The organism is Inquilinus ginsengisoli (genome assembly GCF_050434925.1).
GTDB classification, from domain to species: domain Bacteria; phylum Pseudomonadota; class Alphaproteobacteria; order DSM-16000; family Inquilinaceae; genus Inquilinus; species Inquilinus ginsengisoli_B.
This window is the reverse complement of the sequence record NZ_JBNDJK010000001.1, coordinates 332,321-387,733: the sequence shown is the minus strand read 5'-3', so window position 1 is coordinate 387,733 and position 55,413 is coordinate 332,321. Positions and strand designations below refer to the sequence as shown.

At 71.1% G+C, this 55,413-nt stretch carries 53 protein-coding genes and 2 riboswitches (2 of these 55 only partly in view); of the genes, 30 read left to right on the top strand and 23 right to left on the bottom strand.

What is annotated here, in order from left to right; genetic code table 11:
- The 3 genes in view from lysA to QFZ27_RS01900 are tightly spaced (at most 32 nt apart) and all read left to right on the top strand, a layout consistent with a single transcriptional unit that may run on beyond the window.
- A protein-coding gene (gene lysA, locus QFZ27_RS01910) for a diaminopimelate decarboxylase (protein WP_429224391.1) crosses the window boundary here: on the top strand, window positions 1-235 show its 3' portion. It extends 1,028 nt beyond the left edge of the window; 235 of the gene's 1,263 nt are visible here — the last part of the coding sequence; the start codon falls outside the window, past its left edge; its stop codon occupies window positions 233-235.
- Between the two features lie 19 nt (window positions 236-254).
- A complete protein-coding gene (locus QFZ27_RS01905) occupies window positions 255-2,747 on the top strand; it encodes a TIGR02302 family protein (protein WP_429224390.1) in 2,493 nt (830 codons plus the stop codon).
- A 32-nt stretch (window positions 2,748-2,779) separates the two neighbouring features.
- Window positions 2,780-3,748: a threonine ammonia-lyase gene (locus QFZ27_RS01900; protein ID WP_429224389.1), complete on the top strand. Its 969-nt coding sequence runs from the start codon at window positions 2,780-2,782 to the stop codon at window positions 3,746-3,748.
- A 291-nt stretch (window positions 3,749-4,039) separates the two neighbouring features.
- Here the strand turns inward: QFZ27_RS01900 and QFZ27_RS01895 are convergent, their stop codons facing one another.
- Window positions 4,040-4,756: a zinc-ribbon domain-containing protein gene (locus QFZ27_RS01895; RefSeq protein WP_429224388.1), complete on the bottom strand. Its 717-nt coding sequence runs from the start codon at window positions 4,754-4,756 to the stop codon at window positions 4,040-4,042.
- A 194-nt stretch (window positions 4,757-4,950) separates the two neighbouring features.
- Here QFZ27_RS01895 and QFZ27_RS01890 point away from each other — a divergent pair, with 194 nt between their 5' ends.
- The 6 genes from QFZ27_RS01890 to QFZ27_RS01865 all read left to right on the top strand — a co-directional run bounded on the left by QFZ27_RS01890 (window position 4,951) and on the right by QFZ27_RS01865 (window position 11,201).
- On the top strand, window positions 4,951-5,574 hold the full coding sequence (locus QFZ27_RS01890; RefSeq protein ID WP_429224387.1) for a YdcF family protein: 624 nt from the start codon (window positions 4,951-4,953) through the stop codon (window positions 5,572-5,574).
- Between the two features lie 6 nt (window positions 5,575-5,580).
- On the top strand, window positions 5,581-6,336 hold the full coding sequence (locus QFZ27_RS01885; RefSeq protein ID WP_429224386.1) for a lysophospholipid acyltransferase family protein: 756 nt from the start codon (window positions 5,581-5,583) through the stop codon (window positions 6,334-6,336).
- Between the two features lie 7 nt (window positions 6,337-6,343).
- On the top strand, window positions 6,344-7,873 hold the full coding sequence (locus QFZ27_RS01880) for a hypothetical protein (RefSeq protein WP_429224385.1): 1,530 nt from the start codon (window positions 6,344-6,346) through the stop codon (window positions 7,871-7,873).
- A 63-nt stretch (window positions 7,874-7,936) separates the two neighbouring features.
- Window positions 7,937-8,359: a DoxX family protein gene (locus tag QFZ27_RS01875; protein WP_429224384.1), complete on the top strand. Its 423-nt coding sequence runs from the start codon at window positions 7,937-7,939 to the stop codon at window positions 8,357-8,359.
- Window positions 8,360-8,465: 106 nt separating this feature from the next.
- Window positions 8,466-8,846, top strand: a complete 381-nt coding sequence (locus tag QFZ27_RS01870; protein ID WP_429224383.1) for a serine hydrolase — start codon at window positions 8,466-8,468, stop codon at window positions 8,844-8,846.
- A gap of 90 nt (window positions 8,847-8,936) precedes the next feature.
- Window positions 8,937-11,201 carry an adenosylcobalamin-dependent ribonucleoside-diphosphate reductase gene (locus QFZ27_RS01865; RefSeq protein ID WP_429224382.1) on the top strand — a complete coding sequence of 755 codons (2,265 nt, stop codon included), beginning with the start codon at window positions 8,937-8,939 and terminating at the stop codon, window positions 11,199-11,201.
- Here the strand turns inward: QFZ27_RS01865 and QFZ27_RS01860 are convergent.
- The gene (locus QFZ27_RS01860) at window positions 11,198-11,782 is read right to left on the bottom strand and encodes a gamma-glutamylcyclotransferase (RefSeq protein WP_429224381.1); all 585 of its coding nucleotides are present in this window, start codon (window positions 11,780-11,782) and stop codon (window positions 11,198-11,200) included. The genes QFZ27_RS01865 and QFZ27_RS01860 overlap by 4 nt on opposite strands.
- A gap of 125 nt (window positions 11,783-11,907) precedes the next feature.
- Here QFZ27_RS01860 and QFZ27_RS01855 point away from each other — a divergent pair, with 125 nt between their 5' ends.
- Window positions 11,908-12,927 (top strand): DUF2125 domain-containing protein, encoded by a 1,020-nt coding sequence (locus QFZ27_RS01855; RefSeq protein WP_429224380.1) that lies wholly within the window; start codon window positions 11,908-11,910, stop codon window positions 12,925-12,927.
- 45 nt (window positions 12,928-12,972) lie between these two features.
- Here QFZ27_RS01855 and QFZ27_RS01850 read toward each other — a convergent pair whose 3' ends face one another.
- From QFZ27_RS01850 to QFZ27_RS01835, 4 genes are all read right to left on the bottom strand, one after another.
- Window positions 12,973-13,923, bottom strand: a complete 951-nt coding sequence (locus QFZ27_RS01850) for a prephenate/arogenate dehydrogenase family protein (protein WP_429224379.1) — start codon at window positions 13,921-13,923, stop codon at window positions 12,973-12,975.
- Window positions 13,920-15,023 carry a histidinol-phosphate transaminase gene (hisC, locus tag QFZ27_RS01845; RefSeq protein ID WP_429224378.1) on the bottom strand — a complete coding sequence of 368 codons (1,104 nt, stop codon included), beginning with the start codon at window positions 15,021-15,023 and terminating at the stop codon, window positions 13,920-13,922. The genes QFZ27_RS01850 and hisC overlap by 4 nt, the downstream gene beginning before the upstream one ends.
- Before the next feature lie 3 nt (window positions 15,024-15,026).
- Window positions 15,027-15,890, bottom strand: coding sequence for a chorismate mutase (locus QFZ27_RS01840; protein WP_429224377.1), 864 nt, complete (start codon window positions 15,888-15,890; stop codon window positions 15,027-15,029).
- A 168-nt stretch (window positions 15,891-16,058) separates the two neighbouring features.
- Window positions 16,059-16,820 carry a class I SAM-dependent methyltransferase gene (locus QFZ27_RS01835; protein ID WP_429224376.1) on the bottom strand — a complete coding sequence of 254 codons (762 nt, stop codon included), beginning with the start codon at window positions 16,818-16,820 and terminating at the stop codon, window positions 16,059-16,061.
- Between the two features lie 106 nt (window positions 16,821-16,926).
- Between QFZ27_RS01835 and QFZ27_RS01830 the strand changes: the two genes are divergently transcribed.
- Entirely contained in the window at window positions 16,927-18,819 is a 1,893-nt protein-coding gene (locus tag QFZ27_RS01830; protein WP_429224375.1) for a DNA/RNA non-specific endonuclease, read from the top strand.
- Between the two features lie 318 nt (window positions 18,820-19,137).
- A complete protein-coding gene (gene gloB, locus QFZ27_RS01825) occupies window positions 19,138-19,908 on the top strand; it encodes a hydroxyacylglutathione hydrolase (protein WP_429224374.1) in 771 nt (256 codons plus the stop codon).
- A 21-nt stretch (window positions 19,909-19,929) separates the two neighbouring features.
- Here the strand turns inward: gloB and QFZ27_RS01820 are convergent, their stop codons facing one another.
- On the bottom strand, window positions 19,930-21,660 hold the full coding sequence (locus QFZ27_RS01820; RefSeq protein ID WP_429224373.1) for a Na/Pi cotransporter family protein: 1,731 nt from the start codon (window positions 21,658-21,660) through the stop codon (window positions 19,930-19,932).
- 28 nt (window positions 21,661-21,688) lie between these two features.
- Entirely contained in the window at window positions 21,689-22,792 is a 1,104-nt protein-coding gene (gene pstS, locus QFZ27_RS01815) for a phosphate ABC transporter substrate-binding protein PstS (RefSeq protein WP_429224372.1), read from the bottom strand.
- A 222-nt stretch (window positions 22,793-23,014) separates the two neighbouring features.
- Between pstS and QFZ27_RS01810 the strand changes: the two genes are divergently transcribed.
- The 3 genes from QFZ27_RS01810 (at window position 23,015) to QFZ27_RS01800 (ending at window position 25,253) form a co-directional block, all read left to right on the top strand.
- Window positions 23,015-23,617 (top strand): glutathione S-transferase, encoded by a 603-nt coding sequence (locus QFZ27_RS01810; RefSeq protein WP_429224371.1) that lies wholly within the window; start codon window positions 23,015-23,017, stop codon window positions 23,615-23,617.
- A complete protein-coding gene (locus QFZ27_RS01805) occupies window positions 23,614-24,051 on the top strand; it encodes a cupin domain-containing protein (RefSeq protein WP_429224370.1) in 438 nt (145 codons plus the stop codon). The genes QFZ27_RS01810 and QFZ27_RS01805 overlap by 4 nt, the downstream gene beginning before the upstream one ends.
- A 296-nt stretch (window positions 24,052-24,347) precedes the next feature.
- Window positions 24,348-25,253, top strand: coding sequence for a DMT family transporter (locus tag QFZ27_RS01800; RefSeq protein WP_429224369.1), 906 nt, complete (start codon window positions 24,348-24,350; stop codon window positions 25,251-25,253).
- On the opposite strand, the gene yddG is transcribed toward QFZ27_RS01800, so the two are convergent.
- Together yddG and QFZ27_RS01790 are read right to left on the bottom strand one after the other, a co-directional pair.
- Complete coding sequence (gene yddG / locus QFZ27_RS01795; protein WP_429224368.1) at window positions 25,250-26,143, bottom strand: aromatic amino acid exporter YddG; 894 nt, start codon at window positions 26,141-26,143, stop codon at window positions 25,250-25,252. The two genes, QFZ27_RS01800 and yddG, sit on opposite strands and share 4 nt — an antisense overlap.
- Window positions 26,144-26,262: 119 nt before the next feature.
- Window positions 26,263-27,324, bottom strand: a complete 1,062-nt coding sequence (locus QFZ27_RS01790) for an ElyC/SanA/YdcF family protein (protein WP_429224367.1) — start codon at window positions 27,322-27,324, stop codon at window positions 26,263-26,265.
- A 54-nt stretch (window positions 27,325-27,378) separates the two neighbouring features.
- Here QFZ27_RS01790 and QFZ27_RS01785 point away from each other — a divergent pair, with 54 nt between their 5' ends.
- A complete protein-coding gene (locus QFZ27_RS01785) occupies window positions 27,379-27,966 on the top strand; it encodes a GNAT family N-acetyltransferase (RefSeq protein WP_429224366.1) in 588 nt (195 codons plus the stop codon).
- Window positions 27,967-27,978: 12 nt separating this feature from the next.
- Here the strand turns inward: QFZ27_RS01785 and QFZ27_RS01780 are convergent, their stop codons facing one another.
- The 6 genes from QFZ27_RS01780 to ftsY all read right to left on the bottom strand — a co-directional run bounded on the left by QFZ27_RS01780 (window position 27,979) and on the right by ftsY (window position 36,054).
- Window positions 27,979-28,689: a DUF3142 domain-containing protein gene (locus tag QFZ27_RS01780; RefSeq protein WP_429232407.1), complete on the bottom strand. Its 711-nt coding sequence runs from the start codon at window positions 28,687-28,689 to the stop codon at window positions 27,979-27,981.
- A 2-nt stretch (window positions 28,690-28,691) separates the two neighbouring features.
- Window positions 28,692-30,923 (bottom strand): PA5441 family protein, encoded by a 2,232-nt coding sequence (locus QFZ27_RS01775; RefSeq protein WP_429224365.1) that lies wholly within the window; start codon window positions 30,921-30,923, stop codon window positions 28,692-28,694.
- A gap of 128 nt (window positions 30,924-31,051) precedes the next feature.
- Window positions 31,052-31,783, bottom strand: coding sequence for an SDR family oxidoreductase (locus QFZ27_RS01770; RefSeq protein WP_429224364.1), 732 nt, complete (start codon window positions 31,781-31,783; stop codon window positions 31,052-31,054).
- Window positions 31,780-33,594, bottom strand: a complete 1,815-nt coding sequence (locus QFZ27_RS01765) for an NUDIX domain-containing protein (RefSeq protein ID WP_429224363.1) — start codon at window positions 33,592-33,594, stop codon at window positions 31,780-31,782. The genes QFZ27_RS01770 and QFZ27_RS01765 overlap by 4 nt, the downstream gene beginning before the upstream one ends.
- Window positions 33,595-33,628: 34 nt before the next feature.
- Window positions 33,629-35,098 carry an AMP nucleosidase gene (locus QFZ27_RS01760; protein ID WP_429224362.1) on the bottom strand — a complete coding sequence of 490 codons (1,470 nt, stop codon included), beginning with the start codon at window positions 35,096-35,098 and terminating at the stop codon, window positions 33,629-33,631.
- On the bottom strand, window positions 35,095-36,054 hold the full coding sequence (gene ftsY / locus QFZ27_RS01755; protein WP_429224361.1) for a signal recognition particle-docking protein FtsY: 960 nt from the start codon (window positions 36,052-36,054) through the stop codon (window positions 35,095-35,097). The genes QFZ27_RS01760 and ftsY overlap by 4 nt, the downstream gene beginning before the upstream one ends.
- Before the next feature lie 107 nt (window positions 36,055-36,161).
- A riboswitch (TPP riboswitch) is annotated at window positions 36,162-36,260 on the top strand.
- Between ftsY and thiO the strand changes: the two genes are divergently transcribed.
- The 5 genes from thiO (at window position 36,251) to QFZ27_RS01730 (ending at window position 40,282) form a co-directional block, all read left to right on the top strand.
- Window positions 36,251-37,453, top strand: coding sequence for a glycine oxidase ThiO (gene thiO, locus QFZ27_RS01750; protein WP_429224360.1), 1,203 nt, complete (start codon window positions 36,251-36,253; stop codon window positions 37,451-37,453). Its footprint overlaps the riboswitch before it by 10 nt.
- 20 nt (window positions 37,454-37,473) lie before the next feature.
- A complete protein-coding gene (gene thiS, locus QFZ27_RS01745; protein WP_429224359.1) occupies window positions 37,474-37,665 on the top strand; it encodes a sulfur carrier protein ThiS in 192 nt (63 codons plus the stop codon).
- 12 nt (window positions 37,666-37,677) lie between these two features.
- On the top strand, window positions 37,678-38,448 hold the full coding sequence (gene thiG / locus QFZ27_RS01740) for a thiazole synthase (protein WP_429224358.1): 771 nt from the start codon (window positions 37,678-37,680) through the stop codon (window positions 38,446-38,448).
- 7 nt (window positions 38,449-38,455) lie between these two features.
- Window positions 38,456-39,082, top strand: coding sequence for a thiamine phosphate synthase (locus tag QFZ27_RS01735; RefSeq protein WP_429224357.1), 627 nt, complete (start codon window positions 38,456-38,458; stop codon window positions 39,080-39,082).
- A gap of 63 nt (window positions 39,083-39,145) precedes the next feature.
- On the top strand, window positions 39,146-40,282 hold the full coding sequence (locus QFZ27_RS01730) for a hypothetical protein (RefSeq protein ID WP_429224356.1): 1,137 nt from the start codon (window positions 39,146-39,148) through the stop codon (window positions 40,280-40,282).
- Window positions 40,283-40,286: 4 nt separating this feature from the next.
- Here the strand turns inward: QFZ27_RS01730 and dapF are convergent, their stop codons facing one another.
- A complete protein-coding gene (gene dapF, locus QFZ27_RS01725) occupies window positions 40,287-41,126 on the bottom strand; it encodes a diaminopimelate epimerase (RefSeq protein ID WP_429224355.1) in 840 nt (279 codons plus the stop codon).
- Window positions 41,127-41,222: 96 nt separating this feature from the next.
- Window positions 41,223-41,419: riboswitch (cobalamin riboswitch) on the top strand.
- Window positions 41,420-41,519: 100 nt separating this feature from the next.
- Between dapF and QFZ27_RS01720 the strand changes: the two genes are divergently transcribed.
- The 6 genes from QFZ27_RS01720 (at window position 41,520) to rplS (ending at window position 46,050) form a co-directional block, all read left to right on the top strand.
- Window positions 41,520-42,101, top strand: a complete 582-nt coding sequence (locus QFZ27_RS01720) for a GNAT family N-acetyltransferase (protein WP_429224354.1) — start codon at window positions 41,520-41,522, stop codon at window positions 42,099-42,101.
- Window positions 42,102-42,271: 170 nt separating this feature from the next.
- Window positions 42,272-43,669: a signal recognition particle protein gene (ffh, locus tag QFZ27_RS01715; RefSeq protein WP_429224353.1), complete on the top strand. Its 1,398-nt coding sequence runs from the start codon at window positions 42,272-42,274 to the stop codon at window positions 43,667-43,669.
- A gap of 66 nt (window positions 43,670-43,735) precedes the next feature.
- Complete coding sequence (gene rpsP, locus QFZ27_RS01710) at window positions 43,736-44,104, top strand: 30S ribosomal protein S16 (protein WP_380305600.1); 369 nt, start codon at window positions 43,736-43,738, stop codon at window positions 44,102-44,104.
- 170 nt (window positions 44,105-44,274) lie between these two features.
- Window positions 44,275-44,835 (top strand): ribosome maturation factor RimM, encoded by a 561-nt coding sequence (gene rimM, locus QFZ27_RS01705; protein WP_429224352.1) that lies wholly within the window; start codon window positions 44,275-44,277, stop codon window positions 44,833-44,835.
- Complete coding sequence (trmD, locus tag QFZ27_RS01700; RefSeq protein ID WP_429224351.1) at window positions 44,810-45,649, top strand: tRNA (guanosine(37)-N1)-methyltransferase TrmD; 840 nt, start codon at window positions 44,810-44,812, stop codon at window positions 45,647-45,649. The genes rimM and trmD overlap by 26 nt, the downstream gene beginning before the upstream one ends.
- Entirely contained in the window at window positions 45,646-46,050 is a 405-nt protein-coding gene (gene rplS, locus QFZ27_RS01695) for a 50S ribosomal protein L19 (RefSeq protein WP_429224350.1), read from the top strand. The genes trmD and rplS overlap by 4 nt, the downstream gene beginning before the upstream one ends.
- Window positions 46,051-46,119: 69 nt before the next feature.
- Here the strand turns inward: rplS and QFZ27_RS01690 are convergent, their stop codons facing one another.
- On the bottom strand, window positions 46,120-47,172 hold the full coding sequence (locus QFZ27_RS01690; protein WP_429224349.1) for a serine hydrolase domain-containing protein: 1,053 nt from the start codon (window positions 47,170-47,172) through the stop codon (window positions 46,120-46,122).
- Between the two features lie 113 nt (window positions 47,173-47,285).
- On the opposite strand from QFZ27_RS01690, the gene QFZ27_RS01685 reads away from it, so the two are divergent.
- Window positions 47,286-47,765 carry a DUF3280 domain-containing protein gene (locus QFZ27_RS01685; RefSeq protein WP_429224348.1) on the top strand — a complete coding sequence of 160 codons (480 nt, stop codon included), beginning with the start codon at window positions 47,286-47,288 and terminating at the stop codon, window positions 47,763-47,765.
- Between the two features lie 59 nt (window positions 47,766-47,824).
- Here the strand turns inward: QFZ27_RS01685 and QFZ27_RS01680 are convergent, their stop codons facing one another.
- The 4 genes from QFZ27_RS01680 to QFZ27_RS01665 all read right to left on the bottom strand — a co-directional run bounded on the left by QFZ27_RS01680 (window position 47,825) and on the right by QFZ27_RS01665 (window position 52,398).
- Window positions 47,825-48,937 carry a branched-chain amino acid ABC transporter substrate-binding protein gene (locus tag QFZ27_RS01680; RefSeq protein WP_429224347.1) on the bottom strand — a complete coding sequence of 371 codons (1,113 nt, stop codon included), beginning with the start codon at window positions 48,935-48,937 and terminating at the stop codon, window positions 47,825-47,827.
- A 196-nt stretch (window positions 48,938-49,133) separates the two neighbouring features.
- Window positions 49,134-50,156, bottom strand: coding sequence for an SIS domain-containing protein (locus QFZ27_RS01675; protein ID WP_429224346.1), 1,023 nt, complete (start codon window positions 50,154-50,156; stop codon window positions 49,134-49,136).
- Entirely contained in the window at window positions 50,137-51,243 is a 1,107-nt protein-coding gene (nagA, locus tag QFZ27_RS01670; protein WP_429224345.1) for an N-acetylglucosamine-6-phosphate deacetylase, read from the bottom strand. Before nagA ends, QFZ27_RS01675 begins: the two co-directional genes overlap by 20 nt.
- A gap of 261 nt (window positions 51,244-51,504) precedes the next feature.
- Window positions 51,505-52,398, bottom strand: a complete 894-nt coding sequence (locus tag QFZ27_RS01665) for a glucosamine kinase nucleotide-binding domain-containing protein (RefSeq protein ID WP_429224344.1) — start codon at window positions 52,396-52,398, stop codon at window positions 51,505-51,507.
- A 173-nt stretch (window positions 52,399-52,571) separates the two neighbouring features.
- On the opposite strand from QFZ27_RS01665, the gene QFZ27_RS01660 reads away from it, so the two are divergent.
- Both QFZ27_RS01660 and QFZ27_RS01655 read left to right on the top strand, forming a co-directional pair.
- Complete coding sequence (locus QFZ27_RS01660) at window positions 52,572-53,426, top strand: MurR/RpiR family transcriptional regulator (protein ID WP_429224343.1); 855 nt, start codon at window positions 52,572-52,574, stop codon at window positions 53,424-53,426.
- Between the two features lie 205 nt (window positions 53,427-53,631).
- The gene (locus tag QFZ27_RS01655) at window positions 53,632-54,774 is read left to right on the top strand and encodes an acyltransferase family protein (RefSeq protein WP_429224342.1); all 1,143 of its coding nucleotides are present in this window, start codon (window positions 53,632-53,634) and stop codon (window positions 54,772-54,774) included.
- Here the strand turns inward: QFZ27_RS01655 and QFZ27_RS01650 are convergent.
- Window positions 54,771-55,413: the 3' portion of a class I SAM-dependent methyltransferase gene (locus QFZ27_RS01650; protein WP_429224341.1), read on the bottom strand. The gene runs 80 nt beyond the window's last position; 643 of the gene's 723 nt are visible here — the last part of the coding sequence; its start codon lies beyond the right edge, outside the window; it ends in the stop codon at window positions 54,771-54,773. The genes QFZ27_RS01655 and QFZ27_RS01650 overlap by 4 nt on opposite strands.

Sequence of the window (55,413 nt, the reverse complement as noted above, 5' to 3'; positions counted from 1 at the left end):
CTGCGAGAGCAGCGACACCTTCGCCAAGGCGCGGTCCCTGCCGCCCCTGGCCGCGGGCGACCTCGTCGCCTTCACCGGCGCCGGGGCCTATGGCGCGGTGATGGCGTCGACCTACAACACCCGGCCGCTGGTGCCGGAGGCGCTGGTCGACAAAGATCGGTTTGCACTCGTCAGAAAACGGCCCACATTTGAAGAGATGGTCGCCGGGGAGAGCCTGCCGCCCTGGCTTGACTGACGAAGGCGTAGGAGGAGAGGTGGCCCGCAGCCCGACCGAGGCCCCCAGGTCGATGGAGCCGGCCGAGCCGCGCGTCAAGATCGCGCTGGCGTGGCTGGCTGCGGCCTGGGAGGCGGCATGGCGCGCCGCCTGGCCCGTGGCCACCGTGCTCGGCGCCTTCCTCGTCCTCGCCGGCTTCGACCTGCTGCCTGACCTGCCGGGCTGGCTGCACGCCCTGATCCTGGTCGCCTTCGCCGCGGCGCTGGTCGTCGCCAGCCGGCCGCTGTGGCGGCTGCGCCTGCCCGACGGGCTGGCGGCGCGCCGCCGGCTGGAGCGCGACAGCGGCATCGAGCACCGGCCGCTGACCGCCCTGCACGACACCCAAGCCACCGGCACCTCCGACCCGCTCAGCCGCGTGCTGTGGCAGTGCCACCTGGCCCAGCGCGCCGCCCAGCTGCGCCTGCTCAAGCCCCGCTTGCCGCGGCCGCGCAACGCCGAGGCCGACCGCTTCGCCCTGCGCGGCCTGGTGGTGATCGGGCTGATCCTGGCCGTGGTCGCCGCCGGCGACGACTGGCGCGGGCGGCTCGGCCGGGCGTTCTCGCCCGGTCTGTTCGGCGCCACCGCCGCCACGGCGCCGCGGCTCGACCTGTTCGTCACCCCGCCCTCCTACACCGGCCGGCCGCCGATCTACCTCACCGCCGGGCAGGTGGCCGTGCCCGGGGCGGGCCAGCTGGCGCCGGGGCCGATCGAGATCCCGGTCGGCAGCGCCCTGGTCGGCCGGGTCGCCGGCGGCGACGAGGCCCCGACCCTCAGCCTTGCCGGCAGCGACACCGCCTTCACCCCGATCGAGGGCGGCAATTACGAGCTGCAAGCCAAGGTCACCGGCGGCGACCGGCTGTCGGTCAGCCAGGACGGCACGGTGCTGGGCGACTGGCCGGTGAAGGTGGTGCCCGATGCGCCGCCGACCGTCGCCTTCACCGACAAGCCGAAGCCGACCGAGCGCCAGGCGCTGCGGCTCGACGCCACCGCCGGCGACGATTACGGCATCGCCACCCTGACCGCGACCGTCACTCTGGCCCCGGGCGCGCCTGCCGTGCTGGACCAGACGCCGATGACCATTCCGCTCTCGGTGCCGGGCCGCTGGCCGCGCGAGGTCAAGACCACCTCCTACCAGGACCTGACGCCGCATGCCTGGGCCGGGCAGGCGGCCGACATCGTGCTGACCGCCACCGACGCGGCGGGTCAGAGCACCAAGACGGCGCCGGAGCGGGTGACGCTGCCGGAGCGCGAGTTCCACCACCCCGTCGCTCGCGCCATCATCGAGCAGCGCCGGATCCTGACCCTGCAGCCGGACCAGTCGGAGAGCGTGGCCGAGACGCTGGACATGCTGTCGCAGCGGCCGGACCGCTATTATGACGACCGGGTGGTGTTCCTGGCGCTGCGCACCGCCGCCCGGCGGCTGTTCTTCGCCGAGGACCCGAAGCCGCATGTCGCGCCGCTGCGCGACCTCTTGTGGGACACCGCGCTCCGGATCGAGGACGGCGACATGTCGCTGGCCGAGCGGTCGCTGCGCGAGGCGCAGCAGCGCCTGGCCGATGCGCTGGAGCGCAACGCCAGCGACGAGGAGATCAAGCAGCTCACCGACGAGCTGCGGCGGGCGATGGACCGCTACCTGCAGGCGATGGCCGAGCAGATGCGGGACAAGATGCAGCGCGGCGAGCTCAAGGAGATGCCGCTGCCGCCGGACGCCCAGATCATGGACCGGAAGCAGTTCCAGGACATGATCGACCGGATGCAGCAGCTGTCCGAATCCGGCGCCAAGGACCAGGCGCGGGAGCTGCTGTCCCAGATGCAGAACATGATGGAAAACCTGCAGATGGGGCAGATGAGCCAGCAGCAGGCCGAGGCGCAGCAGCGCGCCATGAACCTGCTGAAGGACCTGCAGAAGCTGACCAATGCGCAGCGCCAGCTGCTCGACCAGACCTTCCGTCAGCAGCAGGCCCAGGAGGGCGGCGAGGAGGGCGACCCGTCGCAGCCGCAGCAAGGCACGCCGGAGCAGAACGCCCAGACCCAGGAAGCGCTGCGCCGGGCGCTGGGCGAGCTGATGCGCGAGCTCGGCGACATGAGCGGCGACATCCCGATGCCGCTCGGCCGGGCCGAGCGGGCGATGAAGCAGGCGGGCGAGGCCCTGGCCCAGGGCGACCCCGGCGGCGCCGTGCCGTCGCAGACCGAGGCGCTGGACCAGCTGCAGCAGGGGCTGCAAGGCATGGCGCAGCAGATGATGGAGGCCATGGGCGCCCAGCCGGGCATGGTCGGCCGGGCTCAGAACGGGCAGATGTTCGAGAACCAGGATCCGCTGGGCCGGCCGATGACCAACAGCGGCGGCACCACCGACGGCGATGTCGGCCTGCCGACCAAGTTCGACACCGAGCGCGCCCGCGCCATTCTCGACGAGTTGCGGCAGCGGCTGAACGACCGCTCGCGCCCGCCGCCGGAACGGGATTATATCGAAAGGCTGCTGCGCCAATTCTGAGCGCGGCCATTTCCGCCAGGACGAGGATTCCCGTGACGGCGATCACGCTCGAGACGATCCGCGACGCGCGCGCCCGCATCGCCCCCTATGTGCTGCGCACCCCGACCCTGCCGCGCGAGCTGTTGAGCAGCCTGCTCGGCCTGCCGGTGGTGGCGAAGCTGGAGCTGCTGCAGCATGGCGGCTCGTTCAAGGCGCGCGGCGCCTTCAACGCCATGCTCAGCCTGGGCGAGGCCGAACGCGCGGCCGGGGTGGTCGCGGTCTCCGGCGGCAACCATGCGCTCGGCGTCGCCTATGCCGCCCGCGTGTTGGGGCTGAACGCCACGCTGATCATGCCGAAGGCGGCGCCGGAGAACTACGTCTCCGGCACCCGCGCGGAAGGGGCGGAGGTGGTGCTGGTCGCCGACATCGCCGCCGCTTTCGCCGAGGCCGAGCGCCAGGCCGCCGCCGGCCGCACCCTGATCCATCCCTTCGACGACCCGCGGGTGATCTCCGGCCAGGGCACGATGGGGCTGGAGCTCCTGGAGGACGCACCCGACACCACCGACATCATCGCCTCGATCGGCGGCGGCGGCATGATCTCGGGCGTCATCACCGCGGTGAAGACGCTGCGGCCGGAGATCCGGATCTGGGGCGTCGAGACCGAGGGCGCCGACGCCATGAGCCAGGCCCTGGCCGCCGGCAAGCCGGTGCGGCTGCCGGCCATCACCTCGATCTCCACCACGCTGGGGGCGCCCTCGGTCTCCGAGCGTACGCTGACCATCGTGCGCGACGCGGTGGAGGAGGTGCTGGTGGTGCCGGACGCCGAGGCGGTGCGCGGCGTGCAGGTCCTGGCCGAGCAGGCCAAGGTGGTGACCGAGCCCGCCGCCGGCTGCACCTGGGCCGCGGCGCTGCGGCTGAAGGACCGGCTGCCGCGCGACGCGCGGGTGGCGCTGATCCTGTGCGGCGGCAACGTCTCCCTGGCCGACATCGAACGCTGGCGGGGGCGGTTCGGCGTCAACTGACCCCGGACGCTCGACGGCTGTTCAGCCATGACCTCATCGTCATGGCGAGCATCTCACGCCGCTGCGCGGCCCCGGAATGGAAAGAAAGTTTTAACTTCTTCAAGAGGAGCGTAGCGACGTGGCCATCCAGGGGGCGGTGCCGCCTGGATGGCCACGCCATTCCCTTCCTGTCATCGCCGGGCTTGACCCGGCGATCCAGCGGCCACCCGGAGCGGCATCGACATCTCTGGATGCCCGGGTCAAGCCCGGGCATGACAAGGTGGATTGTAGGAAAGAGACCGCGAACCTGGCCTACGGCGCGGCGCCGGTCTGCGTGCCGATCTCCAGCCGGGTGGCGGCGTCGGGCGCGGCCTCGACCGTCACCGCCACCTGCACCGATTCGTCCGGCGCCAGCAACTCGGTCGTCACCACCAGCGGCGTGCGTGCCACCACGGTGCGGCTGGCGTCCAGCAGGCGCACCTCGATCGGTGGCACCGGCCGGGTGATCAGCGCCCGGTTCTCGACCCGGCCGGTGACCACCACCTGCTCGACGCCGCTGCCGGCGACGCGCCGCACCTCCAGCTCCCGCAGCACCAAGCCGCGGCCGAGCGCGCCGGTCTCGACCGGCTGCGCCACCGGCACGCCGATGGTGTCGTAGAACCGGACCGCCGGCGGCCAGAAGCGGACGATCGAATCGCGCGCGAAATAGCCCACCCCGGCCAGGCCGCCGACCAGCAGCACCGTCAGGGCCAAGCCGACCGCCGGTCCGTCGCGCCGGCGCGGCGTGATCACCACCGGCAGGTTGGTGATATGTCTCCCAGCCGAAAGTGGCGGTGTTGCCTGCGTGGCCGCCGGCCCGACCAGCACCGGCTGCGGCTCGGGCGGCGGTGCCGCCGCCGGCACCGGCTCGACCGCCGATTCGCGCCACAGATGGCCGCAGCGGGCGCATTTAACGCGCCGGCCGTCCTGGCCGATCGCCGCCGGATCGACGAGGTAACGGGTCGAACAACTGGGGCAGGTGACGATCATGGCGCCTTATCGCATGCCGCCTTGCCGCTGCCTATATCATCCGGGGCGATTTTGTGAGTGGCGCGAAGGCGCTGCGGAACCAGGCCGAACGATGTCGCTCCGGGGCCGTGACGCGGCCGCATAATCTTGCCACGATCCGCCCCTTTCCTGTCCGGGCGCCGTGACCGCGGCCGCGGCGCAACAGCAGTCCGTTGATGTCGAGCACCGTCGATCCTTCCCCGAAGTCCCGGCCCTGGCGCCGCCGCCTGCGCCGGGTCCTGCTGCTGCTGATCGTGCTGGCGGTGGCCTGGGCGCTGGGGCTGGCCTGGTTCGTGGCCCAGGCCGGGCGCGGCGGCGAGGTCGACCCCGACCACACCGACGCCATCGTCGTGCTGACCGGCGGCAGCGAGCGGCTGCGCGCCGGGCTCGACCTGCTGGCCCGCGGCGTCGCCGAGCGGCTGCTGGTCAGCGGCGTGCACCGCGACGTCAGGCTGGAGGAGCTGTTCGCCCTGTCGCCGACCGATGATTCGCTGCGCTGCTGCGTCGATCTCGGCTATTCCGCCGCCGACACCATCGGCAACGCGCAGGAGGCAGCGGTCTGGATGCGGGCGCGCGGCTTCCACAGCCTGCGCCTCGTCACCTCGAACTATCACATGCCGCGCAGCATGCTGGAGTTTCGGGCCGCGATGCCGGAGATCGAGATCAAGCGCCAGCCGGTCGACCCTGGGACGGTGCATCTCGACCGCTGGTGGGCCTGGCCCGGCACGGCGCGGCTGATCGTCTCCGAATACAACAAATTCCTGGTTGCGCTGGCGCGTGTCACCCTGGACAGGATATAGGGCGTCATGACCATCCTGCGCTCGGCCCTCTTCAACCTGCTGTTCTTCGGCTGGACCACGCTGTGCTGCTTCGTGCTGCTGCCGGCGCTGTTCCTGCCGCATCGCGCGACGATGGCCTGGATCTTCGTCTGGCTGCGCGGCGTGCACTGGCTGGAGAAGATCGTTCTCGGCATCGACTACCGCGTGGTCGGGCGCGAGAACCTGCCGGACGGCGCCTGCATCGTCGCCGCCAAGCACCAGTCGGCCTGGGAGACGCTCAAGCTGCATCTGCTGCTGCCCGACCCGGCGATCGTGCTGAAATCCGAGCTGCTGAAGGTGCCGGTCTGGGGCAAGTACCTGCTGAAGACCGGCATGATCCCGGTCGATCGCGGCGCCGGCAGCAAGGCGGTCCGCGCCATGATCGAGCACGCCAAGGTCCGGGTGGCGGAAGGCCGGCCGATCGCGATCTTCCCGCAGGGCACCCGCACCGCGCCCGGCACCTGGCGGCCCTATCGCATCGGCGTCGGCGCGCTGTATGAGGGCCTGGGCGTGCCGGTGGTGCCGATGGCGCTGAACTCCGGCGTGTTCTGGGGCCGCCGCGCCTTCCGCAAGCGCCCCGGCACGATCACGGTCGAGTTCCTGACGCCGATCCCGCCCGGCCTGCCGCGCGAGGAGATGATGCGGCGGCTGGAGGACGAGCTGGAGACGGCGTCGGAGCGCCTGTCGGTCGCCGCCGGCGGCCCGCCGACGCCACGCCCGGCCCGGGCGGCGGCCCCGGTCTGACCGCAGGTTGCGCCGGCTTCGCCTGATTCGCCTCGTCGTCGCGGTTGCCGGCCTGTCGCTGCTGGCCACGGCGCTGGTGCTGCGCCTGCCCGGCGCCGCCGTGCTGACCGGCAATGCCGACGTCCTCTATCTGCCGGCCCTGTTCGACGACCTGCATCGCGGCCTCGACGTCCTCCGCGGCTGGCACCTGACGCCCGGCCCCTACGTCTTCCCGGACATGCTGGTCTATGGCCTGGCCGACCTCGCGACCGGTGATTTCCGCCAGGCCCTGCCGCTGGCCGCGGCGCTGCAGCTCGGCCTGCTGCTGCTGCTCGGCGGCGCCGTGCACCGCGCGGCCGGCGGCCGCTCCGCCGCGATGGCCGTGGCCGCCTTCGCCGTGGTGCTGGCAGGGCTCTTCGCCTTCGGCTGCGGCCTGGCCGGCGCCTATGCGCTGAACTGGCTGGTCTACCCCTTCGTCGTCACCTTCCATTTCGGCGCGATCCTGATCGCCGCCGCGGTGCTGCTGCTGGTGCTGCGCCAGATCGATAGCCCGGGCCCATGGACGCTGACCGGCCTGGCTGGGCTGATCCCGGCCGGGGTGCTGTCGGACAGCTTCGTCCTGCCCTATGCCGCCGCGCCGGCGCTGGCGCTGGCGCTGCTCTGCGCCCCGGCGCCGCGGACCCGCGGCCCGGCCCTGGCGGCCGCGGCAGTGATTGGCGCTGCGGCGCTGGTCGCGTTCCTGCTGCAGGGCTGGATCAATCCGCTGAACGGGATCTATCGCGACCAACTCGACCTCGGCATCGGCTACGGCCTGTTCCGGCTCGGCGGGGTGCTGTGGCGCGCGGATGCGGCGGAGCGGACGGTCAATCTCGGCCTGATCGCCTTCGCCCTGCTGCCGGTCCTCCGCGCGTTCATGGTGCTGCGCGGCCTGGCGGCCGGGGAGCGAGAGATCGCACCTGCCGACCGGATCGCGGTCTTTGCTGCCGCATCCTCGCTGGCCACGCTGCTTGCGGTGGTGCTGTTCGGCATCTTCCGCGACGACTCCTTCCTGCGCTACTTCCAGCCCTGGTGGCTGCTGACCGCGCTGTGGCTGTCCCATCTCGCCGCCGACCGGCTGCGGGTCCCGGCCTGGCCGGCAGGGGCGGCGCTGGCCGTGCTCCTGGCGGCGGCGGCCGCGCTCTGGGCCCGGCCGGACCAGCTGGCGGCGCGGATCGAGCCGCCGCGGACGCTGGCCTGCTTCCAGGGTCCGGCCGCCGGCCTCGCCGGCTACTGGTGGGCCAAGCCGCTGGTGCTGCATTCCGGCCGCCGGGTCCGGATCGCCCAGGTGGCGCGCAACGGCGCGCCCTATCACTGGATCGTCAACGAGACCTGGGCCGGCAGCGCCCCATCTTTCGCCTTCATCCTGATGGACGGGCTGAACGCCCGCGCCGTGCTCGCCCGCTACGGCATGCCGGACCGGGTCGAGCGCTGCGCCGGCATCCCGCTATGGCGCTACGACGACCCCGACCGGCTGCGCCGCCCCCTGGTCGCAGCGACGCCGGTGACGCTGCCGGACTAGCATCCGGTCGCCTGCGACGAAGCTCTCGGCTATCCTCGCAGTCCTTCTTGGGGGAGAAGACAGATGAATGCTGATACGACCGGGCCCGGCTGGCAGTCGATCGCCATCCTCATCGGCCGGCTGATCTTCGCCGCGGTCTTCCTGATGGCCGCGGTGTTCAAGTTCATGGATATGAATGCCACCGCCGGCTACATCGCCATGGCGGGGTTTCCGGCGCCGCTGCCGTTGGCCTGGCTGGCCGCGATCTTCGAATGCCTGCTGGTGATCTGCTTCCTCACCGGAGCGTACTTCACCGAGGCCTCGCTGCTGGCGGCCGTCTACGTCGTCTTCCTGGCCTTCGCCTTCCACGGCCCGTCGCACTGGGCCGGCAACCAAGCCGAGTTCGGCTTCTTCGTCGACCACTTCACCTTCCTGGCCGGGCTGCTCTTCGCCGCGGTGCACGGACCGGGGCGGATCCTGGCGCTGCGCCGGTCGGCGATCGGTTAAGCCGGCCAGGCGGCCATCGCCCGGCGCACGATCTTCATCAGCTCGTCGCGCCCGGCCCCGTCCAGGGCCTGCACCGACAGGCCCTGGATGATGGCGCCGTAGAACCGTGCCAGTTCGTCCGGGTCGGTGCCGGGCGACAGTTCGTCCTCCTCCAGGGCTCGGTCGAAGCGGGTGCGCAGGCGCGCCGATCCTGAAGCCGGAGACTGTGCAGGCCATGGCCAGCAGCCAGATCCCCGGGCTGGCGATGCCGACCTCGCCGGGCAGCACCACCTTCGGCTACGGCTTCGCGCTGGTGACCGATCCGGCGGCGGCCGGGGTGCCGATGACCGCGGGCACCTGGCGCTGGGGCGGTGTCTACGGCCATTCCTGGTTCGTTGATCCGGCGAGGCGGCTGGCCGTGGTCGGCCTCACCAACATCGCGCTCGAGGGCATGAAGGGCGAATTCGTCGCCGATCTGCGCGCCGCGATCTATGCCGGGCTGGAATAGCCGGGTCCTGGGGGCTGCCACGAACCCTGGTTGACCCGCCCCCGGTGCACCCCCATCCTTTGGGGTCTGCCGTTCTGCGGGAGGTCCGTCGTGGCCGAGCCGGGCGATATCGCGGCCCAGATCTGGGACATGAAGTACCGGTTGAAGCAGCCGGACGGCACGCCTGTCGACCAGTCGGTCGAGGACAGCTGGCGCCGGGTCGCGACCGCCGTGGCCGCCGCCGAATCGGACCCGCAGCTGTGGACCGAGCGCTTCCTCGGCATCCTCAGCGACCACCGCTATCTGCCGGCCGGCCGCATCCTGGCCGGCGCCGGCACCGGGCGCGAGGTCACCCTGTTCAACTGCTTCGTCATGGGCACGGTGCCGGACAGCATGTCCGGCATCTTCGCCCATCTGCGCGAGGCGGCGCTGACGCTGCAGCAGGGCGGCGGCATCGGCTACGATTTCTCCACCATCCGGCCGAAGGGCGCGCCGGTCGCCGGCGTCGGGGCCGATGCTTCCGGCCCGCTGTCCTTCATGGATGTGTGGGACGCGATGTGCCGCACCATCATGTCCGCCGGCTCCCGCCGCGGCGCGATGATGGCGACTTTGCGCTGCGACCACCCCGACGTGGTCGAGTTCATCGAGGCCAAGCGCGCCCCCGGCCGGCTGCGCATGTTCAACCTCTCGGTCCTGGTCACCGACCCGTTCATGCAGGCGGTGGCCGACGACGCGCCCTGGGACCTGGTGTTCGGCGGCCGCGTCTTCCGCACCCTGCCGGCGCGCGAGCTGTGGGACCGGATCATGCGCTCGACCTATGATTCGGCCGAGCCCGGCGTGATCTTCATCGACCGCATCAACGCCCGGAACAATCTCCAATATTGCGAGCAAATTCAAAGCACTAATCCTTGCGGAGAGCAACCGCTTCCCCCCTATGGCGCCTGCCTGCTCGGCTCGGTCAACCTGGCGAAGCTGGTGGCCGATCCGTTCACGCCCGAGGCTCGCTTCGACCGTGTGGCGCTGGCGGAGATCGTGCCGATCGCCATCCGGCTGATGGACAATGTGGTCGACGTCTCGCGCTTTCCGCTGCCGGAGCAGGCGGCCGAGGCCAAGGCCAAGCGGCGCATCGGCCTCGGCGTCACCGGCCTGGCCGACGCCTTCCTGATGCTGGGCGTGCGCTACGGCTCGCCCGAATCGGCGGCGCTGACCGAGGAGTGGCTGGAGGCGATCAAGCTGCACTCCTACCGCGCCTCGGCCGAGATCGCGGCGGAGAAGGGCGCCTTCCCGCTGTTCGACCGCGACGCGTTCCTGGCCGCGCCCGGCGTCGCCGAGCTGCCGCAGGAGATCCGCGCCCTGATCGCCCGGCATGGCATCCGCAACGCGCTGCTGACCTCGATCGCGCCGACCGGCACCATCTCGCTGTTCGCGGGCAATGTCGCCTCGGGGATCGAGCCGGTCTTCGCCTGGACTCACACCCGCAATGTGCTGCTGCCCGACGGCAGCCGCCGGGCGGAGACGGTGGAGAATTACGCCTACCGGCTGTTCCGCGAGATCCATGGCACCGACTCAGCCCTGCCGGACTATTTCGTCGACGCCCAGACGCTGCAGCCGGCCGACCATCTGGCGATCCAGGCGGCGGCGCAGAAGCACATCGACAGCTCGATCAGCAAGACCATCAACTGCCCGGAGGACCTGTCCTTCGACGCCTTCAAGGACATCTACGCCCAGGCCTATGCGCTAGGCTGCAAGGGCTGCACCACCTACCGCCCGAACCCGATCACCGGCGCGGTGCTGGAGGCGGCCAAGCCGCAGTCGGCGCCGAAACGGGCGGCCGACGCTCCCGGCCTCAGCGCGCCCACGGCGCGGCCGGAGGTGCTGCCGGGCGAGACCTACAAGCTGCGCTGGCCGGACAGCGACCACGCCATCTACGTCACCCTCAACGACGAGGTGGTCGACGGCCGACGACGGCCGTTCGAGATCTTCATCAACTCGAAGAACATGGAACACTACGCCTGGACCGTGGCGCTGACCCGGATGATCAGCGCCGTGTTCCGGCGCGGCGGCGACGTCGCCTTCGTGGTCGAGGAGCTGAAGGCCGTGTTCGATCCGCGCGGCGGGCAATGGATGGGCGGGCGCTACGTGCCGTCGCTGCTGGCCGCCATCGGCGAGACCATCGAGCGGCACATGGTGGCGACGGGCTTCCTGGCGAAGCCGGAGGGCATCGTGCCGGAGGTGGCGGTCGAGGTCACGGCCGAGCCGGCGGGCAATCCCGGTCGGCTGCCGGGCCGGTCCTGCCCGAAATGCGGCCACCCGACCCTGATCCGGCAGGAGGGTTGCGACACCTGCTTGAACTGCGGCTACTCGCGCTGCGGTTAGGTCGCCGGCTCCACCGCCTTCGCTACTCGCTCCGCCAGCGCGAACAAGGCGCCGTCGCGGATGCCCAGCTCGCGCAGATGCTCGACCGTGTTGAGCAGGTAGTCGCGGTTCGGCCCGCTGCTGCCGATGCCGGTGCGGATCATCGCCAGCGTCTCCTCCACATCCAGCGCGCCGCGATACTGGTGGTGGCGGCGGTCGGCCAGGAAGCAGCAGGCGGTGGCCGGGCCATCGGGCAGCCGGATCTGCTTCAGGCTCGGGCGGTAGACGCCGGTCACCATCTCGCGCTCCCAGAGATAGGCGACCACCGCTTGCACATGCTCCGGCGCCACCTTGAAGGCCATGCCGCGGCAGGAGCCGCCGCGGTCGAGCCCAAGCACCAGCCCCGGCCGCTCCGGCGTGCCGCGATAGCGGTGCGAGAGCACGCAGAAACGGCGGTGATAGCCGTGCAGCACCGCCGGCTGCCGCTCGAGATGCGGGAAGCCCGGATTCCACATCAGCGAGCCATAGCCGAACACCCAGAGCGGCTCGCCCGGGGTCAGCGGCAGGTTCGGCGTCTTCCAATCGTGATGACCATCGGCCATCCACCAGATGTAGCGTGTTGCAGGTGCGAAGGGGAGGGGCGTCGTGTCGCGTTTTGCTGCTTCGGCTTGACTCCGAAGCTCCGGCGCGGCCACGTGCCCTCCTCATGCCACCATCCGGGACCGCCATGCGTCGCCGCCGCCGTATCGTCGTCGTTCCCACCACCCTCATCGCCCTGCTCGCCGCCGGCTGGGCCGGCGGCTGGTACTGGGCCGCAGGCAAGGTCGAGGCCCAGGCGCAGGCCTTCGCCGCCAACCCGCCGCCCGGGGTCACGGTCGATCCCGGCACGCTGAGCGTCGAGGGCTTCCCGCTGGCCTTTACCGTCGAATCGCAGGCGCCCAGCCTGCGCCGGATCGACGGGCTGGCCTGGAACGCCGCCGGGGTGGTCGCCACCGCCAGGCCCTGGACCCTGCCCGAGGTCGGCTTCACCATCGCGCCGCCGCAGCGGATCACGCTGCCGGGCAGCCCGGCGCTGACCGTGGACGTCAAAGGCGCAGGCAGCGGCAGCGCCCGGATCGGCAGCGACGGCAAGCCGAACCGGATCCTGCTGACCCTGTCCCAGGTCGAGCTCGCCGGCGGGCTGCTGCAGGCGCCGCTGCCGATCGCCCGGGTCAACGGCTCGGCCGATCGCGCGCCGGAGGAGGCCGGGGCGGGTGCTGCCGCGTCGCTCGACATCGAAGGGCTGGAGACGCCGGATCTCGGCCTGCAGGCGATGGGCCGGCGGGTCGACATGGTGGCGGCGCGGCTGACCGTGCTGGGCCCGCTGCCGAAGGCCGCGACGGCGCCGGAGCTGACCGCCTGGCGCGCCGCCGGCGGTAAGCTTCGGGTCGACAATCTGGCGCTGCGCTGGGGCCCGCTCGTGATCGATGCCGGCGGCACCCTCGACCTCGACGACAAGCTACAGCCGCAAGGCACGCTGACGGCGAAGATCCGCGGCTACGGCGCGGTGATCGAGGATCTGCAGAAGGCCGGCGTGGTCAAGGACCGCGATGCCGGCTTCGCCAAGGTCGGGCTCGACCTGATGGCCGGCCAGCCGGCGGCCGACGGCACCCGCACCGTCACCGCGCCGATCACGATCGAGAAGGGCAAGATCTCCTTCGGCCCGCTGCAGGTGGCCAAGCTGCCGGAGATCCGGTGGCAGCAGTGACCGTGTAGGTTGGGTTCGCAAGCGCGAACCCAACCTACGAGGACCTCAATCCTCTTCCTTGGTCAGGCGCGCCGCCTTCTCCGGCTCCATCTCCTCCTGATGGGCGTCGACGACGCCGCGGCGGATGGCGCGGGTGCGGGTGAACCAGGATTGCAGCGTGTCGCCCTCGCCGCGGCGGATGGCGCGCTGCAGCCGCACCAGGTCCTCGGTGAACTGCTGCAGCACCTCCAGCACCGCGTCCTTGTTGGTCAGGAACACGTCGCGCCACATCACCGGGTCGGAGCCGGCGATGCGGGTGAAGTCGCGGAAGCCGCCGGCGGAGAAGCGGATCACCTCGGCCTGGGTCGCCTCCTCCATGTCCGAGGCGGTGCCGACGATGGTGTAGGCGATCAGATGCGGGATGTGCGAGGTGATGGCCAGCACCCGGTCATGGTGCTCGGCGGTCATGCGCTCGACCATCATGCCCATGCCGCGCCACAGCGCCTCGACCTTGGCTACCGCCTGCGGGTCGACGCCCGACTCCGGCGTCAGCACGCACCAGCGGTCGATGAACAGCTCGGCGAAGCCGGCGGACGGCCCGGAATGCTCGGTGCCGGCGATCGGATGGCCGGGCACCAGGTGCACGCCGGCCGGCAGATAGGGGGCGATGGTCTTCGCCACCATGCCCTTGACCGAGCCGACATCGGTGACCACCACGCCGGGCGCCAGGGCCGGGGCGATCGCCTTGGCCAGCTGCTCATAGGCGCCCATCGGGGCGCAGATCATCACCGCATCGGCGCCGGCCACGGCGGCGGCCGGATCGGCCTCGACCCGGTCGAGGAAGCCCAGGGCCATCGCCTCGTCGCGGGTCTCCTGGCGCCGGGAATGGCCGACGATCTCGCCCGCCAGCCCGTGCTTGCGGGCGGCGCGCGCGACGGAGGACCCGATCAGGCCGATGCCCAGCAGGGCCAGGCGCCGGAAGATCGGCGCCCCCGTGTCGGTCGCCGGCGCGCTCATCGGCCGCGCAGATGCTCGGCCAGCGCCGCGACCACCGCCCGCATCTCCTCCGCGGTGCCGATGGTGATGCGCAGGCAGCTGGGCAGGCCGTAGCCGCCCATCTGGCGCACCAGGATGCCGGTGTCCTTCAGGTGCAGCCGCGCCGTCTCGGCGTCGCGGTCGCCGAAATCGACCAGCAGGAAGTTGCCGGCCGAGGGCAGCGGCGACAGGCCGAGCTTCTCCAGCTCCGCCGCGGTCCAGCGCCGCCATTCGGCGTTGTGGGCGCGGCTCCTCTCGATGAAGGCCTCGTCGGCCAGCGCGGCCACGCCCGCCGCCTGCGCCGCGGCGCTGACGTTGAACGGGCCGCGGGCGCGATGCAGGATGTCGGTGATCCCGGCCGAGGCATAGGCCCAGCCCAGCCGCAGCGCGCCCATGCCGTAGATCTTCGAGAAGGTGCGCAGCATCACGACGTTGCCGGCCCGGTCGACCAGCTCGGCGCCGGCGCTGTAGTCGGGGTCGTCGATGTATTCGGCATAGGCGGCGTCCAGCGCCAGGATCACATCCGGCGGCAGGGCGGCGTGCAGCCGCTCGACCTCGGCCTTCGGCAGCAGGTAGCCGGTCGGGTTGTTCGGGTTGGCCAGGAACAGGATGCGGGTGCGCGGCGTGACATGCGCCAGCAGCGCGTCGACATCGGTCTTGCGGTCGGTCTCCGGCGCCGCGACCGGTGTGGCGCCGACTGCTTTGGCCGCGATCGGGTACATCAGGAAGCCGTGCCGGCTGTACAGCACCTCGTCGCCCGGCCCGGCATAGCTTTTGGCCAAGAGGGCGATCAGCTCGTCCGACCCGGCGCCGGCGACGATGCGCTCCGCGTCCAGGCCGAAGCGGGCGGCCAGGGTCTGACGCAGGGCGCTGCAGCCGCCGTCGGGATAGCGGTGGATCTCGCCGCCCAGCTCGCGATAGGCCGCGGTCGCCTGCGGGCTGGGGCCGAAGGCGCCCTCGTTCGAGGCCAGCCGGATCGGCCGGCCCAGCTGCGGATGCGGCACCGCCTTGGCCTCGCCGCCGACATAGGGGTCGATATCGAGCAGGCCCGGACGCGGGCGCGGCGCTTGGACGGTCGTCATGGCTTAGCTCCGGCGGCCGATGGCGATCGGGGTGGCGAAGCCGCCGATCAGGCGGATGCGGGGGGCCAGCCCGTCCAGCCGCTCGCGCAGGGTGCCGAGCCGGGAGTCGCCGATGGCGACGAAGCCGGCCACGTCGACCAGGTGGACCGCGGAATCCTCGGCGTTGCGGGCCGGCCGGGTCCAGAACGCCACCGGCGGCAGGCCGGCGGTCTCGAAGATCTGCTTCAGCCGGCTGCGGCTGATGTCGCCGGTCAGCTCGACCGCGATCAGGGCGTGGTCGTCCCCGGTCGGCTCGGGGTCGAGCGGGGCGACCGCCAGGGCCAGCGGCTCGTCGCGGTTCCGCTCGGTCACCACGAAGGGCAGGCTGCCGACGATCCGCGGTGTGCGCGGATCGTCCGACAGCAGCGTCTGCCACCAGGGATCGGCGTCGGATTCGACCGGCCACGGCACCACGGCCACGGCGGCGCTGCCGTCATAGACGGCGCGGATCGCCTGCATCGGCCCGGCCACCGCGGTGGTCGGGGTGTGGCTGCCGTAATGGTCGCGCGCCAGGTCCCACAGCTCGCCCCGGGCCTCGGGCGCGTGCACCGCGACGGCGAAGGGGGCCTGCATCCGGGTGCAGCCGGCGATCAGCTCGCGCCAGATCCGGGTCAGCTCCGGCAGCGGGAAGCCGCCGCCGTGCCGTCCTGCCAGCCGGCGCAGGATCGCGGCCTCGCGGCCCGGCCGCATCGCCAGCGGGTCGCCGTTCTTGGCGACGGCGACGTCCTGCACCACCCCGGCCCGCTGCATGATCAGGTCATGGATCGCCTCGTCGATCTCGTCGATCTGCCGGCGCAACGAGTCGAGCGTCTGGGGGGTGTCTGGCATCGTCTGGAGCGGGCTGGAACCTGCCGGGGCGAGGGCGATCAGATGTAGAACGGGCAGGGGGCGAAAGCAAAGGAAACATCTGGGGTTTTACGCATCGCGGACATGGACTTTCGCATCCATGCCGGACCCCGGGGCCGCAGCTATCCCGTGCCGGTTTTCCTCACCCGCCTAGCTCGGCTGCTCCTCGCCCTCGCGCCGCACGCCCAAAGCCGGCTGCCCCGCCCCGACCGGCACCAGCACCGGCCGCCGGGCGCGGACCTTCTTGCCGCGCGACAGCTGGTAGATCTGCTTCGACGCCTCGACCATCACCGTGCCGGCGACGCGCTGGAACCAGCGGGCGCCGACCTCCTCCCACACCGGGGCGGTGGACAGCAGGAAACGCGACCGGGTCGGCGGCAGCCACAGGGCCCGGGCCACCCGCTCCGGCACGAACTGGTGCTGGCGCAGCATCTGGTTCAGCTGGTTCGAGGAATAGGGCTTGCCGTGGCCGAACGGGGTGCGGTCGGACCGCGCCCACAGGCTGCGCCGGTTCGGCACCACCACCAGCAGCCGGCCGCTGCCGTTCAGCACGCGCCAGATCTCGCGCATCAGCTCGCCCAGCTGCTCGGTCGCCTCCAGCCCGTGCACCAGCAGCACCCGGTCGACCGACATGTCGGGCAGCGGCAGCTCGCACTCCTCGCTCAGCGCCACCAGGCCGCGGCCGTCCGGTGGCCAATGGGCCACGCCCTGCTCGGCCGGCATGCAGGCGATCACCCGCTCGGCCTCGCCCAGGAACGGCCGCAGGAACGGCGTGGCGTAGCCCAGGCCGAGGATGATCTGGCCCTGCGTGTCCGGCCACAGCGTGCGGATCTGGCGGCGCACCATGCGGCGCACCACCAGGCCCAGGCTGGTCTCGTAGAACTCGCGCAGATCGATGATGTCGCTGTACATCCGGCGGTCGTCCCAAGGGGCTGCCCACGTTAGGATAACGCATCGCGGCGGCTTTGGCCCATCGTCGCGCCTGGCTGCCACAACAGGATATTTCAGGAGTCGCTTAATGGCCCGCAAGACCGAGCCTCGCGGAATCGACCCGGAGCGCCTGAAACAGGCCGCCCGCGAGGCCGCGGACCTCTATCTCGACCATCCGAACGTCACCTCTGTCGGCATCGGCCGGAAGCTCGAAGCCGGCAAGCCGACCGGCGCGCTGTGCATCCAGTTCACCGTCGGCCGCAAGATCGCGCCCCAGGCGCTGGTGGATGAGGGCATCCCGCCGCTGCCGAAAAGCATCGTGGTCGACGGCATCACGATTCCGACCGACGTGGTCGAGCGCCGCTACAAGCCGTCCTGGCAGCTGGTGCCGCAGGTGCTGAAGGACGAGCGCAAGCTGCGGCACGACCCGCTGCTGCCCGGCATCAGCGTCAGCCACCCGGCAGGCACGGCCGGCACGCTCGGTTGCATCGTCTATGACCGGCAGGAAGGGCGGCCACACATCCTGTCGAACTGGCATGTGCTGCATGGCGAGCAGGGCCGGCTCGGCGACACCATCGTTCAGCCCGGGCCGTTCGATGACAACCGAGTCGAGAGCAATGGCTGCGGCGTGCTGGTGCGCAGCCATCTCGGCCTCGCCGGCGACTGCGCCATCGCCCGGATCGAGGGCCGTGGCATCGACCCGAAGATCCTGGACCTCGGCGTCCGGGTCGCCCGGCTCGGCCGGCCGGAGCTCGGCGACCGGGTGGTGAAGTCCGGCCGCACCACCGGCGTCACCTGGGGCGTCGTCACCCGGATCGAGACCACGGTGAAGCTGTCCTATGGCGACGGGGTCGGGTTCAAGCGCATCGGCGGCTTCGAGATCGGCCCTGACCCGGACCGCCCGGCGGCAGAGAACGAGATCAGCAAGGGCGGCGATTCCGGCTCGGTCTGGCTCGGCCTCGACGGCAAGGGCAACCCGACCGACGTCATGCTCGGCCTGCATTTCGGCGGCGAAGCCGACGGCGCCGACGCCGGCGAGGGCGACTTCGCCCTGGCCTGCACCGCCGACGCCGTGTTCAAGAAGCTCGAAATCGAGCCGGTGCCGCCCGAGCTGGCGCAGGCCGCTCCGGCCGCCTCCGGCGGCGGCTTCGACCCGCAGTTCCTGGCCGGCAAGACCGTGCCGCTGCCGGCGATGTCGAAGGCGCAGGAGACGGATGCCGCCAAGGCCGGCGGCTCACCCGTCATCCGCCACACCCATTTCTCGTTGGTGCTCAGCAAGTCGCGCCGCCTGGCCCGCTGGGTGGCCTGGAACGTCGATGGCGGCCAGATCCGGCTGCTCAGCCGCAGCGGGCTCAAGTTCACGGTCGACCCGCTGGTCGACGCGAAATGGCAGACCGGCGACGCCGTCTACGCCTCCAACCGCCTCGACCGCGGCCATATCGCCCGGCGCCAGGACCTGGTCTGGGGTCCGCCGGAGGAGGCGGCGCGGGCCAACCGCGACTCCTTCTACTTCACCAACATCGCGCCGCAGCACGAGGCCTACAACCAGTCCGGGCTGAACGGCCTCTGGGGCTTGCTGGAGAACGCGATCCTGGAAGAGGTGGAGGTCGAGCAGCTGCGCGTCTCGGTGCTGGGCGGCCCGGTGTTCCGCGATGATGATCCGGTCTATCGCGGCACCGCGATCCCGCGCGACTTCTGGAAGATCGTCGCCTATGTCGAGGCCGGCGGGCTGAAGGCCAAGGCCTTCCTGCTGACCCAGGAGGACCTCCTGAACCGGATCGAGGCGCTGGGGCTGGAGCCGTTCCGGCTGTACCAACTGCCGATCGCGGAGCTGGAAAGCCGCACCGGCCTCGATTTCGGCGACCTCAAGGCGGCCGACGACCGTGCCGAGCCGGCCCGCCCGCGGCGCGGCCGCCGCGGCGTGGCCGAATCCGTGCCGCGGGTGACGCTGATCGAGAGCCTGGCCGACATCGAGCTGTGACCGGCTCTTGCTACGGGGAGCGGATTGCCCGCAAGCGGGTCCCTTTCGGGTGCTCCCCGAATGGTCACGGCGAGGAGGCGAAGCCGACGTGGCCATCCAGGGGACGGTGCCAGTGGATGGCCACGCCCCTTCGGGGCTCGCCATGACGGATGGGGGATTTCGAAAAGGTTTCGCAGTCCCCGGTTCAGGCCCGAGGAGGAGAGGCAACAGGGTGGCGCTCAGCCGATCATCCACCTCACTGCCGCGCCGGGGTCGCGGAGCGGGTCGGGAGCGGCTATGCTGCCCCGTCCCGTTTCGACATCCGGTCCAGGAGGACGCATGGCCTCGCTTCGCGTCACGCTGATCCCCGTCCTGAAGGACAACTACGCCTATCTGCTGGAGGACGCTTCGACCGGCATGGTCGGCGTGGTCGACCCTGGCGAGGCCGACCCGGTGGCGGCGAGGCTGGAGGCCAAGGGCGGCCGGCTGGACTGGATCCTGAACACCCATCACCACGGCGACCATGTCGGCGGCAACCACGAGCTGGCGAAGCGCTACGGCGCCTCGATCGTCGGGCCGGCGGCGGAATCGAGCCGCATCCCCGACCTCGACCGCGGCGTCGCCGAGGGCGACCACGTCATGGTCGGTGCTGCCCGCGGCAGCGTGCTGGATGTGCCGGGCCACACCGCCGGCCACATCGCCTTCTGGTTCGAGGATGCCGGCGTGCTGTTCTGCGGCGACACGCTGTTCGCCCTCGGCTGCGGCCGCCTGCTCGAAGGCACGCCCGAGCAGATGTGGTCCAGCCTGCTGAAGCTGCGGGCGCTGCCGGACACCACCCGGATCTATTGCGGCCATGAATACACCCAGTCGAACGCCCGCTTCGCGCTGACGGTCGAGGGTGCCAACCCGGTGCTGCAGGCCTATGCCGAGGATGTCGACGACGCCCGCGAGAGCGGTGCCGCGACCATCCCGGCCCAGCTCGGCCGCGAGAAGCTGGCCAACCCCTTCCTGCGCGCCGACAAGCCGGAGCTGCAGGCCGCGATTGGCATGGCCGGGGCGGATCCCGTCGCCGTCTTCGCCGAGATCCGCGGCCGCAAGGACCGGTTCTGAGCTGCCGCTACTGCACTGCCGCTATTGCGCCGGCACGGCTTGAGGCTCCCCATAGCCGGCGTGGCCCTGCCCCCTCGTCGCCGCCGAGGTGATCCGGGCCAGCACCTCGGCCCGGTTCACCGATTTGCGCTCGGCGTCGATCCGGTTGATCAGGAGGTCCGCCCGCTCGACGCTGCCGAGGATGGCCAGAAGGGCGCCGCGCTCGATCGCGCCGATGCCGGCGCCGGCGTTCAGGACCCGTGTCCGCAACTCCTCGACTGCGGGGATGGTGACATGGCCGGCCGGCATGCTGGGGGGCTTCACGCCGCCATTCGGCATGATCTGCCGCATCGCGTGGTCGAGCTTCAGCAGCGCGGCGTCGACGATCTCCCGGGCCTGCTTGCCGAAGGTTTCGCGCTTCACCCGCCGCGCGACCTGATGCAGCGATTCGGCAAGGCTGGCGGTGAAATCGGCCTCCTCGATCAGGCTCGCCACCAGGTCGAGCTGGTCGTAGGGCATGTCCTCCCGGAACAGCGAGGCTGAATAGGCGCGGATGTCGCGGTTGAGGATGTCGACCGCGATGAAGTGCTCGCCGGGGTCCTTCGGGGCGGACTTGGCGCCGCGCGCGATGTCGAGGAACACGGCGCCGGCCTCGAGGTCGCGCAGCGTCTCCTTCTGCACGGCCGGGACGGCCTTCAGCAGATCGCCCGAGAAGGCGCGATCGAGATATTTCGGCGTCGAATAATCCTCGATGTCGTCGGCTTCGGTATGGCCGACGCGGGACAGGTATTTCTCGAACGCCCCGGTGAAGGGGAACAGCAGCAGCGTGTTGAAGATATTGAACGCGGTCGAATAGAGGCCGATGGCCACCGGCACCAGCGGATAGGTCTCCTTGCCGTCGACGATGACGGGGATGCCGGGATCGCCGCCGAACCATTGCATCGCGACTTCGAGCACCTGCATCGAGAGGAAGAACAGTGGCAGCATCACCGCGACGCCCAGGAAGTTGAACGAGATGTGGGCGTAGGCCGCGCGCTTGGCGTTCTTCGAGAGATTGAGAGAGGCCATCCAGGACGTGATCGTGGTGCCGAGGTCGGCGCCGAGCGAGAAGGCGACGGCCGTCTGCCACTCGAGGATGCCGGCAGCGCCGAGGCCCATGACGATGCCGATCGTGGCGGATGACGAGTGGATCAGCGCCGTGATCAGGGCGGCCACCAGCACGCAGCTGATCAGGCCCAGGAAGCCCTCCGCATTGAGGCTCGAGATCAGCGACATGATCTCCGGCATGTTGCGCAGCGGCTTGAGGCCGCCGGTCATCAGGTTCAGGCCGTAGAAGATCAGGCCGAACCCCATGCAGGCGAGCGCGATGTTCCGGACCCGCTCATCCTTCGCGAACACGTAGATCAGCGCCGACACGCCCGCGAACAGCAGGCCGAGGGGGCCGAGCGGCAGGGCGATCAGCCCGTTGCCGAGCGTCGTGCCGATATTGGCGCCCATGATCACGCTGATGGCGGGCCGCAGCGCGACGACGCCCGCATTGACCAGCCCGACCACCATGACCGTCATCGCCGTCGAGGATTGCAGGACGCCGGTGATCACGGTTCCCGCCAGCACGCCCTTGACCGGCGTTCCGGCGAACTTGGCCAGCAATTCGCGCATCCGGTTGACGGCCAGCGCCTGGATGCCGTTCGACATGAATTCGAGGCCCAGCAGGAATATGCCGAGGCCCCCGATCACCGGGACGATGATCTCACGGAAATAATCGATGTTCATCGTCCTGTTCCCTCTTCGGCCCGGTGTTTCAAAATGCCTCCGCCCCTGGGAGGTTGGCGCGCCAGTAGTCCCTGACCCGCTCGACCAGCTCGGGCGGCAGCGCCACATAGCCGAGGGCGGCCGCCTGGGGGCCGCCCTGCCCGAGCGCGTAGTCCAGGAAGGCGAGCGTCCGCCGGGTGCGCGCGGCCGACCGCTGGGTCTTGTGCATCAGCACGAAGGTGGCGGCCGTGAGCGGGTACGCATCCGGCTCGGCGGCATCGGTCAGATGCAGGTAGAAGCCTTTGGCCGGATCCCACGCGGCGCGGGCCGCCGTCGCGGCGAACACCTCCGGGCTGGGCGTGATGAAGCGGCCGCCGGCATTGCCGAGCTGCGCGAAGATCAGCCCGGCCCGTCCGACCTGGCCGAACTCGACATACCCGATGGCGCCCTTGGTCCTCCTGACGGCGTCGAGCATGCCCGAGCTGCCCTCGGCGGCGGCGCCGGCCGGCCACCGGACCCGCGTGTCGCTGCCGACGCTGTCCTTCCATTCGGGGCTGGAGGCCGACAGATAGCGCGTCCAGACCAGCGTCGATCCCGATCCGTCGGCGCGGTGCAAGACCGCGATCGCCTGGTCGGGAAGGGCAAGCCCCTGATTGAGGGCGGCGATCGCCGGATCGTTCCAGCGGGTGATCCTGCCGAGATAGATCCCGGCGAGCACATCCCCTCCGAGCTTCAGCTCGCCGGCCTTGATGCGGTCCAGGTTGACCACGGCGGCGAGCCCGCCGATGACGACCGGAAACTGCGCCAGGCCGCGCGCGGCCAGGTCTGCCGGCGGGAGCGGGGCGTCCGAGGTGGCGAAGTCGACCTCCGGCTGCGCCAGCCGCATGATCCCGCCGAGCGAACCGATCGGCTCGTAGTCGATGCCGCGGTCGTCGACCAGGAAATCGCCGTCGCCGGCGCGGAACTCCAGGAACCCCTTCGCCCAGGCGCTGATCACCGGAAACGCGAAGGTCGAGCCCGATCCCTGCACGCGCTGCGCCGCCGCGTCATGGGTCGAAGCCAATGTCACGACGGCGGCGGCGATGACGGCCGACGCCATGACGGTGAGACGGCGCGTGAAGCCGGCCCGGTGAATGCGGCTGAAAGCGGACACGCCACCTCCCCCTCGATTGGATGGCGAAAACCGGCACACTGTAGAGGCTGCCTGTGACGGTTCGGTTAAGGAGACATTTCGCGCCGAATTTATCTCGACCTGCTGTCCCCGGCCGGGCCGAGGCCGCTTCCGGATGTCCTATGGTTTTGCCGGGAGCCGCGGCTTGACCTATGGTCACAGGCCCTGACCGCCTCGCCGGCCGATTTCCCAACCAGGACAATCATGAAGCTCCTCTACAGCCCGTTCTCGCCCTTCGCCCGCAAGGTCCGCATCGTCGCCCACGAGGCCGGCCTGCAGGACCGGATCGAGGTGGTGCCGACCAGCACCGAGGACCCGGCCAGCGGCCTGTCGGCGCGCAACCCGCTGAACAAGATCCCGGTGCTGGAGACCGAGTTCGGCCCGCTCTACGACAGCCCGGTGATCTGCGAGTATCTCGACACGCTGCATGACGGGGCGAAGCTGGTCCCGGCCGCGGGGGCAGACCGCTGGCGCGCCCTGCGCTGGGAAGCCCTGGCCGACGGGCTGATGGATGCCGCGCTGCTGATCCGCTATGAGATCACGCTGCGCCCGGCGGAGAAGCAGCACGAGCCCTGGATCGAACGCCAGAAGACCAAGATCCGGAAGTCGCTCGACCAGATGGAGGCCGATGCGGCGGAGCTTGACGGGCCGGTGACCATCGGCACGATCGGCGCCGCCAGCGCTCTCGGCTATCTCGACCTGCGCTTCGCCGACTGGGGCTGGCGCGAGACCCATCCGCGTCTCGCCGCTTGGCATGCGGCCTTCGCCGAGCGCCCGTCCTACGTCGCGACGATCGCCCAGGCATGAGCGGCGCGATGACGCCGGAGGCGATCATCGCCAGGCTCGGCATGCAGCCGCACCCGGAGGGCGGCCACTATGTCGAGCTGTGGCGCGACCCGCCGCCGGAAGGCGGCCGCGGCCGGGCCTCGCTGATCCACTTCCTGCTGCGGGCCGGCGAGGTGTCGCATTGGCACGCCGTCGACGCGCCGGAGATCTGGATCTGGCAGGCCGGCGCGCCGCTGGAGCTGTCGATCGCCGAGACCGGCCAGGCGGGCGAGGTGCTGCGCCTCGGCCCCGACCTCATGGCCGGCGACCGCTTCCAGGGGGTGGTGCCGGAGGGGCACTGGCAGGCGGCCCGCAGCCTCGGCGACTGGACCCTGGTCAGCTGCGTCGTCGCCCCGGCCTTCCGCTTCGAAGGCTTCACCCTGGCCCCACCGGACTGGCGGCCGGAGCTGGGGTAGGGGGCCGCTTCTCCCCGCACCTCTTATCCTCCCCCCTCCCCTTGCGGGAGGGGGCTAGGGGGAGGTGGCTGCGCGCGTCCGCGCGCGAAGGGGCAGGGCACCGAACTCGCGGCCCATATCGGTTTGCGACAGTCTGGAGCGGCTCGATCCGAGAGAACCCCTCCCCCTGCCCCCCTCTCCCGCAAGGGGAGGGGGAGAGTAGACGGGAAGCGGGAGTGGCCCTGTCGCCGATTGCAAAGGCTTTCATTCCCCGCCTCTGCTAAGACTTCCGCATCGCTGCCGCCCGCGGATCGTCCATGACCAGCCTCGTCCTCGGCGCCGACCGGATCGGGGTCGGCATCGCCTGCGCCGTCGCCGGCTTCGCCTGCTTCTCGGCCGGCGACGCGATCTCGAAATGGCTGATCGGCAGCCGCGGCATCTCGGCCTTCGAGCTGTTCTTTTTCTTCGGCCTGTTCGCCCTGCCGGTCGCCGCCGGCCATGCCGTGCGATCCGGCGGCTGGGACCGGCTGCGGCCGCGCCTGCCGGGCCACACGCTGCTGCGCAGCGCCCTGATCACTGCGTCGGCCATCTCCGCCGCCTGGGCCTTCGGCCGGCTGCCGCTGGCCGATGTCTACGCCCTGCTCTTCGCCACGCCGATCCTGGTCACCGCGCTGTCGGTGCCGTTCCTGGGCGAGGCGGTGGGGCGGCACCGCTGGGCGGCGGTGATCGTCGGCTTCCTCGGCATCCTGGTGATGCTGCGCCCAGGGCTGGTCGCGTTCGACCCCGGCCACGCCGCGGCGCTGGCCTCGCCGCTGTTCTTCTCGGTCGCGCTGATCGTGTCGCGCCGGATCGGCCGGCGCGAGAGCGACGCGGCCCAGCTGGCGACCCTGGTCCTGGCCATGGTGCTGGGCGGCGGCGCCGTCCTGCCCTTCGTCTGGGTCACGCCCGACGCGCTCGGGCTGCTCGGCCTCGCCGCCGGCGGGGTGCTCAGCGCCGCCGGGCACATCCTGCTGATCCGGGCGCTGCACTCGGCGCCGCCCAGCGCGGTGACGCCGTTCCAATACAGCCAGATGATCTGGGGCGTGCTGTACGGGCTGGTGTTGTTCGGCGACACCATCGACGCGATCACCATGGCCGGCGCCGCGGTGGTGATCGGCAGCGGCCTCTACATCCTGTGGCGCGAGACCCGCCGCCGCTCCGGCGCCATGCTGGACCTACGCTAGGCGGCCGCGGCGCGGCGGGCCCAGAGGTCGCGCCCGGCCAGGATCGCGCCGCCGACGATCAGGGCGCAGGCGGCGCCGACCGACAGGGTCAGGGCGCCCTGGCCGAAGGCGATCAGCAGCAGGGTCGACAAGAGCGGCGCGGCATAGGCGAAGGCGCCGAGCGCCCGGATGTCGCCGCGCTTCACGCCATGGTCCCAGACGAAGAAGGCGAGGCCGACCGGCCCCAGGCCCAGCCCCGCCACCGCCGCCCAGCCGGCGGCGTCGGGCACCACCGTCTGTTCCAGCGACAGGTGGCACAGCAGGGACAGGAGGGCGGTGCCGCCGCAGAACCAGCCGACGGTCTCGGTCGGCACCGCGCCGATCCGCCGGCTCAGCACCGAATAGCCGGCCCAGATCATCGCCGACAGCACCGCGGCGCCATAGCCCAGGACGAAGCGCGGATCGAAGGCCACCCCGCGTCCCCCGATCAGCACGACGACGCCGAGCAGCCCCAGCGCCGCCCCGGCGACATGCCACCAGCACAGCCGCTCGCCCGGCAGCAGGGCGGAGAACAGCACGATCAGCAGCGGCCAGGCGTAGTTGATCAGGTTCGCCTCGACCGGCGGCGCCAAGCGCAGCGCCATGAAGAACACGAGGTGATAGCCGAACAGCCCGCCGACGCCGAGCAGCCAGACCGCCGGCCGTTGCCGGGCCGCAGCCAGCGGTGAGCGGCCCTGCAGCGCCATCCAGCCGAACCCGATCAGAAAGGCGACGGCGAAGGCCATGCCGGTCAGCTGGAACGGCGGAATGGCGCTCGCCCAGGTGGCCAGCAGGGCCAGCGTCGCCCACATCAGCACGGCGGTGCCGCCGATCAGCGTGGCGCGGCGGACGGCGGCAAGGTCGGGGGACATCGGAATTTGGTCTCTGCTCACATTGTCATGCCCGGGCTCGACCCGGGCATCCAAGTCTGTCGACAGCTTCTGGATCGCCGGGTCACGCCCGGCGATGACAGGTTGGGTGGGGCGGAACCCTATTGCTGGAGGCCCGGATAGGCCCACAGCCCGGAGGTCCGCATCAGGTCGCGATAGACCACCAGGCGCTCGTCCGGGCTGACCTTCGCCGCCTCCTCCAGCGACGGCACGTCCAGCGCGATCGCCGGCACCACGGCAAGGCTCAGCCCGTACTGGGCCAACGCCTCCTCGACCACCACCCGGGCTCGGCGCATGTGGCTGGCGCTGGTCACCAGGATCACCGCGTCGCCGCCATGGCGCTTGATCAGCGAGGCCGCGTTCAGCCCGTTGCCGACCGTGTCCTTGGCCTTGTCCTCGCCGATGATGCGGTCGCGGTCGACGCCCTTCTCGACCAGCCAGCGGGTCATCAGGTCGGCCTCGGTCACCCCGGCCTGGGGCTGGCCGCCGGTGACGATCAGCCGGGCGGTCGGGTTGGTGTTGGCCGCGCGCAGGGCGACGTCCAGCCGGTCCAGCAGCGTCTGCTGCATGGTGCCGTCCTTGGCCAGGGCATAGCCCAGCACCAGGATCACCGGCTTGCCCGGCAGCGCAGGCACCGTGGCGGTCGGCGGGTCGGCCAGGATCGCCTCGGTGCGCGCGAAGCGGGCACGGTACCGCTCGGCCAGGGGGCGATCGAGGCTAGCCAGGGCGATGTCGGCCAGCGCCGTGGCGTCGGCGTCGCCGCGCACCCGGGCCAGCGCCGCCAGCCAGGCATAGGCGTCGGTGGCGCGCGGGTCGTGCCGGACGATCTCCTGGTACGTCGCCTCGGCCTCCGGGATCTTCTTCTGGATGATCTGGGTGGAGGCGACCGCGTAGCGGAAATCCAGCCGCTCCGGCGCCAAGGTGGATGCCTCGGTGAAGGCCTGCTCGACCACGTCGTAGCGGCCGTGCAGGGTGATGCCCTTGAACACCTCCGCCTCGGCCTTCTTCACATCGCCGCCGGACCAGTAGTACTGCATGCCGGTCTCGACCAGAGTCTTGATCCGGGCCTCGGTGGCGTCGTCATAGGCCAGGGCCGGCGCGGCCAGCGCGCCCAGCAAGGCCAGGCCGCAGGCGATGCGGCGGATCGTATGTGTCTGTGTCATGAAGCCCTCCCTTGGCCGGTTCATACGCTAGATTCGCGGCCTGGAGAATCGCCCATGACCGATGACAGTGTTCGCATCCGCCCCTGGCGGCCGGAGGACCGGCCTCTCGGCCTCGCCCTCTTCGACAGCAACGTGCCGCGCTTCTTCGCGGCGCAGGAGCGGCAGGATTTCATCGACTTCGTCGACGGCCTGGCCGGACCCTATTTCGTGCTGGAGGATGCGGCGGGTGAGGCGGTGGGCTGCGGCGGCTATGCGGCAGCCGAGGGCGATGCTTCCGTCGCGGTGCTGTGCTGGGGCATGGTGCGGGGCGACCGCCACCGCGCCGGGCTCGGCACGGTGCTGCTGACCGGACGGCTCGACCGCATCGCCGCCGACCCGGGGTTCTGCTCGGCGGCGATCGAGACGACCCAGCACAGCCGCGGCTTCTTCGCCCGCCACGGTCGTCCAGACCCGGCAGGTGCCGGACGGCTTCGCCCCCGGCATGGACCTGGTCGAGATGACGCTGGACCTGGGCAGGTACCGGCGGTCGCGGAAGGGCTGAAATCCCCCTTGCTGTCATCCTCGGGCTTGACCCGAGGATCCAGGGGCTTTCAAGAGCCGCTCTCGGTGGCCCCTGGATTGTCGGGTCAAGCCCGGCAATGACAGGAAGGGCGGTCAGGGCTTCAGCAGGAACACCACATACCCCCGGAACCAGGGGCTGGCGGCCAAGCTCTCCGGCGCTTCCCATTCGCCGTTCTGCACCAGCCCGATCTTGAACGGCAGGGTCAGGCGGGCGATGCGCGGCAGGTACGCGCGGTAGCCCGGGATGGTGTGCCGCCCCTGATAGGTCTGCACCACCACCTCGTCGACCACGCCCTGCAACTGGTTGATCGCCTCCGGGTCGGCGTTGCTGCCCCAGTCCATCAGCCCGGTGATGCTCAGCCGGTATTCGGGCGGCAACTGCGCCCGCAGCCCGCGCAGGAAGATCGCGTACTCCTGCAGGTGGCGGGTGCGGGCGTCGAAGTCGATCTGGATGCCGACCACCGGGTTGCCGGCCTGCTTCCAGCGCCGGGCCCGGGCCAGGATGGTGGGCAGGATCTGCGGCGGCCAGCGCAGCGTGTGGGCACGATAGGCCAGCCAGACCTCGCCCTGGCGCAGCCGCGGCACGGCGATGCCCTGGGCGATCATCCGGGCCGGGCCATCGGCACCGCGCAACGGCGGGTCGATCTGGCCCTGCAGGATATACAGCGTCCGGGCCTGGGCCAGCACCGGCGGCGGCGCCACTCCCGCCCACAGCCAGAAGGCGTGATGCTCGGCGGCGTCGACGGTGGCGCCGGCCGGCCCCGCCAGCAGCAGCGCCGCGGCCAGGAGCACCAGGCGCCACATCGTCACCAATAGTATCTGAGGTTCTTCGCCCAGGCCGTGTTGCCGTAGCGCGACTTCAGCGTCTGGAACCACTGCTTGCGCTGGTTCTGCGGGATCTCCTGCGGGCCGCAGCTGTTGCTCTGGCTCGGCGCGAAGCAGTTGATGGCGCGGTACAGGGCGTAGGCACGGTCGGTGCGGCCGGCCTTCCCGTCGGCCATCACCTTCATGTAGCCGTCCAGCCGGGAATAGGCCTTGCCCGGGAACTGGGTGGCGGTGCCGCCCAGCTGCTGCTCGTCCGGCTGGCGGTCGAGGGCGTAGAAATCCAGCCCGTTCCGCAGCACGAACTCGCCCAGGCAGTTCAGCCCCTGCGGGTTCTCCGGGCTCTTCTGCAGCGTCGCCGCGATCTCGCGGATCGACGGGCAGGTGTAGTCGGATTCGGCCGAGGCGCCGTCCCAGTGGAACAGGGTCAGGGACTGGTCCCAGGGCACCGACGGATCCTCCGGCAGCGGGTCGGGCAGCAGCGCCAGGTCGGTGCCGAAGCCGCGGTAATGGCCGCGCATCAGGTCCTTGTACAGCAGCGTGAACAGGGCGGTGCGGCGCTCCTCCTCCGTCGCATCCGTCGCCTTGGCCTGCTGGCGCAGCAGCGCCTGCCCGGCCAGGTTGCGCAGCAGGATCCGGCGGATCTCCGGGCTCTTGACCGGTGATCCGGGCTCGAAGACGGTTGTCAGCTTGCCGCTGCGCTCGTAGTTCATGGCCAGCGCCAGCTCCAGCTGGGCCCGCTGCAGCGGCTTGGCCAGCGGGATCAGCTGCAGCCACAGCGCCTGCGCCCCGGCCGAGTCGCCCTTGGCCTCCAGCGCGAAGCCGCGCAGGGTCTGGCGGCTGAACTCGAGGAAGCTCATGGTACCGGTCGGCACCGTGTCCGGCAGGCTCTTCAGCGTCTCGTCCGGCGACTGGGCGACGTAGAACTGATAGGCGGCCACCAGATAGCCATGCAACTCCGGCCGGTCGGCGAAGCGCGGCTTCTGCTGCTCCAGCGTGTCCAGGCCGATGATCGGGCCGCCGTCGCCGGCGACGTCGATGCCCTTGTCGCGCATCACCATCAGGTCCATCACCGCCAGCAGCGTCGGGTCGGTGACATCGGCACTGCGCTTGGAGATCAGCAGCTTGTTGTCGGTCTCCTGCACCAGCGCGTCGAGCGCGGCGGCATCGGCCGGGGTCTTGCCCAGCAGCCCGGCATAGGCGGCGGCCAGCCGGGTCGGGTCGTCGCCCAGCCAGTACACCCGGCGCAGCAGGCCGCGGGCCGAGGCGGTGTAAAGGCCGCTCGGATAGGCCTGGAGATAGGCCTCGAACGCCTTCTCCGACTCCGCCAGCACGGTGCGGTCGACATTCTCCAGCTTGGGATAGCCCATCTCGTCGAAGGCGTTCTGCTGGGCCTGGTTCAGCAGGGTGCGCGCTTCCAGGTAGCGCGCCGTCTCCTGCAGCCAGGGCTGGGCGCTGCCCTCCAGCGCCTTGAACGCCTCGGTCGCCTGCGGGAAATCGCCGGCATAGAAGGCGACCGCGCCCTGCAGATAGCCGGCGAACTGCTTGCCCGGTGCCGACTGCACATCGGCCGGCACCAGGCTGGCCCGCTGCTCCTCGTCCCAGCTGCAGGACCCCAGCATGGCCAGGCGCGCCCGCGCCAGGGACAGCCGCTCGGCGGCGGGTAGATCGGTGCTGCCGACCAGCTGCTGCAGGAAGGCGCGGGCCGCAGCGTCGTCGTTGCTGGCGCAGCGGCTGCCCTCGCCGGTGGCGAACAGGTTGGCGCTGCTGTCCGCGGCGGCGGAGGTCACGGCTTCGGGTGGCACGCCGATGGTCTGGGCCAGCTCGGCCACCGCCGTGCGATCGGGATCGCCGGCAGGCTGGGTCTCGACCACGGCCGTGTCGGCGCCCTCGACGGCGGGCGCCTCCGCCGGCGCGTCCTCCTGCGGGCCCAGCCGGTCGAGCGGGAACGGCACCAGCGCGTAACCCATCTCGCGGTCGTATTCCGAAGGCGGGCCCTCCGGCATCGGCGCCAGCCCCTGATCGGCCAGCAGCAGGCGCAGATTGACCCGGCTGTCATTGGCCGGGCTCAGGAAGGGCAGGTTGTTGCAGCCGTCGAGCCCGTCCTGCTTCAGCGACCACATCACCGAGCAGCCGAAATCGCCGCTCGCCTGGGCCGCCTGGAGGCCGATGCCGCTGAGCAGCAGCACCATCGGAAGCAAACCGCGCCGGATCATTGTTCCTCCCTTGCCCCATCGCGACCGTGGGAATCATCTCCGTCCGGTCGTATCAGATCGCCCGCCCGGCCGACAGGCCCGATCCTGTCCACGGCACGCGGCGAAATCTTGGCCAGGCCAAGGCGATCTCAGATCCCGCCCGCCACCTTCAGCACCGTGGCGGTGGTGTAGCGCGCGGCGCCCGACAGCAGCCAAGCCACCGCCTCGGCGATCTCCTCCGGCTCGCCCGGCCGGCCGGCGGGGATCCGCGCCGTCACCCGCTCCAGCCGCCCCGGCGCGTGGATCCCGGTCCGGATCATGCCCGGCGACACGGCATTGACCCGGATGCCCTCGGCCGCCAGCTCGCGGCCCAGGCCGATGGTGAAGCTCTCGATCGCGCCCTTGGTCGCGGCGTAGTGGACGTACTCGCCCGGGCTGCCGGTCTGCGCCGCGATCGACGACAGGCTGACGATCGCTCCCTTCGTGCCGGCGGCGCGGAAGCGGCGCACCGCCTCCCGCGCGCACAGGATCGGGCCGACCAGGTTGACATCGACCACCTGCCGCAGCGTCTCGGTCTCCAGGTCGGCCAGCAGGCCGTTGCGGCCGGTGATGCCGGCATTGTTCACCAGCCCCCGCACCGGCCCGAAGGCGGCTTCGGCGTCGTCGAACAGGGTCCGGATCTCGTCCTCGCGCGACACGTCGGCGGGCACCGCGATCGCCCGGCCGCCGACGGCGGCGATCTCTGCGACCACCGCCTCGGCCGCGGCCGCATCGGCGCGGTAGTTGACGCAGACCGCCCAGCCGTCCCGCGCCGCCCGGCGGGCGATGGCGGCTCCGATGCCGCGGCCGCCGCCGGTAACGATGAGCAGGCCATGGCTCATAGCGTCAGCAGCCTTTCGGCGAAATCGGCGATCGGCGCGCCGTCAACCATCAGCCCGGCCGGCACCGAGAAATGACCCTGCGGCCGGACATGGACCTGCGCCTCCGGCACACCCCAGCGCCGGGCGATGGCCTGGCCGCCGGCGAAGGGGGTGACGTCGTCCTTGCTGCCCAGCACCATGAAGACATTGCCGGTGTCCATCTGCGGCCGCTCCACCGGGTCGGTCAGCGGCCGCCAGCGGCTCAGCGACGCCTCGGTCCAGCCGGCAGCCGTGAGCGCCCGGTCCAGCCCGAAGGCGCGGGCGAAGGAGCCGCCGAGCGCGATCTCTTCGATCCCCTCCGAGGTGGTGAACAGCAGCAGCGCGTCCGGCCGGCAGTCGGCCGGCCAGCCGCCGCAATGGGTGGCGGCCAGCTGCGCCGTCAGGGCGCCGAAGCTGATGCCGGTCCAGCCCACCGCGCCGCGGCTGGTCTGCCGGGCCCAGCGGGTCAGGATGCCGACCTCGCGCACCGCCGCCGACAGGTGGTCCAGCGCGCCGAGCGGCGTCGACGCCACCATCGGCTCGCCGGCATAGGTGCCAGGGCGCTTGCGCCTACCGTGCCAGGGCGCCTCGACCAGCACCACCCGCAGGCCGCGCCGGACCAGGGATTCGATCTCCGTCAGCGGGCCGCGCAGATGGTCCGGCTCCATGCAGACGCCGTGCAAATGCACCACGGTGGACGGGTTCACCACATTAGCCGGGGTGAACACCCGGGCCCAGCACGGGCTCTCCACCGCCGGCTCGGGCGTCGCGAAGGTCAGCCAATGGTCGGTGCCCAGCTCGCTCGGCAGCCGCCGGGTCTCGGCGATCGCCGGCAGCAGCTCGGGCAGGCGATAGGCGTTCTGCGGATCGGCCCGCCGGGCGCCGTGCCGGGCCTCGACCTCGGCCTCGCTCGGGATCGCCCAGCGGCAGGCCGGGATCTTGCGGTTGTTGCCGAACAGGGCGAAGCGCAGCCGGCTGGTGGTCAGGGCCGAGGCGGCGTCCAGCCGCGCCTCTTCCGCCGCCACCGCATCGGCCAAGGGCGCGGTGGTGGAGAACAGCAGGCGTTGCCACTCCGCCTCCGCCTGGCGGTGCTGCTCGGTCAGGCGGGCGACGTCGCGCAGGGTCCGGCCCAGCCAGACCGGCCGCTTGCCCAGGGCGTCGGGCGGCACGTCCAGCTCGGCGCAGAAGCGGCGCAGGTCGCCGTCGGAGGCGATCGCCGCGGCCAGGCTGCGCGACGCCGGCAGGAACCAGCCGCGCAGCAGGGCCAGCGACATGCCGTCGAACCAGGGCCGCGCCACCAGCCGGCCCAGGGGCGTCCGCATCAGCCGCATCAGGTCGGGCCGCGGCTTGAGCCGCACCGGCCCGGGGCTGCGCCGGCGCTGCGCCCGCTGCCGGGCCGACAGGTGCAGCACCCGCCGCAGCTCCGGCCATTCGATCAGATCGTCGGCCTCCTGCAGCGTCGCCCAGCGCGCCTGGGCGGCGTCGTCGCCGGCCACCGGCTCGCCGGACCGCCACTCGGCCTCGACATCGATGATGGTGTAGTGCCACTCGACGTCGCCCGCGGCGTCGCGATGGATCGAATCGACCGCGGTGACGATGCCGATCGCCTCGGCCTCCACCCCGGCCTCCTCGCGGGTCTCGCGCAGCGCCGCCTCGAACAGGGTCTCGCCCAGCTCCTGGCTGCCGCCGGGGATGCTCCACTGCCCGGCCTGGGGCGCCTTGCCGCGCTGGATCACCAGCAGCCGGTCGTCGCGCCAGACGATGGCACCGACGCCGATTCTCGGCCTGTCCATGGCGGGTGACGTACGGCTGTCCTGCGGCATCGGCCTACTGGAACGCCACTTCGGCGAAGCTGCGCAGCTTGCGGCTATGCAGCTGCTCCAGCCCCAGCTCGCGCAGCCGCTCCATGGCGCGGATGCCGATCTGCAGGTGCTGGCCGACCTGCTGCTTGTAGAAGGCATCGGCCATGCCGGGCAGCTTCAGCTCGCCATGCAGCGGCTTGTCGGAGACGCAGAGCAACGTGCCGTAGGGCACCCGGAAGCGGAAGCCGTTGGCGGCGATGGTCGCGCTCTCCATGTCCAGCGCGATGGCGCGGCTCTGGCTGAAGCGCTGCACCGGCTCGCTGTAGTCGCGCAGCTCCCAGTTGCGGTTGTCGATGGTGGCGACCGTGCCGGTGCGCATCACGCTCTTCAGGCTGTAGCCGCTGAGGCCGGTGATCTCGCCGACCGCGCGCTCCAGCGCCACCTGGATCTCGGCCAGCGCCGGCACCGGCACCCAGACCGGCAGGTCGGCATCCAGCACATGGTCCTCGCGGACATAGCCATGGGCCAGGACGTAGTCGCCCAGCTTCTGCGTGTTCCGCAGGCCGGCGCAGTGGCCCAGCATGATCCAGGCATGCGGCCGCAGCACCGCGATGTGGTCGGTGATGGTCTTGGCATTGGACGGGCCGACGCCGATGTTGACCATGGTGATGCCGGAATGGTCCGGCCGGGTCAGGTGATAGGCCGGCATCTGCGGCAGCCGCGCCGCCGGAGTGCCGCGGGCCCGGCCGCCGGGCATGGTGATACGGTCGCCCGGCTCGATGAAGGCGTCGTAGCCGCCGCCGTCGCCCTGCATCAGCCCATAGGCGATGCGGATGAACTCGTCGATGTAGAACTGATAGTTCGTGTACAGGACGAAGTTCTGGAAATGCTCGCAGCCGGTGGCGGTGTAGTGCTTCAGCCGGAACAGCGAGTAGTCCGCCCGCGGCGCCGTGAACAGGGCCAGCGGATGCGGCTCGCCCGGCCGGGTCAGGGCGGTGCCGTTGACGATGCTGTCGTCCATCATCGCCAGGTCGGGCAGGTCGAACACCGCCCGCATGTGCAGCATGCGCTCGCGGGTCAGGTCGCCCTCGACATGCATGCCGTCGGGGAAGGCGAAGTGGATCGGGATCGGCGTGTCGCTGACCCCGACCTCGACCGGCACATGGTGGTTCTGGATGATCTGCCCGATCTGCTCGGTCAGGTAGCGGTGGAACAGCGACGGCCGCGTGATGGTGCTGGTGAAGGTGCCCGGCCGGTCGACGAAGCCGTAGGCCAGGCGGGTGTCGGCTCGGCTGAAATCCTGCACCGTGACCGACAGGTAGGGATAGCAGGCGCGCACCCGGCTCGCCGGCTCCTCGCCGCGGGAATAGGCGCGGAAGGCGTCGCGCAGCAGGCCGGTGTTGGCGTCGTAGATCGCATGCAGCCGGGCCACCGCCTCGGCCGCATCGTGGAACTGCTCGGGGGCGAAGGGTCGGGGAGCGGCGGTCTTGCTCATGACTCGACTCCCATCAGCGACCGGCCGAACTGTTCGGGGTCGAAGGGCCGCAGGTCGTCGATGCTCTCGCCGACGCCGATGGCGTGCACCGGCAGGCCGAAGCGCTCGGCCAGCGCCACCAGCACGCCGCCGCGGGCGCTGCCGTCCAGCTTGGTCAGGATCAGGCCGGTGACCGAGACCAGCTCGCGGAACACCTCGACCTGGTTGTGCGCGTTCTGGCCGGTGGTGGAATCCAGCACCAGCAGCACGTCATGCGGCGCGGTCGGGTCGATCTTCTTCAGCACGCGGATGATCTTGGCCAGCTCGGCCATCAGATTGTCCTTGTTCTGCAGCCGGCCGGCGGTGTCGATCAACAGCACGTCGCGGCCCTCGGCCTTGGCCCGGGTCAGCGCGTCGAAGGACAGGCCGGCGGCGTCGGCGCCGGGGTTGGCGGTGACCACCGGGCAGCCGGAGCGTTCGCCCCACACCTGCAACTGATGCACCGCGGCGGCGCGGAAGGTGTCGCCGGCCGCGATCATCACCGACCGGCCGTCCTCGCGCCATTGCTTGGCCAGCTTGCCGATGGTGGTGGTCTTGCCGGTGCCGTTGACGCCGACCACCAGCACCACCTGCGGCTTATGTGCCGGCGACAGGGTCAGCGGCTTGGCCACCGGGCGCAGGATCTGCGCCACATGGTCGGCCAAGGCGCGCCGCACCTCGTCGTCGGACACCTCCTTGCCGAAGCGGGTGCGGGACAGCTCGGCGGTCAGCTTGGCGGCGGTGGCCGGGCCGAGATCGGCCTGGATCAGCAACTCCTCCAGCTCCTCCAGCGTCGCATCGTCCAGCTTGCGCTTGGTGAAGATGCTGCTGATGCCTTCGGTCAGCTTGGCGGAGGAGCGCGACAGCCCCTCCTTCAGTCGGGTAAACCACCCTTTTTTCGGCGCCCCTGCGCCGCTGTCATTCATCTGTTCTGTCATGGCCGCTTCTTAACACGCCGCATGTGACCTCCGTAAGTCGGCGCCGCGCGGGGCAGGGGCGCCACAAGAAAAGGGTTGCAACCGGCCCGCCTCCGGGACTGAAATGGCGACATCGGCTGGGGTGCCCACCGTTACGGCGGGCTGAGATCATACCCATCGAACCTGACCTGGATCATGCCAGCGGAGGGAGCCTGAGATGACCGGCGTTCCGATTCCGTCCTTTTTGCAAACCGACTCCGTCGGCCCGACGCCGTTGCGCGGCGCCCGACCTCGCGTCGCCATCATCGGCGCCGGGGTCAACGGCCTGGCCATCGGCTGGCGCCTGGCCCGCGCCGGCTGCCCCGTCGACGTCTACGACCGCGGGCCGGTCGGGCGCGAGGCCAGTTGGGCGGCCGCCGGCATGCTCGCCGCCGGGCTCGAAGCCGAGCCGGGGGAGGAGGCGCTGTTCGGCCTGTGCCGCCGCGCCCAGGAGCTGTGGCCCGGCTTCGCCCGCGAGGTCGAGGCCGCGTCCGACCGGCCGATCGGCTATCGCGACGAGGGCACGCTGGCCGTGGCCCTGACCCGCGACGACGCGGCGGAGCTGCGCTTCTCTGCCGAGTACCAGGCGAAGCTCGGGGTCGATCTGCGCTGGCTCACCGGCGCCGAGCTGCTGCAGCGCGAGCCGATGCTGCGGCCGGGCCTCGCCGCCGCGGTGCACAGCCCGGCCGACCACCAGGTCGACAACCGCTGGCTGGTGCCGGCGCTGGCGGAGGCGCTGCGCCGAGCCGGTGGCGGGCTGCACGACCATGCGGCGGTCGAGGCCGTGGTCACCGATCACGGCCGGGCCGCTGGCGTGGTGGTCGCCGGCGAGGCGCGGCCGGCCGATGTCGTGGTTCTTGCCGCCGGCGCCTGGTCCGGCGGCATTCCCGGCATCCCGCGCGAGGCGCTGCCGCCGGTCCGGCCGGTGAAGGGCCAGATGCTGGCGCTGCAGATGGACCCGGCGGCGCCGCTGCTGCGCCATGTGCTGTGGGCCGGCAAGGCCTATCTGGTGCCGCGCCTCGACGGCCGGCTGATCATCGGCGCCACGGTGGAGGAGCGCGGCTTCGACACCACCGTCACCGCCGGCGGCCTGCTGTCGCTGCTCGACGCCGCCTGGCGCGCCCTGCCGGGGATCGAGGAACTGCCGGTGATCGAGAGCTGGGCCGGCCTGCGCCCCGGCAGCCGCGACGACGCGCCGGTGCTCGGCCCTTCGGCGATCGAGGGGCTGGTCCTCGCCACCGGCCATCACCGCAACGGCATCCTCCTGCTGCCGGCCACGGTCGAAGCCATCGCCGGCACCATCCTCGATGGCAGGCTGCCCGAGGCGGCGGAGCCGTTCCGCATCGACCGCTTCACCCGCATCGCGGAGGCCGCGCAATGAGCGTGCCAGGGAGTGTGAATGTGAACGGAGAAGCCGAAGCAGCGGCCGGGATCAGCGTGCTCGACCTGCTGCTGGCCAAGGGCATCGACCCGGCGGCGCGCGGCACCGCCGTGGCCCTGAACGACGCCGTGCTGCCGCGTGCCCGCTGGCCGGAGCATCGCCTCGCGGCCGGCGACCGGGTCGAGATCGTCCGCCCGTTCCAGGGCGGTTGAGGAGTACAGGCCATGCAAGATCCCTTCATCATCGCCGGCGTGGCGCTGCGCTCGCGACTGTTCATCGGCTCGGCCGGCTACGCCAACCGCCAGCTGATGCTGGATTCGATCGAGGCATCGGGGGCCGAAATCGTCACCGCCTCGATCCGCCGGATCAGCCTGGAAGGCTATGCCGAAAGCCTGGTCGACCTTGTCGGCGACCGCTGGCGCCTTTTGCCCAACACCGCCGGCTGCATGACCAAAAGGGACGCCATCCTGACCGCCCAGCTGGCGCGTGAGGCACTGGGCACCAATTGGCTGAAGCTGGAGCTGATCGGCGACCGCGAGACCCAGTATCCGGATGTCGCCCAGTTGGTGGAGGCGGCGGCGGAGCTGGTGCGCGACGGCTTCGTGGTGCTGCCCTACTGCAACGACGACCTCGTCACCTGCATGCGCCTGGCCGATGCCGGCTGCGCGGCGGTGATGCCGCTCGGCTCGCCGATCGGCTCCGGCCTCGGCATCTCCAACCCGCATGCGATCGAGATGATCTGCAGCCGCATCCAGGTGCCGGTGGTGCTGGACGCCGGCATCGGCACCGCCTCGGATGCGGCGCTGGCGATGGAGCTCGGCTGCTCCGCCGTGCTGCTGTCGACCGCCGTGGCCAAGGCGCGCGACCCGGTGCGCATGGCCCGGGCCATGGCCGCCGGGGTCGAGGGCGGTCGCCTGGCCTCGCGTGCCGGCCGCATCCCGAAGCGCCGCCTGGCCGATCCCTCCAGCCCGCAGCTCGGCCTGATCGGGACGTGATGGGCTCATGACCGGCCTGCCGTCGCCGGCGCTGCTGCTGATCACCGATCGGCGTCAGGCGGCGCGGCCGCTGGAAGGCGTGGTGGCCGACGCGCTGGCCGCCGGCTGCCGTTGGGTCAGCCTGCGCGAGAAGGATCTTGCGGCGGCGGAGCGTCTTGCTTTGCTGCGCCGGCTGCGCGCCTTGGCCCGCCCGGCGGGGGCGGTCATTACCGTCCATGCGGATCTGGAGGCTGCGGCCGAGGCCGATGGGCTGCATCTCGCTGCCGGCGGCGACCCCGAAGCAGCGCGGCTGCGACTCGGGTCCACCGTCCTTATCGGCGTCTCCTGCCATGCCGGGGATGAGGTCGACGCCGCCTTTGCGGCCGGGGCCGACTACGTCACCCTTGGTCCCTTGGCGTCGACCGCGAGCAAACCGGGCTACGAACCCACGCTGTCCCCGGCCGAGGCCGGCGCCGTCGCCCGCCGTCATCCCGGCCGGGTGATCGCCCTGGGCGGGGTGGGAGCCGAACATCTGTCGCGCCTCGTGGCCGCCGGTTTCGCCGGCGCCGCGGTGATGGGCGGGGTGATGCGGGCTGCCGCTCCGGGGGCCGTGATCCGCGAGTATCTCGCAGCGCTCGGCGCCGGCCCGGCCTGACCGCCTGCCGTGAGAGCCGCACGGCGTGCTATGAGGTCGGGGCCGGATGGGAACCCCGCCTCCATGAAGCTGCGGCCGCTGCGCCTCCTGGAATTCGTCCTGATCACCGTCCCCGGGCTGATCGGTCTGGTCCTCGCCCTGCGCGCCGCCGGGCCGCTGATCGACCTCGTCCAGGCCGAGCTGGGCCGGACGCCGGAGGCGCAGGAGGTCGAGGCCACGCTGACCGCCTGGATCCGGGCCGGGACCTCGCCGGAGCAGATCGACGCGGAACTTGCCCAGGCCTTCGCCGAGGACGACATCGACGGGGCCGCGGTGTGGCTGAAGGTGGCCGAGATGACGGGTTATCCCGTCAGTCCGGAATGGCGGGCGCGGTACGAGGACGAGACCTCGACGGCCAGCACCGCGGTCCGGACCGCCCGGCAGGTGGTCGCCGGCGCCGTGACCGGGGAGGGCCAGGGCCTCTCCGGCCTGGCCGGCGCCTTCGCCGCCGACATGACCTTCGCCGGCGACCTGCGCGACATCGGCCGCGAGCTCTGGCATTTCGGCAACAGCGAGCCGGTGGACGAGCTGGCGCTGGGCCTGTCGGGCATCGGTCTGACCCTGACCGCGGCGACCTACGGCTCCGGCGGGGCCATGGCCCTGCCGCGCGGCGCGGTGTCGGCCTTCAAGATCGCCCGGCGGACCGGCCGGCTTTCGGCCCGCTTCGCCGAGCGCCTCGGCCGAATGGTCGCCGATGTGGTCGATTTTCCAGCCCTGCGCCGGCAGGTGCGGGAGGCCGGGTGGCGGGACACGATGATGCGGCCTGGTGCGGTCTTCGCCGCCGCGATCCGCCGCGACCGGCTGGACGGGCTGGATGACGCCGTCAGCGCCGCCGGCCGGGTCGCCGACCGGGTCGGCCCGGCGCAGTCGGTCGAGCTGCTGCGCTATGTCGACGACGTGCCGGACCTGCGGCGCATCGACGAGCTGTCGGCGCTGATGGGCGACCGCACCTTGGCCGTGTTCAAGGTGTTGAAGCGCGGCGCGCTGACCACGGTGAAGGCGACCATTCGCTGGTCGCGGCGCCTCGCCGACCTGACCGCCACCGTGCTGATCGGCGCGATCAGCCTGATTTTTGCCGTCGCGTATTGGCTGCGGCTGCTACTGCTCGGCCTGGTCTACGGCCTGTGGTGGGGCTGCCGCGCCTGCCTCGCCGCCCGCTGAGCGATCAGCCGTCCAGCAGGCCGCGTGACAGGATGCCGGCGAAGCTGGTCTCGGCCGGGCCGGTCATCAGCACATGGCCGTCGCTCTCGCGCCATTCGATCAGCAGGGTGCCGCCGTCCAGCTCGACCCAGGCGGTGCGCTCGGCCAGGCCGCGGCGCACGGCTGCGACGGCGGCGGCGCAGGCGCCGGTGCCGCAGGCCTGGGTGACGCCGACGCCGCGCTCCCAAACCCGATAGCGCAGCCGGTCGCGGGCCAGCATCTGGACCACGCCGATATTGGCGCGCTCGGGGAACAGCGGGTCGTGCTCCAGCACCGGGCCGACACCGTCGATCTGCACCTTCTCGGCGTCCGGCACGAAGAATACGGCGTGCGGGTTGCCCATCGACACGCCGACCGCGTCCGACAGCGCGCCGGACGACACCGGCAGGTGCAGCGTGTCGGCCTCATGCGCCAGTGGAATGTCCTGCCAGCCCAGCCGGGCCGGGCCCATGTCGACGGTGACGCCACCTTCGGGGGCGCTGCGGCACTCCAGCAGGCCGCCGCGGGTCTCGATCACCGCCTTATCGGAGCCGCTGTCCGCCATCACCAGCGCGGCGACGCAGCGCGTGCCGTTGCCGCAGGCGCCGGATTCGGTGCCGTCGGCATTGAGGATGCGCATGAACACGTCGGCGCCTGCGGTCTGCGCCGGCTCGATCACCAGCAGCTGGTCGAAGCCGACGCCGCGATGCCGGTCGGCGATGCGCCGCGCCTGGTCGGGCTGGACCGCGATCGGCCGCTCGCGCGCGTCCAGCACCACGAAGTCGTTGCCCAGCCCGTGCATCTTCCAGAACGGCAGCCCGTCCATCGCCTGCTCCCCAGTCTCTCCCGCTCTCATATGGCATCGATCGCCCTCGATGCGCGAGGGCCAAGCCCTGCGTGATCGACAGGGCGAGGGCCGGCGGCTAGCATGGCGGCCGACGGTGCCTCGGGAGACCGGGGTGAAAAGGGAAGCCGGTGAGCCCTGATCGGGGCAATGCCGGCGCTGCCCCCGCAACTGTAGGCGGCGAGCCCGCGCCCGAAGCCACCGGCTGATCCCGCGAAGGGGGCGCGCGGCGGCGACCCGCGAGCCAGGAGACCTGCCGTCGGATGTGTGCGTGTGACGGGGCGGGGTGTCCCCGGGCGGCGCGTCGGGCGGCAGGCGGGGGGCCTGTCCGGCCGGCCCCCTCCCGGACCCCTGCCGAAGGCGGGAGACGCTGTGGTGTCCGATCTGACCGTGCGGCCGCTGGGGACCGCGGATGTGCCGATGCTGCTCGACATGCTGCGCGAGCTGGCGACGTTCACCGGCGACCCCGCGGCGATGACGGCGCAGCGCGCCGATCTCGACGAGGCGCTGGCCGAGGTGCCGCCGCGCTTCCGTGGCCTGATCGCCGAGGATGGCAGCGGCGTGGTCGGCTATGTCAGCTACACCATCGACTATTCGGTCTGGACGGGCGGCGACTTCATCCGGATCGACGACGTCTATGTCCGCGACCGGGCGCGCGGCCGCGGCATCGGCCGGCAACTGATGCGGGCCCTGGCCGATATCGGCGTGTCCCAGGCGATGCGGGTGCGCTGGGAGATGGCGTCGGACAATGCCGGTGCCCGCCGGCTCTATGCCGGCATCGGCGCGCAACCGGAGGACAAGACGATCTGGCGCTGGCCGGTCGCGGCCATGGAGGCTTTCCTCGACCGCAGCGAGCCGCCGCACTCGACCGCCGAGGGTGCCGTCCCCTCCGAGGCCGGCCGCGGCCTGCCGGGCGAGGACGGGTTCATCCTGGTGCTGCGCCGGGAGAAGGACTGAGCGGACAGGGCCGCATTGACTCTGCGGCCCCACCCGCCTAAAAGACCGATCGTTGCGGGATCGGCCCGCAGCGAGACCCCAAGGGGTGCCGCCAGTTCGCGAGTGTCGCGCACTGGCGTTTTTCCGTTTGGGATCGCGGGATTGTTTGTGCCACGGGATTCGGGGCGATCATGTTCGAAGGTCTGAGCGGCCGTCTCGGCGACATCTTCGACCGGCTTCGCAAGCGCGGCGCGCTGTCGGAGGCCGATGTCGGCGCCGCCCTGCGCGAAGTGCGCGTGGCGCTGCTCGAGGCCGACGTCGCCCTGCCGGTGGTCAAGGACTTCGTCGACAAGGCGCGCGAGCGGGCGGTCGGGGCGGAGGTGCTGCGCTCGGTCACTCCCGGCCAGCAGGTCATCAAGATCGTCCATGACTGCCTGATCGAGATGCTGGGCGGCACGCCCGGCGAGGCGCCCGACCTCAACGCCGCGACCCCGATCAACCTGGTCGCCGTGCCGCCGGTGCCGGTGCTGATGGTCGGCCTGCAGGGTTCGGGCAAGACCACCACCACCGGCAAGCTCGCCCTGCGCCTGAAGGACCGCGACAACCGCAAGGTCCTGATGGCGTCGCTCGACACGCGGCGCCCGGCGGCCCAGGAGCAGCTGAAGATCCTGGGCGAGCAGATCGGCGTCACCACCCTGCCGATCGTCCCGGGGCAGGAGCCGCTGGCCATCGCCCGCCGCGCCATGGAGCGCGGGCGGCTCGAGGGCTTCGACGTCGTCCTGCTCGACACCGCCGGCCGTCTCGCCATCGACGAGGAACTGATGGCCGAGGTGGTGGCGATCCGCGACGCCACCAAGCCGACCGAGACTCTGCTGGTGGCCGACGCCATGACCGGCCAGGACGCGGTCAACGTCGCCCGCACCTTCCACGAGCGGGTCGGCGTCACCGGCATCGTCCTGACCCGAGTCGACGGCGACAGCCGCGGCGGCGCCGCCCTGTCGATGCGCGCCGTCACCGGCCAGCCGATCAAGCTGATCGGCGTCGGCGAGAAGATGGACGCGCTGGAGCTGTTCCATCCCGACCGCATCGCCAACCGCATCCTCGGCATGGGCGACGTCGTCAGCCTGGTCGAGCGCGCGGCGCAGACGATCGAGAAGGAGGATGCCGAGAAGCTCGCGGCCAAGATCCAGAAGGGCGAGTTCGACCTGGAGGACCTGGCCTCCCAGCTGCGCCAGATGCGCAAGATGGGCGGCTTGCAGGGGCTGATGGGCATGCTGCCCGGCGTCGGCAAGATCAAGGACCAGATGAAGACCGCCGGCATGGACGACAAGATGATCAAGCGGCAGGAGGCGATCATCTCCTCGATGACGCCGGTCGAGCGCCGCAACCCGAAGATCATCCACGCCAAGCGCAAGGTGCGGATCGCGGCCGGCTCCGGCACCTCGGTGCAGGATGTCAACAAGCTGCTGAAACAGCACCAGCAGATGGCCGACATGATGAAGCGGATGAAGAAGCTGGGGAAGGCCGGGATGATGCGCGGCATGCCCAAGCTGCCGCCCGGCATGCTGCCGCCTGGCTTCAAGATGTGAGGGACGGTCCCGGCCGCCCTTCGTGAGTTGTGAGTTTCGTAAGTTTGACCTGAGGAGAGTACCGTAATGTCCGTCAAGATCCGCCTGACCCGCGGCGGCGCCAAGAAGCGCCCGTTCTACTCGATCGTGATCGCCGACACGCGCAGCCCGCGCGACGGCCGCTTCATCGAGAAGGTCGGCACCTACAACCCGATGCTGGAGAAGGATCATCCGGAGCGGCTGGTGCTGAAGGCCGAGCGCATCAAGCATTGGCTGTCGGTCGGCGCCCAGCCGACCGATCGCGTCGCCAAGTTCCTCGGCCAGGCCGAGCTGGCGCCGATGCCGACCTATCCCGAGACGCCGAAGAAGTCGGCGCCGAAGGCGAAGGCCCAGGAGCGTGCCAAGGCTGCGGCCGAAGCCGCCGCCAAGGCCGCCGAGGCTCCGGCCGAGGCCTGATCTGTACCAGTTTCTCTCCTCGCCTTCCTGTTGTCATCACCGGGCTTGACCCGGTGATCCAGAGGCTTTCGACGCCGCTCGGGCGGCCCCCCTGGATGCCCGGGTCAAGCCCGGGCATGACAAGAAGGAAAGGCACTGAGAGGAGCGGAACCGCAACCGGACCATCCCCGATGTCCTCATCCTCCAAGATCTGCGTCGGCCAGATCACCGGGGCGCACGGCGTCCGTGGCCTGGTGAAGGTCAAGCCCTTCACCGCCGCCCCGGAGGACCTGACCGCCTATGGCCCGGTCTCGGACGAGGCCGGGGCGCGCCATCTCGCGCTGCAGCTGCTGTCCTGGGCCAAGGACCAGTGGATCGCGCGGGTCGAGGGCGTGGCCGACCGCGACGCGGCCGATGCGCTGCGCGGCCTGCGGCTCTATGTCGACCGCGCCGCCCTGCCGGAGGCCGAGGAGGACGAGTTCTACCATGCCGACCTGATCGGCCTGGCGGCGGTGCTGGCGGACGGGTCGAGCTTCGGCACGGTCCGCGCCGTGTTCGATTTCGGCGCCGGCGAGATGCTGGAGATCGTGCGGGCCGGGGGCAGCGCCGTGATGGTGCCCTTCACCCGGGCCGCGGTGCCGGTGGTCGACATCGCCGGCCGCCGCGTCGTGATCGACCCGCCTGCCGGTTTGCTGGAGCCGGCGGAGCCGCCGGAAGAGGGCGAGGATGACAACGCGGGGGCTGGGGCCTGAGATGCCTTGGACCGCCCGCATCCTGACGCTGTTTCCGGAGATGTTTCCGGGCCCGCTCGGCCAGTCCCTGGCCGGAAGGGCGCTGGCGCGCGGCGACTGGATGCTGGAATCGATGGACATTCGCGGCTTCGCGCGCGATAAGCACCGCTCGGTCGACGACGCCCCCTTCGGGGGCGGCGCCGGCATGGTCATGCTTCCCCAGGTTCTGGACGACGCCGTGCAGGCGGTTCGCCGCCCGGGGGAGCGGCTGATCTATCTGAGTCCCCGCGGCCGGCTGCTCGATCAGGCGATGGTGCGGGAGCTGGCGGCGGAACAGGCGATCGTCCTGCTCTGCGGCCGGTACGAAGGGGTCGACCAGCGGCTTCTCGACGCCCAGGGGGCGGAGGAGGTCAGCCTGGGCGATTTCATCCTGTCCGGCGGCGAGATCGCCGCGCTGGCCCTGATCGATGCCGTGGTGCGCTTGCTCCCTGGCGTCATGGGCAACGCGGAGAGCGCCGGGGAGGAGAGTTTCGGGGCCGAGTTCGGGGCGGGTCTCCTGGAGTATCCGCATTACACCCGGCCGGCCCTGTGGACAGGCGCCGACGGCGCATCGCGCGCGGTGCCGGAGATCCTGGTCTCCGGCGATCATGCGAAGGTGCGGCGCTGGCGGCTGGAACAGGCGGAAAGCATCACCCGGGAGCGACGCCCGGACCTCTGGCAGCGATATCTCGCCGTGAACCCCGAAAGGGCCGAAGGCGGCGAGAGCCACGTCCGAAAGCGCCCGGGCCGAGACCGACGTAGAGACACCAAGGAACAAGAAGGACGAGAGCCATGAACATCATTCAGACGATCGAGCAGGAACAGGTCGACAAGCTGACCGCCGACCGCAAGATCCCGGATTTCCAGCCCGGCGACACCGTCAAGGTGAACGTCAAGGTCATCGAAGGCACGCGTGAGCGCGTCCAGGCCTATGAGGGCGTCTGCATCGGCCGCAAGAACGCCGGCCTGAACAGCCACTTCACCGTCCGCAAGATCAGCTATGGCGAGGGCGTCGAGCGCGTCTTCCCGCTGTACAGCCCGCGCATCGACTCGATCGAGGTCGTGCGCCGCGGTGCCGTCCGCCGCGCCAAGCTGTATTACCTGCGCGACCGCCGCGGCAAGGCCGCGCGCATCACCGAGCGCCGGGACAACAAGCCCCAGGACAGCAAGGCTCAGGACAAGAAGGCCCAGGCCTGACCGCCCGTCCGGACCGACCGTAATTGCTGAAGGGCCGGCGCATTGCGCCGGCCCTTTCCAATTGGGCCGTCAGCCGGCCGGACGCGGCTCCGCCGCCGGGACGATGCCGTCCGCCAGCAGCCCGTGCAGCTGCTCGAGATAGCCGTCGCGGGACCGCGCCGTCGGGTCCGAGGTCATGACCACGGTCAGGCCGAGATCGGGCACGACATAGACCATCTGCCCGCCGAAGCCCCAGGCGTAATAGACCGGATGGCCCTGCGCCTCGGTGATGAACCAGCCATAGCCATAGGCATGGCCGGTGAAGGGCGACCGGGTGCGCGGCGTCCATGACGCCTCGACCCAGCCCTCGGGCAGCACCCGCTTGCCGTCGATCACGCCGCCCTGGCGGTACAGCTCGCCGAAGCGCAGCAGGGCGCGGGGTGACAGCACCATGTCGTTGCCGCCGACATGGATGCCCTGCGGGTCGCGCGGCCAGTCCGGGATGGTGATGCCCAGCGGCCGGCCCAGCCAGTCGCGCATCAGCGCCAGCGTGCTGCGGCCGGTCAGCCGGGTCAGCGCTGCCGACAGCAGATGGCTGTCGCCGGTCGAATACAGCATCCGCCCGCCGGGCCGGTCGATGAAGGGCCGGGCCAGGATGTAGCGCACCCAGTCCGGGCTGCTGGTCCAGCGCCCGTAATTCGGGCCCGAGGTGCGGTCGAGCCCGGCCCGCATCGACAGCAGGTGGTCGATGGTGACCTGGACCAGCAGCGGGTCCGGGTCGGCCGGCAGCTCATCGGCCAGAATGGACGCGACCGGCTGGTCGAGCCCAGTGAAGACGCGGCGCTCGAGGGCGATGCCGACCAGCGCCGACAGGACCGATTTCGACGCCGACTTGATGTTGACCGGCCGGTCCAGCCCCGGGCCGCGGAAGGCGCGCTCCGCCACGGTCACGCCGTCCCGTGCGATGATCAGCGCCCGCAGCCGCGGCAGCGCCGCTGCCCGCTGCAGCACCGCCTCCAGCCGGGCCGGGGCGAGCCGCGGCTCCGGCGCCGTTGCGACGATGGACGTGGGAGTGGCCTGGGCGACGGACGGCGCCGCCACCAGCAGGAGACCGGACGCGATCAGGGGCAGGAGTCGCCGCATCCCGCGAATGTGGGCCCGGCACAGCGAAGCGCAAGAGCCTCCTCCGTAAGTCGCGTTTCCGTCGCCGGCCTCCGAGCCTAGGCTCGATGGATTCACAGCAACGGAGACTGGTGATGCCGTGGCGCTGGCTGATCCCGATCCTTCTGGTCGCCGGCCCCGCCGCGGCGCAGACGCCGACGGCGGTATTTCCGTTCGAGCTGGCCGACACCAGCGGCGAGACTGCCTCGTCCGGCCACGATGCGCGGATCGCCCTGGCCACCGATCAGCTGGCCCGCAAGCTGGAGCAGTCCGGCCGCTACCGGCCGGTCGACCTGACTCCGCTGGCGGCGAAGGTTGCGGCGACGGCGCCGCGCTACCAATGCAGCGGCTGCTGGCTGGATGTCGCCCGGGAGAGCGGCGCCGACCTCGCGGTGCTGCCCGTCGTCCACAAGGTTTCGACCCTGATCTCGACCATGGACATCTGGGTCGCCGACCTGCGCAGCGGCCAGTACGTCGCTCATGTGCAGGGCCAGATCCGCGGCGACACGGACGCGGCCTGGCTGCGCGGCGTCGACTTCCTGGTCGATGAGAGGCTGCTGCGGCGGCAGCCATAAAAAAAAGGGCCGGCGCTGGGGCCGGCCCCTTCACAGTCCTGCCGAAACGCGCGGTGCGGTTACTTCACCGGCTCGACATTCGTGCCGACGCGCTTGAACAGGGCGTAGCCGGACTTGGTGCGGTCGCCCTTGGCGTCATAGGCGATGTCGCCGATCACGGTCTTGTAGTCGGTGCCGTCATGCAGCGCCGCCGCGACCTTCGCCGGATCGTTCGAGCCGGCCTTCTTCGCCGCCTCGGCCCAGACCTGGACCGCGGCATAGGCGTAGAGGGTGTAGCCGGCCGGGTCGATGCTCTTGGCCTTCAGCGCCGCGACCACGTCCTTCGCCGCCGGGTTGGTTTCGGGCGGGTTGTCGACGGTCAGCAGCACGCCCTCGCCGGCCGGGCCGACGATCGACCAGAAATCCTGGGCGTACAGGCCGTCGCCGGAGATGAACTGCGCCTGCAGCCCCTGGTCGCGCATCTGCCGCAGCAGCAGGCCGGCCTCGTTGTACAGGCCGCCGTAATAGACCACGTCGACGTTCTGGGACTTCAGCTTCGAGATCGTGGCCGAGTAGTCGAGCTCGCCCGGCGTGATCGTCTCATACGCCGTCTCCTTCACCCCGGCGGCGTTGAGCGCCGCCTTGGTGGCGTCGGCCAGGCCCTTGCCGTAGGTGGTGGAGTCCTGGACGAAGGCGATCTTCTTGTCCTTGAACTTGTCGGCGATATAGGCGCCGGCGACGTTGCCCTGCTGGTCGTCGCGGACGACCGTGCGGAACACGGTCTTGTAGCCCTTCTCGGTCAGGTCCACCGCGGTGGCCGAGGGGGTGATCATGATGATCCCCTCCTCGTCATAGATCGGGGCGGCGGCGACCGTGGCGCCCGACAGGGTGTGGCCGACGACCGCGACCACCTTCTTGTTGACCAGGTCGTTGGCGACCTGCACGGCCTGGCGCGGGTCGCCGGCATCGTCGCCGAACTCGACCACGATCTTCTCGCCATTGACCCCGCCGGCGGCGTTGATCGCCTCGACCGCCGCTTCGACGCCGCGCCGCTCCTGCAGCCCGTAGGGCGCGTTGCCGCCGCTCAGCACGAAGGCGGCGCCGATGGTGACGTCGGCCCAGGCGGCCGATCCGGCGAAGACGGTGGCCAGGGCCAGGGCCGAGGCCATCGTCCCGCTGCGGAATCTGCTCATGCGAATCTCCCCTCTTCACTTCGGCGGGCCGGATGCCCGCACTTTGTGCTGAGGGTAAAGCGATTGCAGGCCCGGCGGGAATTCGTTTGTTGCGGAACCGGCGTTTCGGCCCGTCCCGGTTTCGTTTCGATCGGCCGGCCGGACCGTTCCATCAGGAAAATATCCCGGCCGCCACAATCGGTCGGATCGCGCCGAATCAGACCGTCTCGGTCACCTTGCTCAGGTTGCGCGGCGCGTCGGGCGACAGGCCGCGGGCCACCGACAGGGCGGCGACGAAGGGGTAGAAGGCGCCGATCGCCAGGATCGGGTCCAGCGCCGGGTGCAGCGGCGGCGGCAGCGGCAGGGTGGCGCCCTCCACCCCCGGCGCGCCCGCCAGCAGGACGTTGGCGCCCAGGCCGCGGAACTCCGCCGCCATCTTCAGCACGCTGTCCCGCCCGCCGTCGTTCGGGGCATAGGCCAGCACCGGGTAGCCGGCTTCGACCAGCGCCTTCGGCCCGTGCATGATCTCGGCCGCGCTCATCGCCTCGGCCTGCAGGATACAGGTCTCCTTGAACTTCAGCGCGCTCTCCTGGGCGATCGCCAGGTTCAGGCCGCGGCCCGCCACCATCATCCGGTCGGCCTTCACCAGCGCTTCGATGGCCGGCGACCAGTCGCTGCGCACCGCCTTCTCCAGCGCCTCCGGCAGCCGCTGCAGCGCGGCCTTCAGCTCCGTGTCCTCGGCCCATTCGGCGACCAGCCGGGCGGGGACCACCAGGCTGGCGATGTAGGATTTGGTCGCGGCCACGGCGCGCTCGCGCCCGGCATGCTGGTCCAGGACGATCTCCGCCGCCTGGGCGGCCGGGCTGTCGGTTGAATTCAGGATGGCGACGGTCAGCGCCCCACGCTCGCGGGCGCGGCGCACCGGCGTCACCAGGTCCGGGCTGCGGCCGGACTGCGACACGGCGATGGCCAGGCTGCCCTTCAGGTCGAGATCGGAATGGCCCAGCGTCTCCAGCGACGGCGGCAGCGACGCGGTGACCACGCCCAGCCGGCTGCCCAGCAGATAGGCGGCGTAGGTCGCGGCATGGTCGGAGCTGCCGCGGGCGATGGTCACGGCGAAGCGCGGCCGGTCGGCACGCAGCCGGGCGGCCAGGTCGCGGACCAGATCCGCGTCGGCGGCCAGCAGGTCAGCGATGCGGGCGGGCGCCTCGCGCGCCTCCTCAAGCATGATCGAGGTCAATCGACTCTCCTTCGACATGGACGCTGGTGACCCGCAGGCCGGCGTCGAGAACGACGATGTCCGCCCAGGCGCCGGGCGCCAGGCGGCCGCGATCGGCCAGGCCGAGATATTCGGCGGCCAGGGTCGAGGTGCGGCGTGACGCCTCCTCCGGCTTGAGGCCGATGGCGACGAGGTTGGCGAAGGCCTGGTCCATGGTCAGGCAACTGCCGGCCAGGGTACCGTCGTCCAGCCGCACGCCGTTGCCGCATTTGCGCACCGTGTGCCGGCCCAGCCGGTAGTCGCCGTCCGGCATGCCCGCGGCGGCGGTGGCGTCGGTGACGGCATAGAGCGACGGGATCGCCCGCAGCGCCGCCCGGATGGCGCCGGGATGGACATGCAGCAGGTCGGGGATCAGCTCGGCATGCTCGGCATGGGCCAAGGCGGCGCCGACGATGCCGGGGGCGCGGTGGTGCAGCGCCGTCATGGCGTTGAACATATGGGTGACGCCGTCGACTCCGCGGGAGAACGCCTCGGCCGCGGTCTCGTAGTCGCAGGAGGAATGGCCCAGCTGCACCCGGATGTCGCGGGCGGCCAGGAAGGCCTGCAGGCTTCCGTCCGGATCGGCCTCCGGTGCCCAGGTGACGACCCGGATGTCGGCGCGGTCGCAGAAATCCGCCATACGCGCGAGATCGGCCGGGATGGCGAAGGGCGGCTGGGCGCCCAGCCGGTCCGGGCTGATGAAGGGGCCTTCCAGATGCACGCCCAGCACCCGCGCCTCGCCCGGCCGCCGTCCGGCGACGACCCGGCCGGCGCCGTCCAGCGCGGTCTCGATCTCCTCGACCGGCGAGGTCATGGTGGTGGCCAGAAGCGCGGTGGTGCCGTGCCGGGCATGGGTGCGGGCCAGGGTGCGGATCGAGGCCTCGCCCTCCATCGCGTCGGCGCCGCCGCCGCCATGGCAGTGCAGGTCGATGAAGCCGGGCAGGATCATCGGGCCGTCATCCGGGCCGTCGACCGGCTCGACGCTGCGGATATGGCTGTCGAATGCGATGCACCCGGCGACCCATCCCCCGGGCGTCAGGATGCGGCCTTCGAGGGTTCTAGCCCACATTTCTCGCCCCCCTTGCGTCCTGCGTCGCCTTGCGGTGAGTCGAGTGAGGGCGCGGGCCGCGAAGAGCGTATAGGGACATACGGTCGAGCGGCCCGCGCCCGCAGGCGGCCGCCGCAAGGCGACCCTCCGGGCCGGTTGAACATGCCGACATGGTGCGTCGAACGGCTTGCGCGATGCGCTGCATCGCGCTGCGCCGCTCTCCTGCCCTGTCGGCATGTTGAACCGGCGCAGGACGCAAGGGGGGCGAGAAATGCGGGCTCATCATGCGTCGCTCCAGGCTTCGCCGGGGGCCAGGGACCGGGCCAGCAGCACGGCACCGTCGCGGGCATCGCCCAGCGGCGGGCGCAGCCGGGCGGTGATTGTCGGGTCCATATAGGGGCGCAGCGGCACGGCCAAGCTGCCGCCGGCGCAGAAGGGCAGGGTGCCGTCGGGGTCCAGGGCGCGGGCCAGCCGGTCGACCTCGCGCCCGGCCGCCTGCATCAGCCGCACCGCGGCGGGGTCGCCCTGTTGTGCCAGCCGGACCACGATCGGCGCCAGCGTGGCGTATTTGGTCGACGGCGCCTGGTAGGTCCAGGACAGCAGCTCCGGCCCGGTGGCGCCGCAGGTCTCGAACATGGCCCGGTGCAGGGCCGAGCCGCCGGGCGGGTCGACGTCGCGGCCGTCCAGCAGTTGCAGCGCCTCGCCCAGCGCCTTCAGGCCCAGCCAGGCGCCACTGCCCTCGTCGCCGACCGGGAAGCCCCAGCCGCCGACCTGGCGGGTGGTGCCGTCGGCGCTGAGGGAGCCGCCGACCGTGCCGGTGCCCAGCGCGATGGCGGCGCCGGGCTGGCCGCCATGCGCGCCCAGCGTCGTGGCATGGGCGTCGGAGCACAGGCGCAGGCGGGCGAAGCCGGGGGCCTTGGCGCGGAACTCGGTGCGCTTGTCCGGCCGGCCGGTGCCGGCCAGGCCGCAGGCGAGCACGGCGGCGCCATAGTCCGCCTCAGCGACACCGGCGGCGGCCAGCGCATTGCGGATCTGGGCCCAGGCGCCGTCGACCCCGAGGGTCAGGCTGGACGGGCCGGCCGTGCCCTCGCCCAGAACGCTTCCGTCCGGATCGACGGCGCGGAGCCTGGTGCCGGTCGCGCCGCCATCGACGCCGATATGGATGCGGATCGCCATGCCCTGGTCCTGGATGCTGTCGCGCGGGGGACGCTAGCAAGCCGCGCCGTCAGCGTCATCGCGCCAGATGGTCTATACCAGTCGTGCGGCGGCCGGGCCACAGCGAATGGCGGTTCCCCCAGGAGCGATTTCGAGATTACTGTTCCAAGAGTTGGAACGTTTGGAACGGCCACATGGCAGGGACGGAAGCGGCAACGGTCGACCTGGCGCCGGACAGCTTCGAGGCGCTGCGCGGCGCCATCGCCGCCCGCTACCCGGCGCTGAGCAAGCGGCTCAAGACCATCGCCGAATTCGCCCTGGCCCATCCCGACGTGATCGCGCTGGAAACGGTGGCGGTGATCGCCGCCAAGGCCGAGGTCCAGCCCTCGGCCCTGGTCCGCTTCGCCCAGGCACTGGGCTTCGACGGCTTCTCGGAGATGCAGCGCCTGTTCCGGGCCCAGCTGGTCGAGCGGATGCCGAGCTATGAGGCACGCATCCGCACGCTGGACGCCCGCTTCGGTGGGGCCGAGACCTCGTCCGGCCCGCTCAACGCCTTCATCGACATCTCGGTCGGCGCGCTGGAGCGGCTGCGCGGCGATGTCGACCCGGCCGTGTTCGCCCGCGCGGTCGACATCCTGGCGCGCGCCGACTGCATCCATCTGGCCGCCCAGCGCCGGTCCTTCCCGATCGCGGTCTACCTCTCCTACCTACTGGCCCAGCTCGACCGGCCGGTGCATCTGCTCGACAATTTCGGCGGCATGCTGGCGGAGCAGTCGCGGGCGATCCGCCCCGGCGACGCGCTGTTCGTCGTCACCTTCCGCAGCTACGCCCCGGACGTGCAGGAGGTGGCCCGCCGAGCCCGGGCTGCCGGGGTGCCGATCGTCGCCATCACTGATAGCGACCTCAGCCCGGTCTACCCGATCGCCGATGCCTGCTTCGTGGTGCATGAGGGCGAGATCGACGCCTTCCGCTCGCTCTCGGCCACGCCCTGCCTGGCCCTGACCCTCGCCGTCGCGCTCGGCCGCCGGCACGAGGCGCAGGAGGGCTGACTGGCCCACTCTCCGTCCTTCGGCGTAGTCCCGTCCGCCTTTAGCGGCCTTGATTAGACTTCATTTACTGTCGATCCTCGATCGAGGATCGGGGAATATTGAAGCACATGCCATGTGCGCAGTGAAATCCCGGCCGGTCGAAGATGTGTTGGCGCGACGTCGATTGCCGACGGTGCGGTGACGCTTGGTCGCAATGGAGGCCGATTTGCTGACACTGTACCAGGCAATGGAGCAGCGGCAGAACAACTTCCACCTATGCCGCATGATCGGCGCGTTGTTCATCATCTTCGCGCATTCGATCGAGATCAATGGCATGGAGCGATACTATCTGGAGCATGATCCAGCCTTCTGGTCGGCGCTGATCTTGATCGGCAAGAATGCGCTGCGACTGTTCTTCGTCTTCAGCGGCATCATGGTGGCGATGAGCCTGGACAGGCGGGCCTCACTCAGCAATTACGGCTCGGCCCGGTTGATGCGGATCGTCCCGCCGCTGCTGCTGTTTTCGGCCGTCATGGTGTTTGTGATCGGACCGCTGATGACCAGCCTGCCGGTCCTGGACTATTTCAGCCGGCTGGACACTTGGCTTTACCTGCCGAAGGCGTCGAGCGGACTGTTCGTGCCCGACCTGCCCGGAATGTTCGAGACCGTGCCGTATCCGACCCTGGTCAACCCGTCGCTGTGGACGCTGCTCTACGAGATCGGCTGCTACATCGTGCTGGCACTGCTGTCGGTGGCCGGATGGCTGTCGCCCCGGCGGCTGCCGCGGACATTGGCCGTCATCGCCGCGCTTTATTTCGGCATCACCTTCGGCACCGACCTGCGCCTGATCATACCCGTCGACGCCACGGCCGGTTTCGGCATCAGCTTCATGATCGGCGTCGCGCTATACCACTACCGCCGCTGGGTTCCGGTGTCCCTCTGGCTGGCCGCGCTGTTCGGCGGACTGACGCTGCTGCTGCGGGGCACGGCATGGACGGAGCTGACCTCGATTCTGGCCTGCGCCGCCGGCGCGCTTTGGCTCGCCCTGGTTCCGAAAGGCTGGATCCTCGGCTACAGCCGGGTCGGCGAGCTGTCCTATGCGACCTATGTCTGGCACTGGCCGATCGGGCAGATCCTGATCAGCCTGTGGCCTGGCCTGTTGTGGCCACAGCTTTTCCCGCTGATCGTGCTGATCACCCTGCCGGTGGCCTTCCTGTCCTGGACTCTGGTGGAGTTGCCGGCGCTGCGCCGCGTCCCGGCGACCGGGCTTCTGATCCGCCGGGCAGCGAAGGCGCTGAGGTTGCCGGTCCCGCTGCGCACGGGGCCTCCGGCAGAGATGGCGGCATCGCCGAGCAGCAGCGCACCCTAGAGAAACCGCGCGGCCAGCAGCAGGGTGCCGGCGTCGGTGCAGCCGTGCAGCCGGCCGTCGTCGAGAATGCGGTCCAGCTCGGCGGCCAGGTCGGGCGCCGGGGCGACGGCCTCCAGATGCCGCCGGGCCGTCGCCTCCAGCTCGGCCAGCGACCGTGGGCTCAGCTCTAGCCGGCAGGCATAGTCGATCGCGAGCGGGCCGCTGGCGAGCAGCGGGTCGATCAGGTCGCGTGGGTTGGGGCAGGGGTTGTGCACCATGCCGAGCCGGCGGTCGATCCGCTTCCGCCAATCGTCGAGGTCGCGCATCACCCGCTGCGACGGCAGGGCCTCGTCGTACCAGCCGTCCAGGACCAGGACGGCGCGCCGCGCCACCCGGGCCGCCTCGCGCAGGGCCCGCGGCAGGTGCTCGACGTGATGGGCGACGTATTCCAGGGTAACGACGTCGAAGCTGCTGTCGCCGAAGGGCAGGGCTTCGGCCCGGCCGGGCTGGACCTCCAGCCCCGCCGCCCGCGCGCGCTCGGCGGCCGCGTCCTCCGGTTCCAGGCCGACGCCGCGCACGCCGTCGGTGGTGACGGCCCGCAGCAGGGCGCCCTCGCCGCAGCCCACATCCAGCACCGAGGCCGGGCGGAGGCCGTGCAGT

Bases quoted from the DNA above. Each gene is read 5' to 3' on its own strand.
- QFZ27_RS01855 (WP_429224380.1), top strand. From the start codon at position 11,908: ATGCGTCGCCGCCGCCGTATCGTCGTCGTTCCCACCACCCTCATCGCC.
- ffh (WP_429224353.1), top strand. From the start codon at position 42,272: ATGTTCGAAGGTCTGAGCGGCCGTCTCGGCGACATCTTCGACCGGCTT.
- QFZ27_RS01790 (WP_429224367.1), bottom strand. From the start codon at position 27,324: ATGACACAGACACATACGATCCGCCGCATCGCCTGCGGCCTGGCCTTG.
- QFZ27_RS01735 (WP_429224357.1), top strand. From the start codon at position 38,456: ATGACCGGCCTGCCGTCGCCGGCGCTGCTGCTGATCACCGATCGGCGT.
- QFZ27_RS01875 (WP_429224384.1), top strand. From the start codon at position 7,937: ATGAATGCTGATACGACCGGGCCCGGCTGGCAGTCGATCGCCATCCTC.
- QFZ27_RS01835 (WP_429224376.1), bottom strand. From the start codon at position 16,820: ATGTACAGCGACATCATCGATCTGCGCGAGTTCTACGAGACCAGCCTG.
- QFZ27_RS01760 (WP_429224362.1), bottom strand. From the start codon at position 35,098: ATGAGCAAGACCGCCGCTCCCCGACCCTTCGCCCCCGAGCAGTTCCAC.
- thiG (WP_429224358.1), top strand. From the start codon at position 37,678: ATGCAAGATCCCTTCATCATCGCCGGCGTGGCGCTGCGCTCGCGACTG.
- QFZ27_RS01775 (WP_429224365.1), bottom strand. From the start codon at position 30,923: ATGATCCGGCGCGGTTTGCTTCCGATGGTGCTGCTGCTCAGCGGCATC.
- QFZ27_RS01805 (WP_429224370.1), top strand. From the start codon at position 23,614: ATGAGCGGCGCGATGACGCCGGAGGCGATCATCGCCAGGCTCGGCATG.
- QFZ27_RS01885 (WP_429224386.1), top strand. From the start codon at position 5,581: ATGACCATCCTGCGCTCGGCCCTCTTCAACCTGCTGTTCTTCGGCTGG.
- QFZ27_RS01810 (WP_429224371.1), top strand. From the start codon at position 23,015: ATGAAGCTCCTCTACAGCCCGTTCTCGCCCTTCGCCCGCAAGGTCCGC.
- QFZ27_RS01780 (WP_429232407.1), bottom strand. From the start codon at position 28,689: ATGTGGCGCCTGGTGCTCCTGGCCGCGGCGCTGCTGCTGGCGGGGCCG.
- gloB (WP_429224374.1), top strand. From the start codon at position 19,138: ATGGCCTCGCTTCGCGTCACGCTGATCCCCGTCCTGAAGGACAACTAC.
- QFZ27_RS01890 (WP_429224387.1), top strand. From the start codon at position 4,951: ATGTCGAGCACCGTCGATCCTTCCCCGAAGTCCCGGCCCTGGCGCCGC.
- QFZ27_RS01730 (WP_429224356.1), top strand. From the start codon at position 39,146: ATGAAGCTGCGGCCGCTGCGCCTCCTGGAATTCGTCCTGATCACCGTC.
- QFZ27_RS01680 (WP_429224347.1), bottom strand. From the start codon at position 48,937: ATGAGCAGATTCCGCAGCGGGACGATGGCCTCGGCCCTGGCCCTGGCC.
- QFZ27_RS01690 (WP_429224349.1), bottom strand. From the start codon at position 47,172: ATGCGGCGACTCCTGCCCCTGATCGCGTCCGGTCTCCTGCTGGTGGCG.
- nagA (WP_429224345.1), bottom strand. From the start codon at position 51,243: ATGTGGGCTAGAACCCTCGAAGGCCGCATCCTGACGCCCGGGGGATGG.
- thiO (WP_429224360.1), top strand. From the start codon at position 36,251: ATGACCGGCGTTCCGATTCCGTCCTTTTTGCAAACCGACTCCGTCGGC.
- trmD (WP_429224351.1), top strand. From the start codon at position 44,810: ATGACAACGCGGGGGCTGGGGCCTGAGATGCCTTGGACCGCCCGCATC.
- QFZ27_RS01660 (WP_429224343.1), top strand. From the start codon at position 52,572: ATGGCAGGGACGGAAGCGGCAACGGTCGACCTGGCGCCGGACAGCTTC.
- QFZ27_RS01860 (WP_429224381.1), bottom strand. From the start codon at position 11,782: ATGGCCGATGGTCATCACGATTGGAAGACGCCGAACCTGCCGCTGACC.
- QFZ27_RS01800 (WP_429224369.1), top strand. From the start codon at position 24,348: ATGACCAGCCTCGTCCTCGGCGCCGACCGGATCGGGGTCGGCATCGCC.
- hisC (WP_429224378.1), bottom strand. From the start codon at position 15,023: ATGACGACCGTCCAAGCGCCGCGCCCGCGTCCGGGCCTGCTCGATATC.
- QFZ27_RS01830 (WP_429224375.1), top strand. From the start codon at position 16,927: ATGGCCCGCAAGACCGAGCCTCGCGGAATCGACCCGGAGCGCCTGAAA.
- rplS (WP_429224350.1), top strand. From the start codon at position 45,646: ATGAACATCATTCAGACGATCGAGCAGGAACAGGTCGACAAGCTGACC.
- yddG (WP_429224368.1), bottom strand. From the start codon at position 26,143: ATGTCCCCCGACCTTGCCGCCGTCCGCCGCGCCACGCTGATCGGCGGC.
- QFZ27_RS01765 (WP_429224363.1), bottom strand. From the start codon at position 33,594: ATGGACAGGCCGAGAATCGGCGTCGGTGCCATCGTCTGGCGCGACGAC.
- rimM (WP_429224352.1), top strand. From the start codon at position 44,275: ATGTCCTCATCCTCCAAGATCTGCGTCGGCCAGATCACCGGGGCGCAC.
- QFZ27_RS01840 (WP_429224377.1), bottom strand. From the start codon at position 15,890: ATGCCAGACACCCCCCAGACGCTCGACTCGTTGCGCCGGCAGATCGAC.
- QFZ27_RS01850 (WP_429224379.1), bottom strand. From the start codon at position 13,923: ATGAGCGCGCCGGCGACCGACACGGGGGCGCCGATCTTCCGGCGCCTG.
- rpsP (WP_380305600.1), top strand. From the start codon at position 43,736: ATGTCCGTCAAGATCCGCCTGACCCGCGGCGGCGCCAAGAAGCGCCCG.
- QFZ27_RS01665 (WP_429224344.1), bottom strand. From the start codon at position 52,398: ATGGCGATCCGCATCCATATCGGCGTCGATGGCGGCGCGACCGGCACC.
- QFZ27_RS01685 (WP_429224348.1), top strand. From the start codon at position 47,286: ATGCCGTGGCGCTGGCTGATCCCGATCCTTCTGGTCGCCGGCCCCGCC.
- QFZ27_RS01820 (WP_429224373.1), bottom strand. From the start codon at position 21,660: ATGAACATCGATTATTTCCGTGAGATCATCGTCCCGGTGATCGGGGGC.
- dapF (WP_429224355.1), bottom strand. From the start codon at position 41,126: ATGGACGGGCTGCCGTTCTGGAAGATGCACGGGCTGGGCAACGACTTC.
- QFZ27_RS01770 (WP_429224364.1), bottom strand. From the start codon at position 31,783: ATGAGCCATGGCCTGCTCATCGTTACCGGCGGCGGCCGCGGCATCGGA.
- QFZ27_RS01895 (WP_429224388.1), bottom strand. From the start codon at position 4,756: ATGATCGTCACCTGCCCCAGTTGTTCGACCCGTTACCTCGTCGATCCG.
- ftsY (WP_429224361.1), bottom strand. From the start codon at position 36,054: ATGACAGAACAGATGAATGACAGCGGCGCAGGGGCGCCGAAAAAAGGG.
- QFZ27_RS01785 (WP_429224366.1), top strand. From the start codon at position 27,379: ATGACCGATGACAGTGTTCGCATCCGCCCCTGGCGGCCGGAGGACCGG.